At 67.9% G+C, this 54,820-nt stretch carries 53 protein-coding genes and 2 riboswitches (2 of these 55 cut by a window edge); of the genes, 28 read left to right on the top strand and 25 right to left on the bottom strand.

Features of this window, described 5'->3' with window-relative positions:
- Window positions 1–510 carry the 3' portion of an SDR family oxidoreductase gene (locus FIV02_RS24560; RefSeq protein WP_037054708.1) on the top strand. 234 nt of this gene lie to the left of the window's left edge, so only the last 510 of its 744 coding nucleotides appear in the window; its start codon lies off the left edge, out of view; its stop codon occupies window positions 508–510.
- An 85-nt stretch (window positions 511–595) separates the two neighbouring features.
- On the top strand, window positions 596–1,165 hold the full coding sequence (locus FIV02_RS24555; RefSeq protein ID WP_152490050.1) for a flavin reductase family protein: 570 nt from the start codon (window positions 596–598) through the stop codon (window positions 1,163–1,165).
- A gap of 40 nt (window positions 1,166–1,205) precedes the next feature.
- On the opposite strand, the gene FIV02_RS24550 is transcribed toward FIV02_RS24555, so the two are convergent.
- Window positions 1,206–1,817, bottom strand: a complete 612-nt coding sequence (locus FIV02_RS24550) for a LysE family translocator (RefSeq protein WP_037054705.1) — start codon at window positions 1,815–1,817, stop codon at window positions 1,206–1,208.
- A 92-nt stretch (window positions 1,818–1,909) separates the two neighbouring features.
- On the opposite strand from FIV02_RS24550, the gene FIV02_RS24545 reads away from it, so the two are divergent.
- A complete protein-coding gene (locus tag FIV02_RS24545) occupies window positions 1,910–2,893 on the top strand; it encodes a GlxA family transcriptional regulator (RefSeq protein ID WP_152490049.1) in 984 nt (327 codons plus the stop codon).
- Between the two features lie 49 nt (window positions 2,894–2,942).
- On the opposite strand, the gene FIV02_RS24540 is transcribed toward FIV02_RS24545, so the two are convergent.
- From FIV02_RS24540 to cobG, 6 genes are all read right to left on the bottom strand, one after another.
- Window positions 2,943–3,542, bottom strand: a complete 600-nt coding sequence (locus tag FIV02_RS24540) for a LysE family translocator (protein WP_047588817.1) — start codon at window positions 3,540–3,542, stop codon at window positions 2,943–2,945.
- A 79-nt stretch (window positions 3,543–3,621) separates the two neighbouring features.
- Window positions 3,622–4,461 (bottom strand): AraC family transcriptional regulator, encoded by an 840-nt coding sequence (locus tag FIV02_RS24535; protein ID WP_037054699.1) that lies wholly within the window; start codon window positions 4,459–4,461, stop codon window positions 3,622–3,624.
- A gap of 192 nt (window positions 4,462–4,653) precedes the next feature.
- On the bottom strand, window positions 4,654–6,312 hold the full coding sequence (cobJ, locus tag FIV02_RS24530) for a precorrin-3B C(17)-methyltransferase (RefSeq protein WP_152490048.1): 1,659 nt from the start codon (window positions 6,310–6,312) through the stop codon (window positions 4,654–4,656).
- Between the two features lie 198 nt (window positions 6,313–6,510).
- Window positions 6,511–7,251 (bottom strand): precorrin-2 C(20)-methyltransferase, encoded by a 741-nt coding sequence (locus tag FIV02_RS24525; RefSeq protein WP_152490047.1) that lies wholly within the window; start codon window positions 7,249–7,251, stop codon window positions 6,511–6,513.
- Window positions 7,251–7,877 (bottom strand): precorrin-8X methylmutase, encoded by a 627-nt coding sequence (locus tag FIV02_RS24520; protein WP_152490046.1) that lies wholly within the window; start codon window positions 7,875–7,877, stop codon window positions 7,251–7,253. Before FIV02_RS24520 ends, FIV02_RS24525 begins: the two co-directional genes overlap by 1 nt.
- The gene (cobG, locus tag FIV02_RS24515; RefSeq protein ID WP_256663037.1) at window positions 7,870–9,207 is read right to left on the bottom strand and encodes a precorrin-3B synthase; all 1,338 of its coding nucleotides are present in this window, start codon (window positions 9,205–9,207) and stop codon (window positions 7,870–7,872) included. The genes FIV02_RS24520 and cobG overlap by 8 nt, the downstream gene beginning before the upstream one ends.
- 93 nt (window positions 9,208–9,300) lie before the next feature.
- Window positions 9,301–9,501, bottom strand: a riboswitch (cobalamin riboswitch).
- A gap of 138 nt (window positions 9,502–9,639) precedes the next feature.
- Here cobG and cbiE point away from each other — a divergent pair.
- Window positions 9,640–10,842 (top strand): precorrin-6y C5,15-methyltransferase (decarboxylating) subunit CbiE, encoded by a 1,203-nt coding sequence (gene cbiE, locus FIV02_RS24510; protein ID WP_152490044.1) that lies wholly within the window; start codon window positions 9,640–9,642, stop codon window positions 10,840–10,842.
- Window positions 10,839–11,558, top strand: a complete 720-nt coding sequence (locus FIV02_RS24505; protein ID WP_152490043.1) for a cobalt-precorrin-6A reductase — start codon at window positions 10,839–10,841, stop codon at window positions 11,556–11,558. The genes cbiE and FIV02_RS24505 overlap by 4 nt, the downstream gene beginning before the upstream one ends.
- Here the strand turns inward: FIV02_RS24505 and FIV02_RS24500 are convergent.
- From FIV02_RS24500 to FIV02_RS24485, 4 genes are all read right to left on the bottom strand, one after another.
- Window positions 11,555–12,337, bottom strand: a complete 783-nt coding sequence (locus tag FIV02_RS24500; RefSeq protein WP_152490042.1) for a DNA-binding domain-containing protein — start codon at window positions 12,335–12,337, stop codon at window positions 11,555–11,557. The genes FIV02_RS24505 and FIV02_RS24500 overlap by 4 nt on opposite strands.
- Window positions 12,328–13,170, bottom strand: a complete 843-nt coding sequence (locus FIV02_RS24495; protein WP_152490041.1) for a DUF692 domain-containing protein — start codon at window positions 13,168–13,170, stop codon at window positions 12,328–12,330. The genes FIV02_RS24500 and FIV02_RS24495 overlap by 10 nt, the downstream gene beginning before the upstream one ends.
- Before the next feature lie 53 nt (window positions 13,171–13,223).
- On the bottom strand, window positions 13,224–13,478 hold the full coding sequence (locus tag FIV02_RS24490; protein WP_037054684.1) for a membrane protein: 255 nt from the start codon (window positions 13,476–13,478) through the stop codon (window positions 13,224–13,226).
- A gap of 113 nt (window positions 13,479–13,591) precedes the next feature.
- Window positions 13,592–14,308, bottom strand: coding sequence for a ferredoxin (locus tag FIV02_RS24485; RefSeq protein WP_152490040.1), 717 nt, complete (start codon window positions 14,306–14,308; stop codon window positions 13,592–13,594).
- A 98-nt stretch (window positions 14,309–14,406) separates the two neighbouring features.
- Window positions 14,407–14,601, top strand: a riboswitch (cobalamin riboswitch).
- A 325-nt stretch (window positions 14,602–14,926) separates the two neighbouring features.
- Here FIV02_RS24485 and FIV02_RS24480 point away from each other — a divergent pair.
- From FIV02_RS24480 to FIV02_RS24435, 10 genes are all read left to right on the top strand, one after another.
- A complete protein-coding gene (locus FIV02_RS24480; RefSeq protein WP_152490039.1) occupies window positions 14,927–17,035 on the top strand; it encodes a TonB-dependent siderophore receptor in 2,109 nt (702 codons plus the stop codon).
- Complete coding sequence (locus FIV02_RS24475) at window positions 17,035–17,802, top strand: ABC transporter ATP-binding protein (protein WP_152490038.1); 768 nt, start codon at window positions 17,035–17,037, stop codon at window positions 17,800–17,802. The genes FIV02_RS24480 and FIV02_RS24475 overlap by 1 nt, the downstream gene beginning before the upstream one ends.
- Entirely contained in the window at window positions 17,802–18,794 is a 993-nt protein-coding gene (locus tag FIV02_RS24470; protein WP_152490037.1) for an ABC transporter substrate-binding protein, read from the top strand. The genes FIV02_RS24475 and FIV02_RS24470 overlap by 1 nt, the downstream gene beginning before the upstream one ends.
- Window positions 18,791–19,798: an iron ABC transporter permease gene (locus FIV02_RS24465; RefSeq protein WP_037054673.1), complete on the top strand. Its 1,008-nt coding sequence runs from the start codon at window positions 18,791–18,793 to the stop codon at window positions 19,796–19,798. The genes FIV02_RS24470 and FIV02_RS24465 overlap by 4 nt, the downstream gene beginning before the upstream one ends.
- A 137-nt stretch (window positions 19,799–19,935) precedes the next feature.
- Window positions 19,936–21,687: an ATP-binding protein gene (locus tag FIV02_RS24460; RefSeq protein ID WP_047589497.1), complete on the top strand. Its 1,752-nt coding sequence runs from the start codon at window positions 19,936–19,938 to the stop codon at window positions 21,685–21,687.
- A gap of 170 nt (window positions 21,688–21,857) precedes the next feature.
- On the top strand, window positions 21,858–23,198 hold the full coding sequence (locus FIV02_RS24455; RefSeq protein ID WP_134676591.1) for a sigma-54 dependent transcriptional regulator: 1,341 nt from the start codon (window positions 21,858–21,860) through the stop codon (window positions 23,196–23,198).
- Window positions 23,199–23,663: 465 nt separating this feature from the next.
- Window positions 23,664–24,617, top strand: coding sequence for a TAXI family TRAP transporter solute-binding subunit (locus FIV02_RS24450; RefSeq protein ID WP_037054668.1), 954 nt, complete (start codon window positions 23,664–23,666; stop codon window positions 24,615–24,617).
- Between the two features lie 130 nt (window positions 24,618–24,747).
- On the top strand, window positions 24,748–26,775 hold the full coding sequence (locus tag FIV02_RS24445; RefSeq protein WP_037054666.1) for a TRAP transporter permease: 2,028 nt from the start codon (window positions 24,748–24,750) through the stop codon (window positions 26,773–26,775).
- Window positions 26,772–27,179: a DUF1850 domain-containing protein gene (locus tag FIV02_RS24440; RefSeq protein WP_037054664.1), complete on the top strand. Its 408-nt coding sequence runs from the start codon at window positions 26,772–26,774 to the stop codon at window positions 27,177–27,179. The genes FIV02_RS24445 and FIV02_RS24440 overlap by 4 nt, the downstream gene beginning before the upstream one ends.
- Before the next feature lie 139 nt (window positions 27,180–27,318).
- Window positions 27,319–27,831 (top strand): DUF3617 domain-containing protein, encoded by a 513-nt coding sequence (locus FIV02_RS24435; protein ID WP_152490036.1) that lies wholly within the window; start codon window positions 27,319–27,321, stop codon window positions 27,829–27,831.
- Window positions 27,832–27,834: 3 nt separating this feature from the next.
- Here the strand turns inward: FIV02_RS24435 and FIV02_RS24430 are convergent, their stop codons facing one another.
- Together FIV02_RS24430 and cls are read right to left on the bottom strand one after the other, a co-directional pair.
- Entirely contained in the window at window positions 27,835–28,566 is a 732-nt protein-coding gene (locus tag FIV02_RS24430; protein WP_037054660.1) for an ABC transporter substrate-binding protein, read from the bottom strand.
- Window positions 28,567–28,696: 130 nt separating this feature from the next.
- The gene (gene cls / locus FIV02_RS24425) at window positions 28,697–30,142 is read right to left on the bottom strand and encodes a cardiolipin synthase (RefSeq protein ID WP_152490035.1); all 1,446 of its coding nucleotides are present in this window, start codon (window positions 30,140–30,142) and stop codon (window positions 28,697–28,699) included.
- 283 nt (window positions 30,143–30,425) lie between these two features.
- Between cls and FIV02_RS24420 the strand changes: the two genes are divergently transcribed.
- A complete protein-coding gene (locus tag FIV02_RS24420) occupies window positions 30,426–32,093 on the top strand; it encodes a BCCT family transporter (protein WP_152490034.1) in 1,668 nt (555 codons plus the stop codon).
- Window positions 32,094–32,276: 183 nt separating this feature from the next.
- The gene (locus FIV02_RS24415; RefSeq protein WP_152490033.1) at window positions 32,277–33,929 is read left to right on the top strand and encodes a BCCT family transporter; all 1,653 of its coding nucleotides are present in this window, start codon (window positions 32,277–32,279) and stop codon (window positions 33,927–33,929) included.
- Window positions 33,930–34,035: 106 nt separating this feature from the next.
- On the opposite strand, the gene FIV02_RS24410 is transcribed toward FIV02_RS24415, so the two are convergent.
- On the bottom strand, window positions 34,036–35,424 hold the full coding sequence (locus tag FIV02_RS24410; RefSeq protein WP_047588376.1) for an L-serine ammonia-lyase: 1,389 nt from the start codon (window positions 35,422–35,424) through the stop codon (window positions 34,036–34,038).
- A gap of 143 nt (window positions 35,425–35,567) precedes the next feature.
- Here FIV02_RS24410 and FIV02_RS24405 point away from each other — a divergent pair, with 143 nt between their 5' ends.
- The gene (locus FIV02_RS24405) at window positions 35,568–36,470 is read left to right on the top strand and encodes a LysR family transcriptional regulator (protein WP_037057521.1); all 903 of its coding nucleotides are present in this window, start codon (window positions 35,568–35,570) and stop codon (window positions 36,468–36,470) included.
- Between the two features lie 179 nt (window positions 36,471–36,649).
- On the opposite strand, the gene FIV02_RS24400 is transcribed toward FIV02_RS24405, so the two are convergent.
- From FIV02_RS24400 to FIV02_RS24390, 3 genes are all read right to left on the bottom strand, one after another.
- A complete protein-coding gene (locus tag FIV02_RS24400) occupies window positions 36,650–36,811 on the bottom strand; it encodes a DUF2986 domain-containing protein (protein WP_152490032.1) in 162 nt (53 codons plus the stop codon).
- Between the two features lie 217 nt (window positions 36,812–37,028).
- Entirely contained in the window at window positions 37,029–37,736 is a 708-nt protein-coding gene (locus FIV02_RS24395; RefSeq protein WP_037055601.1) for a 3'-5' exonuclease, read from the bottom strand.
- A complete protein-coding gene (locus FIV02_RS24390; RefSeq protein WP_152490031.1) occupies window positions 37,733–39,652 on the bottom strand; it encodes a DUF294 nucleotidyltransferase-like domain-containing protein in 1,920 nt (639 codons plus the stop codon). The genes FIV02_RS24395 and FIV02_RS24390 overlap by 4 nt, the downstream gene beginning before the upstream one ends.
- Window positions 39,653–39,766: 114 nt before the next feature.
- Between FIV02_RS24390 and FIV02_RS24385 the strand changes: the two genes are divergently transcribed.
- The 3 genes from FIV02_RS24385 (at window position 39,767) to FIV02_RS24375 (ending at window position 44,315) form a co-directional block, all read left to right on the top strand.
- Complete coding sequence (locus tag FIV02_RS24385) at window positions 39,767–40,333, top strand: LemA family protein (protein WP_037055598.1); 567 nt, start codon at window positions 39,767–39,769, stop codon at window positions 40,331–40,333.
- Between the two features lie 2 nt (window positions 40,334–40,335).
- Window positions 40,336–42,267 carry a DUF2207 domain-containing protein gene (locus FIV02_RS24380; RefSeq protein ID WP_152490030.1) on the top strand — a complete coding sequence of 644 codons (1,932 nt, stop codon included), beginning with the start codon at window positions 40,336–40,338 and terminating at the stop codon, window positions 42,265–42,267.
- Between the two features lie 134 nt (window positions 42,268–42,401).
- The gene (locus FIV02_RS24375) at window positions 42,402–44,315 is read left to right on the top strand and encodes a DUF2207 domain-containing protein (protein ID WP_152490029.1); all 1,914 of its coding nucleotides are present in this window, start codon (window positions 42,402–42,404) and stop codon (window positions 44,313–44,315) included.
- Between the two features lies 1 nt (window position 44,316).
- Here the strand turns inward: FIV02_RS24375 and FIV02_RS24370 are convergent, their stop codons facing one another.
- The 5 genes from FIV02_RS24370 to folE2 are packed head-to-tail and all read right to left on the bottom strand — an operon-like array spanning window position 44,317 to window position 47,751.
- Entirely contained in the window at window positions 44,317–45,654 is a 1,338-nt protein-coding gene (locus FIV02_RS24370) for a dihydroorotase (RefSeq protein WP_152490028.1), read from the bottom strand.
- Window positions 45,651–46,211: a DapH/DapD/GlmU-related protein gene (locus FIV02_RS24365; RefSeq protein WP_037055589.1), complete on the bottom strand. Its 561-nt coding sequence runs from the start codon at window positions 46,209–46,211 to the stop codon at window positions 45,651–45,653. Before FIV02_RS24365 ends, FIV02_RS24370 begins: the two co-directional genes overlap by 4 nt.
- Window positions 46,208–46,441, bottom strand: coding sequence for a membrane protein insertion efficiency factor YidD (gene yidD, locus FIV02_RS24360; protein ID WP_037055587.1), 234 nt, complete (start codon window positions 46,439–46,441; stop codon window positions 46,208–46,210). The genes FIV02_RS24365 and yidD overlap by 4 nt, the downstream gene beginning before the upstream one ends.
- A complete protein-coding gene (gene hisI / locus FIV02_RS24355) occupies window positions 46,438–46,857 on the bottom strand; it encodes a phosphoribosyl-AMP cyclohydrolase (RefSeq protein ID WP_152490027.1) in 420 nt (139 codons plus the stop codon). Before hisI ends, yidD begins: the two co-directional genes overlap by 4 nt.
- Window positions 46,858–46,860: 3 nt before the next feature.
- Window positions 46,861–47,751, bottom strand: a complete 891-nt coding sequence (folE2, locus tag FIV02_RS24350) for a GTP cyclohydrolase FolE2 (RefSeq protein WP_152490026.1) — start codon at window positions 47,749–47,751, stop codon at window positions 46,861–46,863.
- A gap of 71 nt (window positions 47,752–47,822) precedes the next feature.
- Here folE2 and dksA point away from each other — a divergent pair, with 71 nt between their 5' ends.
- The 3 genes from dksA to FIV02_RS24335 are packed head-to-tail and all read left to right on the top strand — an operon-like array spanning window position 47,823 to window position 50,109.
- On the top strand, window positions 47,823–48,245 hold the full coding sequence (gene dksA / locus FIV02_RS24345) for an RNA polymerase-binding protein DksA (RefSeq protein ID WP_037055581.1): 423 nt from the start codon (window positions 47,823–47,825) through the stop codon (window positions 48,243–48,245).
- A 14-nt stretch (window positions 48,246–48,259) separates the two neighbouring features.
- Window positions 48,260–49,465 (top strand): zinc metallochaperone GTPase ZigA, encoded by a 1,206-nt coding sequence (zigA, locus tag FIV02_RS24340; RefSeq protein ID WP_037055578.1) that lies wholly within the window; start codon window positions 48,260–48,262, stop codon window positions 49,463–49,465.
- Window positions 49,465–50,109: a DUF1826 domain-containing protein gene (locus FIV02_RS24335; RefSeq protein WP_152490025.1), complete on the top strand. Its 645-nt coding sequence runs from the start codon at window positions 49,465–49,467 to the stop codon at window positions 50,107–50,109. Before zigA ends, FIV02_RS24335 begins: the two co-directional genes overlap by 1 nt.
- Window positions 50,110–50,294: 185 nt before the next feature.
- On the opposite strand, the gene FIV02_RS24330 is transcribed toward FIV02_RS24335, so the two are convergent.
- Window positions 50,295–50,645: a hypothetical protein gene (locus FIV02_RS24330; RefSeq protein ID WP_037055574.1), complete on the bottom strand. Its 351-nt coding sequence runs from the start codon at window positions 50,643–50,645 to the stop codon at window positions 50,295–50,297.
- A gap of 84 nt (window positions 50,646–50,729) precedes the next feature.
- On the opposite strand from FIV02_RS24330, the gene FIV02_RS24325 reads away from it, so the two are divergent.
- A complete protein-coding gene (locus tag FIV02_RS24325) occupies window positions 50,730–51,689 on the top strand; it encodes a GTP-binding protein (protein WP_152490024.1) in 960 nt (319 codons plus the stop codon).
- 36 nt (window positions 51,690–51,725) lie between these two features.
- Window positions 51,726–52,604, top strand: coding sequence for an alpha/beta fold hydrolase (locus FIV02_RS24320; protein ID WP_037055571.1), 879 nt, complete (start codon window positions 51,726–51,728; stop codon window positions 52,602–52,604).
- Window positions 52,605–52,699: 95 nt separating this feature from the next.
- Here the strand turns inward: FIV02_RS24320 and FIV02_RS24315 are convergent, their stop codons facing one another.
- Window positions 52,700–53,095 carry a DUF3301 domain-containing protein gene (locus FIV02_RS24315; protein ID WP_037055569.1) on the bottom strand — a complete coding sequence of 132 codons (396 nt, stop codon included), beginning with the start codon at window positions 53,093–53,095 and terminating at the stop codon, window positions 52,700–52,702.
- Window positions 53,096–53,216: 121 nt separating this feature from the next.
- Between FIV02_RS24315 and FIV02_RS24310 the strand changes: the two genes are divergently transcribed.
- Window positions 53,217–53,750 (top strand): zf-TFIIB domain-containing protein, encoded by a 534-nt coding sequence (locus tag FIV02_RS24310; RefSeq protein ID WP_047584225.1) that lies wholly within the window; start codon window positions 53,217–53,219, stop codon window positions 53,748–53,750.
- 25 nt (window positions 53,751–53,775) lie between these two features.
- Here FIV02_RS24310 and FIV02_RS24305 read toward each other — a convergent pair whose 3' ends face one another.
- Window positions 53,776–54,261, bottom strand: coding sequence for an acyl-CoA thioesterase (locus FIV02_RS24305; protein WP_037055566.1), 486 nt, complete (start codon window positions 54,259–54,261; stop codon window positions 53,776–53,778).
- A gap of 104 nt (window positions 54,262–54,365) precedes the next feature.
- On the opposite strand from FIV02_RS24305, the gene FIV02_RS24300 reads away from it, so the two are divergent.
- Window positions 54,366–54,820 carry the 5' portion of a tetratricopeptide repeat protein gene (locus tag FIV02_RS24300; RefSeq protein WP_152490023.1) on the top strand. 256 nt of this gene lie beyond the right edge of the window, so 455 of the gene's 711 nt are visible here — the first part of the coding sequence; the start codon lies at window positions 54,366–54,368; its stop codon lies off the right edge, out of view.

Raw genomic sequence — 54,820 nt, 5'->3', positions numbered from 1 at the left:
GTGGATACCTACGGCCGGGTCGACGTGCTGGTCAACAACGCCGGGTTGATGGCCATTGCGCCGATGAGCGATCTGCGCACCGACGAGTGGGATCGCATGATCGACATCAACATCAAGGGCGTGCTGTATGGCATCGCTGCTGCGCTGCCGGTGTTCCAGCAGCAGAACGCCGGGCATTTCATCAACATCGCCTCGGTGGCCGGGATCAAGGTGTTCAGCCCGGGCGGTACCGTGTACAGCGGCACCAAGTTCGCTGTGCGCGCCATCTCCGAGGGCCTGCGTCACGAGGTCGGCGGCAGCATCCGCACCACCACCATCGAGCCGGGTGCGGTGGACTCCGAGCTGAAGTTCGGCAGCTCGCACCAGCAGAGCCGCGACTTCGTCGTCGACTTCTACAAGCAGGCCATCCCGGCGGACTCGGTGGCCCGTGCCATCGCCTATGCCATCGAGCAGCCGGCGGATGTGGATATCAACGAGATCGTCCTGCGTCCGACCGTGCAGGAGTTCTGATCCCGATCCGCTGCATCCGGGCGCTTGCGATGCGGGCCCGTACGGACCAGCATGCAGGCGCCTTTTTTCGCTTTCAGGAGTCTGCATGAGCGCGTCCATTCGTCCGGTCGATCTGGCCAAGGCTTACCGCCTGCTCAACCACGGCCCCACCGTGCTGGTATCCGCACGTCACCAGGCTGTGGATAACGTCATGGCGGCGGCCTGGTGCTGTGCGCTGGATTTCGACCCACCGAAGCTGAGCCTGGTGCTGGACAAGGCCACCCACACCCGTGCGCTGGTCGAGGGCAGTGGCCTGTTCGCCGTTCAGGTGCCGACTGTGGCGCAGCTGCAGCTGACCCAGGCGGTGGGCAATGCCAGCCTTGGCGATGACCCGGCGAAGCTGGCGCACGCCGGGGTCGAGCTGTTCGAGATGGCCGGCCACGATGTGCCCTTGGTTGCCGGCTGCTCGGCCTGGCTGGTCTGCCGGATGATCCATGAGCCGCATAACCAGCAGGCCTACGACTTGTTCATTGGCGAGGTGATCGCCGCCTGGGCCGACGAGCGGGTGTTCCGCGATGGCCGCTGGCACTTCGAAACGGCCGACCCGAACCTGCGCAGCCTGCATCACGTGGCGGGCGGGCATTACTACGCGATTGGCGAGGCACTCAAGGCCTGAATGGACGAGGTGCCTGAAGCGCTGCAGCCAGGCGCTCGCCTCAGCGTGCCAATGGCAGCGCCATGCCGATCAGCACGAACAGCGTGCCGCAGCTGCGGTTGAAGGTGTGGCCGCCGCGTTGCAGCCAGGGGCGCACACGCACGGCGGTGAGGGCCAGCAGCAGTTCGACGAGGAACTCGACCACGGCGAAGGTCGCCGCCATCACCACGAACTGCACGGCCAGGCCGCGCTGGGGGTCGAGGAACTGCGGCAGGAAGGCGCCGTAGAACAGAATCACCTTGGGGTTCGACAAGGCCGACAGCAGGCCCTGGCGAAACAGTCGCCCGGCGCTGGGGCGCACGCCGCTGTCGGCCAGCGTCAGGTTCATCGGCGGCGCGCGCCAGAGCTGGATGCCGAGCCACACCAGGTAGGCGCCGCCGATCCACTTGAGTGCCAGCAGCGCGGTGGGTGCGGTCTTGAGCAGGGCGCCAAGGCCGAACATGGCCAGGGCGATCAGCGTGCCGAAGCCGACCACGCCGCCGAGGATGGTCGCCAACGCCATGCGTGCGCCGTACAGCCCGCCATGGGTCAGTGCCAGCAGGCTGTTGGGGCCGGGCGTCAGCGCCAGGCCGAGGGTTGCGACGAAGTAGACGAGCCAGAGTTCGAGGGCCATGTGGGTCTCCTGGGAAGGTGGCCAGTCTACTCAGCGCTGCAGCCGGTAATGAGGTAGATTCTGGTCATCTACCAGTCGATTCTGGACGACTCATGTCGCAACGCCCTGACCTGCGCTTCCTTCTGCTGCCTCTGCCGGAGTTCGCTCTGCTGCCGTTCGGCGGCTTCCTCGACAAGTTGCGCTTCAGCGCCGACGACGAGGACTACAGCCGTCAGCGCTACTGCACCTGGACCATTCTCGGCCTGCAGCCGGGGCATGTGTCGTCGAGCAGCGGTGCGGCGTTGCGAATCGAGGCCACGCCGCAGGAGCTGACGCTGGCCGAGCACGACTATCTGGTGCTGTTCGGCGGGCGTAACGCGCAGGCCACGGCGGCGCTGGCGCCGGCCTACCGAGGCCTGTTGCGGCGCGCCGTACGCGCCGGGGTGAAGCTGGTGGCGATCGACAACGCCAGTTTCCTGCTGGCCGCCTGTGGCCTGCTCGATGGCCATCAGGTCGCGGTGCACTGGCGTCACCAGGCGGAGTTTCGCGCCAGCTTCGCCCACCTGCGGCTGGCGCACGAGCGCCTGTACAGCATCGATTCCGAGCGGATTTCCTGTGCCGGGGGTACGGCGGCCATCGACCTGGCGGTGGAGTTGCTGGCCCGTGGCAGCGGACGGGCGCGGGCGCTCAAGGGCCTGGCCGACATGCTGGTGGACGAGACACGCAGTGGCCAGCATGCGCTGCGCTCGCTGCATGGCACGTCCAGCGGCGAGCGTCATGTCGACCGTGCCATCGCCCTGATGCGCCACGGCCTGGCCAGCGCCGATGGTATCGAGCAACTGGCGGCCAGCGTCGGTATCAGTCGCCGGCAGCTCGACCGCCTGTTCCGCGCCCGCCAGGGCATGAGTGCCCGCGAGTACTGGAACGAGCTGCGCCTGCAACACGTGCGCTGGCGCCTGCTCAACTCCAGTCACAGCCTGGCGCAGATCGCCGACGAGATCGGTGCCAGCGACGCCAGCCATCTGGGCAAGCTGTTTCGCCAGCGGTTCGGTGTCGCTCCCGGCGCTTTTCGTCGCCAGGGCGCCATGTCGTCGTAGGCTGGATCACGTTTCACCGATCCACTGTCAGCGCATGCGCCGCTGTGCTTCATCGATCCATCAGCAACGGCAGCCACACCGATGCCAGCAGCAACAGCGCCATGGCCCGGTTGAACAGCAGCAGCCGCGACGGTTGCCGCAGCAGGCGGGCGCTGCCGGCGCCGAGCAGGCCCCAGCTGAGCAGGCAGGGCGTGGAGACCAGCAGGAACAGCGCGGCATGGATGGCCACGCGGCTTGGTGAAGCCTGGCCATCGAGAAATATTGCCGTGACCGAGAGGGTCATCAGCCAGGTCTTGGGGTTGATCAGTTGCAGGACGGCGCCCTGGACGAACCCCTGGCGTCGCTCGATGGGCCGTGCCTCGATACCGGCCGCGTCGCGGCGCATCAGCTTGCAGGCCATCCAGCTGATCCAGGCGGCGCCGGCCCAGGTCATCGCCGTTTGCAGCAGCGGTGTGCGCGCCAGCAGCTCGCCCAGGCCGAGGCCGACCACCAGCAGCATGAGACTGGCACCCAGGCTGGCGCCGAGGGCGATGGTCAGGGCAATGGGCAGGCCGAAACGCGAGGCGCTGCCGAGGATCAGCAGGTTGGTCGGCCCCGGGGTGATCGAGGCCGCCGAGGCGAAGAGGATGAAGGGCAGCCACTGGTTCATGGCCGGGGCCCTGGTGCGGTGAGGGGCATCGATGATCGCTCCATGTCGGGTCATGGTGGCGATTGTCCAGTGGCCCCGCTCAGCGGTCTTGAAGCTTTGTGCAGAGGCTGCGGTAGGCGCCGGGGGTGACACCATTGGCGCGGCGGAACCAGCGGCCGAGGTGGCTCTGGTCGGCGAAGCCCAGGTCGCTGGCGACGTCGGCGGGCGCACTGCCGAGGGCCAGCAGGCGGCGCGCGCGCACCAGGCGCAACTGGATCAGGTAGCCGTGCGGGGCGATGCCGAAGGCGGCCTTGAAGGCTCGCGTGAGGTGGAAGCGGTCCACGCCACAGACCCGGGCCAGTTCACCGAGGCCGATGTTCTCGTGGAAGTGCGCGTGCAGGTAGTCGCGTGCGCGCAGGGCCACGCCGGGAATCTGCGGGTTGCCCTGCATGCGCTGGCGCCATTGCAGGTTGCGCGATAGGCGTTCGAGCAGGCCATCCAGGGCCGCATCGCGGACCATGCGCGGCTCGCCCTCGCGCAGCGCCTGCAGGGCGTTGGCGATGTGCGGCAGCAGGCCGGGGTCGTCCGGCTGGGTGCGTGGCACGCTGGGCAGGCAGTCGACGGGAGCCTGTTCGAACAGCGCCGGCAAGGCGCCTTGGAGCCAGGCCGGTTCCAGGTACAGCGTGGAGTAGGTGAAGCCCCCTGGCGCCGGGGCGTTGCCGTCATGAATGTCGCCGGGCTCGAGGAAGAAGGTCTGCCCCGGCACGCTGCTGAACAGGGCGCGGCGGCAATTGAACTGCTGCACGCCCTGCTCGGTGAAGCCGATCAGGTAGCTGTCGTGCCAGTGCGGATCGTAGGCATGCCCCTCGAAATGCGCGCGGATCACCTCGATGCCGGTATCGGCATCCTGCTTGAGGTCGACCCATGATTGCGCGTTCATCGCCCGGCTCACAGTGGAAAGTGGAACGCCCGAGCTTAACCCGTTTGCCAGGCATGCCTAGAACGTTTGTGCAGATGGCAGGGGCTGTGAATAAAACCAGGCGCCTTGATCCGTAGGAGCGGCTTCAGCCGCGAAATTCGCGGATAAATCCGCTCCTACAAACGCTTGGCAATACTGCTTGAGGACGATGGTCTAGTCGGCCTGCGCGGGATACCAGCGCGGTGTGTAGACCCAGTCGCCGCCCTCGGCGCGGGGGAAGCGGCGGGTCTGGCTGGAGCCGATGATCACCAGGGTACGCATGTCGACCATCTCCGGCGTCAGCTCGCCCAAGCTGAGGTTGCGCAGCGCTTCGGCCGGGCGGCCAATGTCGCGGCCGAGCACCACCAGGGTTTCCGCCGCACGGTGCTGGCGCAGCAGTTCCAGCGCGCGGCCGAGCTGCCAGGGGCGCGCCCTGGAAATCGGGTTGTAGAAGGCCATGGCCAGATCCGCGGCGGCGGCGTGCTGCAGGCGCTGCTCGATCACCGCCCAGGGTTTGAGGTTGTCCGATAGTGAGATAAGGCAGAAGTCATGGCCCAGTGGCGCACCGGCCTTGGCGGCGGTGGCCAGGGCAGCCGAGACGCCCGGCAGCACCTCCAGTTCGACCCCGCGCCAGGCCTCGCTCTGCGGACTTTCCAGCGCTTCCATCACGGCGGCGGCCATGGCGAACACGCCGGGGTCGCCCGAAGAGATCATCACCACCCGGCGGCCCGTGGCGGCCAGCTCGAAGGCATGGGCGGCGCGCTGCAGTTCCTCGCGGTTGTCGCTGGGGTGTAGGCACTGGTCGGCGCGCAGCGGGCCGGCCATCTTCACGTAGGTGTCGTAGCCGAGCAGGTCTTCGGCCTCGTCCAGGACGCGGCGCACGGCGGGGGTCATGTGCTCGGCGGCGCCAGGGCCGAGGCCGACCACGCTGAGGCGGCCACGACGCTGGCCAAGGCGTTCGACATCCAGCGGCTGCTCGGCCAGCAGCAGGCGCAGGCCGTCGCCGGCGAGCTGCCGGGCGGGCAGCTCTGCGCTTGTGCCGTGGATGAAGCGCAGCGGCAGGTTCAGCTCGCGCGCGGCTGCGTGCAGCGCGGCATCGGCCATCCGGGCCTTGTCCGCGAGCAGAGCGGCCAGGGCCTGTGGCGCCAGGTTGGCGGCGCTCAGCGCCCGGTGAATGCGTGCCGCCAGCTGGTCGTCGGTTCGCTCGACCAGCACGGCGACGCTGCGCGGATGGATCAGCAGCTCGTCGGGCTGCGCCGGGCGGGCCTGCGGGGTGATGTGGATAACCCGCTTCGCAGTGTTATCCACAGGCAGCTGGGCGGCCTCCAGCCAGGGCGCCTGGCCTTCGATGCGCACCGTTTCGCCGCCGAGCAGGTCGCTGACGAAGCGCTTGCCCTGTTGCAGGTCGGCCAGTGCGTAGCCGGCCGGCGGCTCCAGCAGGCAGGTGCCGAAGCGCAGCTCGCCGCTGGTGGTGATCGCCGGCGTGACCTCCAGGTGCGCGGCGATCTCGCGGGCCAGGCGATTGACCCCGGCCAGGCCACCGAGCAGTGGCACCACGGCGCTGCCGTCTTCGGCGAGGGCCAGCACCGGCGGCTCGCTGCCCTTCTCCGCCAGCAGCGGGGCGAGGCTGCGGATGACGATGCCGGCGGCGCACAGCACCAGCAGCGGTTGCCCGGCCCGATAGAGCGCACGCAGGCTGTCGCCGAAGTCGTCGTAGTGACGCTCGGCAGCCTCGACCCGGCCGCGCAGGCCATGGATCAGCGCCTGTGGATAAAGCGCTTTGAGGCGTTGTGCAGTGGCCAGCGCGCTGCTGCCGAGGATGACGATGTTCATGCGGTAGATCCTGTAGCCCGGATGAAATCCGGGGTGTGTGTTTCCCGGATTGCATCCGGGCTACGTGCGAGCAGGGGGGAGCGTGTAGGGTGGATGGCGCTTTTTTCATCCACCATCGTGGCGGTGGATGGGTGAAGCGTCATCCACCCTACGAATCCAGGAGCGGCTGGGCCGTATTCCGCTCCCACAGGGAATAGATCATCCCCGCCATTTCTGGCCGGGCACCAGAATCATCGAGAAGTACGGCGAATCCATCGGATCCACCTCGTCCAGCGCGACGATCTTCTGGCTGGCCATGGTCGCGCGCTCGACGTAATGGGCGCGGTCGTCCAGGCCGAGCTTGCGCAGCACGCGGCGGACCTTGTCGAAGTTGCGCCCGAGCTTCATCACCACGGCGGCCTCGGCATCGCGCAGGCGCTGTTCGAGCTCTTCCTCCGGCAGCACGCCGGAAAGCACGCTCAGGCTCTGGTTGCGGTACACCAGCGGCGTGCCCAGCACCGAGGCGCAGCCGAGCATGGAACACACGCCAGGCACCACCTCGACGTCGTAACGCTCGGCGAGGCGGTCGTGCAGGTACATGTAGGAGCCGTAGAAGAACGGGTCGCCCTCGCAGATCACCGCCACGTCTTGGCCGGCGTCCAGCAGCTGGGCGATCTGTTCGGCGCAGGTGTCGTAGAAATCGGCGATCACATCCTCGTAGGACAGCGGTGCGGCGAGCTTCTCGGTGGTCACCGGGTAGACCAGCGGCAGGCGCTGCTGGGCGTCGTCCAGGTGCGCCTCGATGATGCCGAAGGCGTTGCCACCCTGGCCGGCGTTGTGTTTCGCCTTGGCCACGAAGTAGGCCACCACTGGCGCCGACTTGAGCAGGCGCAGCGCCTTGAGGGTGAGCAGCTCGGGGTCGCCGGGGCCGACGCCGAGACCAAGCAGACGACCGGCCATCACTCCACCTCCGAGGCCAGCGCGTTGACCGCGGCCACCGCCATGGCGCTGCCGCCGCGCCGACCGCGCACGATCACATAGGGCACGCCACGGCTGTTTGCGGCCAGGGCGTCCTTGGATTCGGCGGCGCCGATGAAGCCCACCGGCATGCCGATGATCAGCGCCGGTTTCGCTGCGCCGGCGTCGAGCATTTCCAGCAGGTAGAACAGCGCGGTGGGGGCGTTGCCGATCACTACTACGCTGCCTTCCAGGTGTGCGCGCCAGTGTTCCAGGGCCACCGCCGAGCGGGTGTTGCCGACCTCACGGGCGAGTTCGGGCACGCCGGCGTCGTGCAGGGTGCAGAGCACCGGATTGTTCGCCGGCAGGCGCGGGCGGGTGATGCCCTCGGCGACCATGCGCGCATCGCAGAGGATCGGCGCGCCGGCCAGCAGGGCAGCGCGGCCGGCGGCGCCAGCTCCGGGGGAGAAACGCAGGTCCTCGACCACGTCGACCATGCCGCAGGCGTGGATCACCCGCACGGCGAGCTTCTCCAGGTCGGCGGGAATGCCGGCCAGGTTGGCCTCGGCGCGAATGGTAGCGAAGGAGCGGCGGTAGATTTCCTGGCCGTCGCGGATGTAATCAAGCATCAGGGAGTCCTGCGGGAAGGTGGCGGGCGAACCAGGCGCCGGCCTCGTCGATGGTCATGGACGGCACCAGCAGGCGACCGAAGCCGGTCACCTCGGGGGTGCGTTGATAGAGCTGGTAGTGATCGGGCGTGCTGGCCAGCAGGGTGTAGGGCTGCACCCGCGCGCTGGCGCAACTGCGCGGGCAGGCGCTGAGGTGAGCCTGCGGGCGGGCGCCGTTGGCGCGCAGCAGCTCGGCCAGGTGCAGCGCATGGTGCTTGCTGTCGGCCAGGCCACGGGCGCAGGCGGCCGATCCGGTGCAGGCGACCAGCCCGAGCAGTGGGTCGCCGGCCTCGTGCAGCAGGCCGAGTTCGCCCAGTGCGTTGCTCAGGGTTGCGGCCTCGGCCTGTGGCACGTTGCCCAGCAGCAGGCCCTGCCAGGGGGTCAGGCGCAGTTCGCCGCCGGCATGCCGCTCGCTCAGCTCGGCGAGGGCCAGCAGCTGTTCGGCGTGCAGGCGGCCCAGCTGGGCCCCGGCGACGACCATGCACAGGCCGGCCCGGGCCTGTGGATAAATCCCTGCGGGCGCCCGCTCGACGCCAGCGGGCGTCTGCCAGTTGGCTGTTGGCGGCTGCAGGGGGAAATCCAGGCGTGCCTGCAGGCGCTGCAGCAGTTCGCTGGCCGGGAGCTGCGCCAGCAACTGGCGCATGCGTGATTGTTCGGGCGTGGCCAGTTCGAGGAACAGCAGCAGCAGTTGGCGCACCAGTTCGACCGCCTGCGCGGCTTCGATGCGTGCCAGCGGCGCGTCGCTGGGGCAGCCGGCCAGGCCCAGCAACAGGTGGCGTTCATCTGCGGCGGCCAGCCACAGGTCATGCGGGTGTTCGCGCATCGCCAGGGCTTCGCCGCCATCCAGCTGCAGGGCGAACTTGGCTGACAGGGCATGCAGCGCCGGGGTGTCCTGCAGCAGGTCGAGGAGTTGCCCGGCGAGCGGGCGAACGTCCATCCGTGCCTGCGGGTCGAGGCCGGCGGCAGGGCTGAGCAGCAGGTTGCGTACGTCGTCGGCGGCGGCCACGCGCGGACCGACACCGGCAGCGAGCAGTGCGCCGATCAGCGCGCTCTCCTGGCCGGGCAGCACGCCGCGAATCTGCAGGTTGCTGCGGTTGGTCAGCTCCAGGGTACCGCTGGCGTAGCGCCGGGCAGCCTCTCCGATCGCACGCGCCTGGGCACTGCGCAGCACGCCACCAGGCAGCTTGACGCGGCAGATACCGCCGTCCAGTGCGGGCACGATGCGCAGCAGGCCCGGACAGGCAGAAGCCCGAGGGGTTGGCAGTTCGGCGGTGAGGGGACAGTCGCGCACAGGGTTCACCAGCAACAACGACGCGGCGACCGGACCAGCGAAACCCGTCGAGAGGGTTTCATGGCATCGGTACACCCCGCCCGATGTTGGCACTCGCGACCAGCGTTCGTCGGCAGGTCTCCTGGCTGACAGGTCTTCATCCGCTGCGGCCTTCCCGGTTGCCCAGTGGCGCATGTGCAGCGGACTCGCTGTTTACAGTTGCGGGGGCAGCTCGGTGGCGATGGTTGATCGCTCCGGATTCCCTCTTCGAGGCTGTCGACGATCCAGCGCAGCAACGCCAGGCTCGGAAAGCCACCGGTGGCTGACGCAAGTGCTGCAGATCGTGAACAGACTCTTGGGCCCGTTTACAAGGGGCACCGACGAAGGCGCTATTATGCCCGCTTTGCGCGGCGTCGCGACACGCGCCCTGTCGGCTACTTGCGAGGAAGGTGGATGAAACCCTGGTTGACCCTGGTGGGTATCAGCGAAGACGGCTACCCCGGCCTGGGCAAGGCTGCGCGGCGGGCCCTGCTGGCGGCCACGCGCATCGTCGGTGCGCCGCGTCAGCTGGCGTTGCTGCCGCCGTGCATCGCTGGCGAGCGGGAACACTGGCCGAGCCCCTTCGACCTGCAGCCGTTGCTGGCGCGGCGCGGCGAGGCGGTATGCGTGCTGGCCAGCGGCGATCCGATGTTCTACGGCGTCGGGGCCAGCCTGACGCGGCAACTGGCGGCCGATGAGCTGCAGGTGTTGCCGGCACCGTCGTCGGTGTCGCTGGCGGCGGCGCGCCTGGGCTGGCCGCTGCAGGAGGTGGACGTGGTCTCGCTGGTCGGCCGGCCGCTGGCCACGCTCAATGCCCGCCTGTTTCCCGGCGTGCGCCTGCTGCTGTTGAGCGCCGACGGCGACACGCCTGCCGAGGTTGCCGCAGCGCTGTGCGCGCGCGGTTTCGCTGCCAGTCGCCTGACCCTGCTGGAGCACCTCGGCGGGCCTGAGGAGCGCCGTATCGATGGCCTGGCCGCGCAGTGGAGCCTGCCGCGCGCGGCCGATCTCAACCTGCTCGCCGTGGAGTGCCTGGCGGACGCCGGGACCCAGGTGCTGCCGCCGACCTGCGGCCTGCCGGACGATGCCTATCGGCATGACGGCCAGCTGACCAAGCGCGACGTGCGCGCGGTGACCCTGGCGCGCCTGGCGCCGCTGCCCGGCGAGCTGCTGTGGGACGTGGGCGCCGGCTGCGGCTCCATTGGTATCGAGTGGATGCGCGCCCATCCCGCCTGCCGCGCCATCGCCATCGAGGCCAACGAGGGCCGTCAGGCGCATATCCGGCACAACCGCGACGTCCTTGGTGTACCCGCTCTGCAGCTGGTGGCCGGGCATGCACCCGAGGCCCTGGACGGATTGCCGGCGCCGGATGCCATCTTCATCGGCGGCGGCGTCACCGTGCCGGGGCTGCTGGAGCAGTGCTGGGCCGCGCTCAAACCGGGCGGGCGGCTGCTGGCCAACGCGGTGACGATCCAGAGCGAGGCGGCGCTAGTGGCCTTTCGCGAACGGCAGGGCGGCGAGCTGCTGCGCCTGACGGTGGCGCAGGCGCAACCGCTGGGCGGGTTCGATACCTGGCGGGCGGCGTTGCCGATCACCCTGCTGGCGGTACGCAAGCCGTGAGGCCGCGCATCCTGCTGCTGGGCGGCACCAGCGAGGCGCTGCGCCTGGCTCGTCAGCTGGGCCCCGAAACGCTGTACAGCCTGGCCGGCCTGGGCCGGGTACCGGACGACCTGCCCTGTCGCGTGCGGGTGGGCGGCTTCGGTGGTGCCGACGGGCTGGCCGCGTTCATCGCCGCCGAAGGCATCGAACTGCTGCTGGACCTGACCCATCCCTACGCCGCGCAGATCAGCGCCAACGCGGCGCGTGCCGCTGTGCTCAGCGGTGTGCCCTGCTGGGCGCTGCGGCGCCCCGGTTGGCAACCTGCGGCCGGCGACGACTGGCGCGAAGTGGAGGGCTGGGACGGGCTCAGCCATGCCCTGGCACCCTTCCAGCGGCCATTCTTCACCTCCGGGCGCGAGCCGCTGGCGCATCTGCATGAGATTCCTGCGCACCAGCGCTGGACGGTGCGTTGCCTGCAGAGCGAGCCGGCGCCGCCCCGCGCGGAGATCATCGGGGCCCGCGGGCCTTTCTCGCTGGACGAGGAGCGTGCCCTGTTCGCCCGTATCCGCTGCGACGTGCTGGTGAGCAAGAACAGCGGCAGCCAGGCGACCGAGCCGAAACTGCAGGTGGCGCGCGAGCTGGGTCTGCCGGTGCTGCTGTTGCGCCGGCCCGAGCCGGCGCCGGCAACGCGCAGTTTCTGCGACCTGCAGACGCTGCTCGAGGCGTTGCCGCGCTAGGTCGCCTTCACCAACAGGCCGTCACTCAGCCACTGGTGCAGCCAGCGTGCGGCCTGCACAGGGGCCTGCTCCCCCAGTTCCTGCAGGCTGTCGCACAGCTCGGCGAAGTTCAGCCCCTCACAGGCCATGGCCTGCAAGGCCTGCGCTTGCGCGGGGTCGAGACTGCGATAGCGGGTGACCAGTTGCTCACGCCAGATCAGGCAGGTCTCGGCGTGCTCCAGGGCATGACTGCCCGGGAATGCCTGCTCGTGTTTGAGGGCACGCCACAGCTCCAGGCTGTTGTGCTGCAGGGTCAGCCATTGCACGCTCGGTTGCAGCGCCACGCGCAGCAGCGGCCAGTCCTGTGCCGCCAGGTGCGCCAGGTGTTCGGCACGCAGCAGCTCGGAATCGTGGGCGTCGAAGGCCAGGGTGAAGGCCCATTCCAGGCGCGCCAGTTCGGCCAGCGGTGAAGCCTGCTCGGCGACCAGGTGCTGCTCGATGAAGCCGGCCAGGTTGGCGCCCAGCCAGCGCAGGCTGAAGTGCGCCGAGGGATAGGCGTCGAGGTAGTCGCGGCCGAGGCGCTCGAAGTCGTCGTCGCCGAGCCAGGCGTGGATCGCCGCGTAGTCGCCCTGCAGGGCTTCGAGCAGGCGTGCGCGATAGGCGTTGTGATAGATCGCCAGGCCCTGTTCTGCGCTCAGCGCAGCGCTGCCAAGCAGGCTGGCGGCGAGGGCGGCATCGGGCGTCGACTGGTTGCCGAGCAGGTAGCGCTCGACCTCGCGCTGCCATTCGTTCAGGCGCATGCCGCCTCCTCGCCGAGCACCTCGCGGGCGATGCGCCGCGCCTGCTGCAGTTCGCTCAGCAACTCGTCGAGAGGCGGCAGGTGATCGTCCCGCTCGAGCAGGGTGGAAACCGGGCCCAGGTGCGCCAGGGTGCGCCGGTACAGCTGCCAGACCGGGTCGCACACCGGGTGGTCGTGGGTATCGATCAGGTAGTCGCCGTAGTCGTGGTGGCCGGCCAGGTGGAACTGGCGGATGCGCTCGGCCGGCAGCGCGCTGATGAAGTCCCACGGCTCGAAGCCATGGTTGCGCGCGCTGACGTAGACGTTGTTGATATCCAGCAGCAGCTCGCAGCCGCTGAGTTCGCACAGGGCCGAGAGAAACTGCCATTCGCTCATCTGGTCATCGGCGCAGCGCAGGTAGCTGGAGACGTTCTCCAGGACCAGCGGCCGCTCCAGCACGTCCTGCACCTGGCGCACGCGTGCGGCGACGTGCTGCAGGCTTTCCTCGGTGTAGGGCAGCGGCAGCAGGTCATGCAGCTGGTGGGCGTTGCCCCGGCTCCAGCACAGGTGGTCGGAGATCCACCCCGGGCGCACGCGCCTGGCCAGTTGCGCCAGGCGCTGCAGGTAGTCGCGGTCCAGCGCGTGCGGGCCGCCGATCGACAGCGATACGCCGTGCATGACCAGCGGGTAGTGTTCGGCGATGGCGTCGAGGTAGTACAGCGCCTTGCCGCCATCGACCATGTAATTCTCGGAGATGATCTCGAACCAGTCGACCGCGGGCCGCCGTTCGAGGATTTCCTGGTAGTACTCGCTGCGCAGGCCCAGGCCGTGGCCGAGCATCGTCGTTGCTTTCATCGCCGCCTCCGCAGGTGAAAACGGGGCGACCGGCCGGCCGCCCCTCGTGGCTCTTAGGCGCCTACGGTGCCGCCGGCAGCGGAGCACTCGGCCTTGGTCATCACCTTGAAGCCGTGGCCCTTGCAGACTGCCTGGCCCTTGCAGGCGTTCTCGGCGGTCTTGCAGTCGTTCTGGCCTTTGCAGGAGGTCACGCCGTAGCAGTGTACGGTCGCTTCCTCGGCCGAGGCGACGCTGGCGGTCATGCCGGCGAACAGCGAGGCGGCGGCGAAGGCAATGGCGGCGCCAGCGGCGGTGGTCTTGATAGTCATGCGCTTATCCTCTGGAAATTGGAGAGGCCGGCTGAAGCATCGTCGTTCAGGCCCGGCAACTCACTAGAGTCGGACCTGCTGCTGGCGTTACAGGGGTGGAAAAAACTTTCTGCTCAGTGCGTCTGCGCGCCGCCGTCTGGCTGGTCGATACGCAGTTCCGGCACGGCCCGCCCCGCGACCAGGCGCTCGTCCACCAGGCGGATGACCGCTGCCTCGTCGCTGACGCCGTACCACTCGCCCTGTGGATAAAGGCTCGCCGTCGGGCCCAGGTCACAGGGGAACTGGCACTGGCTGCGGGTGATGTGCACTCCGCCGGGACATTCCAGGCGGCCGGCAGCCTTGAGGCGCTGGCGCAGGGTTTTCCACAGACCGAGGGCGCCCTTGCGCGTGCAGCGCGGACCGTTGCACAGCAGCAGGCGCTGGCTGTGCGGCGGAATCTGCGACCAGGGGTGCTGCTCGGGCAGGGCCGGCACGTCCTGGCAGGGCAGGTGGCGGCCGGTCTGTTCGAGCAGTGCGGCCAGGCCGTCCAGCCAGGCGTCCTCGAGGGCGCTGCACACCACGAAGACGGCTTCGCCGTTGCCGCGCTCGGCGATGCGCTGGCGCAGCCAGTCACGGTGCATGGCATCGGCGCGGGGTTCCAGGTCGACCACCAGCAGCGGCCTTGGTGCATCCGCCACCGCCTGCCAGAAGGCTTCGGGGTCCTGCTCGCTGTCGTGCAGATGGGCCTCGCCAAGCAGGGCTTCGGCGCGCTGGCGCAGGCTCTGGGCCAGTGCACCACGGGACAGGCCCGGCCCGCTGAACAGGACGCGGGCGTAAGCGATTCGAGTCATGGCCGTCTCCGGGAAAAGGGTGGGGCAGTCTAGCGGCTCGGCGCGCTGCGCGCAGGCCCAATGCCCGAGGTGCCTTGACTCGAGGCGGCGGCGATGGTCATATCCGCCCCGCTTCAGGTGTCTCACGCCGCCGCGCGTGAGGTGAAACGGGAAGTCGGTTGAAGTCCGACGCTGCCCCCGCAACGGTAAGCGAGCGACCGCATCGAAACGCCACTGTGCGCCACGCGCATGGGAAGGCGATGCGTTCATGCCCCTCGCAAGCCCGGAGACCGGCCTGGAGTCACTCTGTCTGGCAACCCGCGGTGGGCGGGCGTTGACTCCAGTAGGGCGCGTTCGTGCCCCTGTCTGCTGTTGCGCATTTCCATCGGATTGCCGTGCCTTTTCCTTTGCGATGGAACACTCATGGCGCGCCATTTCCGCTTCAACGACCTTTTTTCTCAGGACTTCCTGCGCCGGCCGGCTGGCCCGGGCGAGCGGCTGCGAAACAGTATAATGTTATGTTATAACAATAACATTATGCCTTTCGGGTCTGCCTCATCCGCGTCGACACCTGCTGTCGAGCCAGTGGCGCGGGTCCCCGCCGGGCCGGTTTCCCTGCGCAATCCTGGACGTTCTGCCGTGTCTCACTCCCTGTTGTATTGCTCCGTGCCACTCGCCCTGGCGTTTGCCGGCCTGGCCGTGGCCAGCGAAGACCCCGTCGACCTGCCCGGGCTGACCATCCAGGCCAAGGCCGCCGAGGAGGGCGAAACCGACCTGAATACGCCCACCAGCGCCGGCTCGCGGCTCGACCTGTCCGCCCTGCAGACGCCGGCCAGCACTACCAGCCTGAGCGGCGCCGAGGTGCGTGGGCGCAACAACCGCAGCGTGCAGGATGCGGTGACCCGCACGCCGGGCATCAGCAGCATCGGCACGCCGGGTAACGGCGGCACCGCGCTGTCGGCGCGTGGCTTCAGCGGCCATTCCGCGACCATGCAGCTGTACGACGGCACGCGCCAGTACGTCGGAGCCGGCACCGTGACCTTCCCGGTGGACACCTGGTCCGTGCAGCGTATCGATGTGCTGCGCGGCCCGGCTTCGGTGCTGTACGGCGAGGGCGCCACCGGCGCGGTGATCAACGTGGTGCCGAAGAAACCCTTCGCCGGCCCGGTCCACAATCAGCTGCGCTTGGGTTATGGCAGCGACGACCGGCGGCAGGTGGCGCTGGACAGCGGTGGTTCGCTGAGCGACGCGCTGAGTTATCGCTTCAACGTCAATCAACAGGCCAGCAACGGCTGGGTGGACCGGGGCGACTCGAAGAGCCTGGCGTTCAGCGCCGCGCTGCGCTGGGAGGCGAGTGACGAGCTGAGCTTCACCCTGTCCCATGACCATGGCGACCAGGACCCCGAGCGCTACTTCGGCACCCCGCTGGTCAACGGCCACTACCGCGCGAGCCTGCGCGAGCACAACTACAACGTCGGCGACGCCGAGGTCCGCTACAACGACCAGATCACCCGCCTGGTGACCGACTGGCGCATCAACGATGCGCTGACGGTGAGCAACCAGCTCTACTACATCAAGACCCAGCGCTACTGGCGCAATGCCGAGTCCTACCGCTGGCAGCCGGGCGACCTGGTGCTGCGCAGTGACTTCTACGAGATCAAGCACACCCAGGAGCAGGTCGGCGACCGTCAGAGCTTCACCCTGGACCACTCACTGTTCGGTCTCGACAGCCGCACCGTGGTGGGCGTGGACTACAACCGCATCCACTTCGCTCGCCAGCATGACTTTGCCAGCAGCTTCAGCGACAGCGTGCCGCTGGCGGGTTCTGGCGGTGGCCGCTACCAGAGCGACGATCCGCAGGGCTACGGCCCGCGCGAGCGCAACCTGGCCCGGCAGTTCTCGCTGTTCGCCGAGAACCGCACGCAACTGAGCGAGCGCCTGTCCCTGGTGACCGGCGTGCGCCGCGACCAGGTGCATATCCAGCGTGACGACCTGCTCGGCGACAGCCGCGTCGACCGCAGCCTGAGCGGCGGCAACTGGCGCGCCGGCCTGGTGTTCGCCCTGACCCCGGAGCTGTCGCTGTACGGCCAGCATGCCACCAGCACCGAAGGGGTGAACAACCTGCTCACGCTCAGCCCCAGCCAGCAACAGTTCGACCTGAGCCGGGCCAGGCAGACCGAGGTCGGCCTCAAGCAGGCGTTCTGGAACGGTCAGGGCGAGTGGACGCTGGCCGCTTACCATATCGTCAAGAAGAAGCTGCTCAGCCGCGAGACCCCCAGCTCGCCCACCGAGCAGGTCGGCCAGCAGTCCGCCGACGGCCTCGAGGCCAGCCTGGAGCTGGCGCTGGGGCGCGGCTGGCAGGTATCGGCCAACGCGGCCTTCGTCCGCGCCGAGTACGACGACTTCGTCGAAGGCGGTGGCGATCGCAGCGGCAATCGTCCGAGCAACGTACCCCGGCGCACCGCCAACCTGTGGTTGAACAAGGCGCTGGGTCATGGCCTGGATGTCGGTGTCGGCGCGCGCTATGTCGATGCACGCTACGCCGACGCCGCCAACCAGATCGAGGTCCACGGCTACACCGTGGTCGACGCCAACATCGCCTGGCAGGCGCTGCCGGACGTGCGCCTGGGCCTGGAACTGAACAACCTGTTCGACCGCCAGTACGCCACCACCGCCAGCAGCGCGGGGCAGCAGTGGTACCTGGGCGCGCCGCGCTCGTTCTTCGTCACCGCGGACTACAGCTTCTGATGCAACGCCTGCGTATTCGCCAGCTGGCCTGGTCGCCCAACGGGCAGCAACCGCTGCTCGACGACATCGACCTCGACGTCGCTGACGGCGAGCTGCTCGGTCTGCTCGGCCCCAACGGCAGCGGCAAGACCAGTCTGTTGCGCTGCGCCTATCGCTTCCAGCGGCCCAGTGCCGGCCGCGTCGAACTGGATGGCGAGGCGCTGTGGCAGCGCTCGCCGCGCTGGTGTGCGCGGCGCGTGGCGGTGGTGTTGCAGGAGTTCCCGCAGGACTTCGGCCTGCGCGTGCACGAGGTCGCGGCCATGGGGCGCACGCCGCACAAGGGGCTGTTCGACAGCGACGATGCCGAGGACCAGCGCCTGGTCAGCGAGGCGCTGGCGCGGGTCGGCCTCGGCGAGCTGGCGCAGCAGCCGTTCGCCTGCCTGTCCGGCGGCGAGAAGCAGCGTGCGCTGCTGGCGCGGGCCCTGGTGCAGCAGCCGCAGCTGCTGATCCTCGACGAGCCGACCAATCACCTCGACCCACGCTACCAGCTGGAGCTGCTGCGGCAGATCAAGGCGCTGGGGCTGGCGACCCTGGCCAGCTTTCACGACCTCAACCTGGCGGCGGCCTTCTGCGACCGACTCTGCGTGCTCGATCGCGGGCGCCTGCTGGCGGTCGGAACGCCGGCCGAGGTGCTCACCGCCGACCTGCTGCAGCAGGTATTCGGCGTGCAGGCCCTGGTCGATACCCATCCACTGGCGGGTTACCCGCGCATTACCTGGATCCTCTGATGACACGCCTCACCTCGACGCCAAGGCGCCTTCCACGCCGCCGTGTTTCGTTCCTCGTGGCAGCGGCTGCATGGCTGCTGCTGGCCAGCAGCCCGAGCTGGGCCGTCACCGTGACCAGCTGCGACCGCCAGGTGACCATCGAGCGTCCGCCGCAACGCGCGGTCAGCCATGACATCAGCCTGACCGCCATGCTCCTGGAGCTGGGGTTGAAGGCGCGCATGGTCGGCTACAGCGGCGTCAGCGCCTGGAAGACGCCGGCGCCCGAACTGCAGGCCGACCTGGATGACCTGCCCGAGCTGGCGCCGCGCTACCCCTCGCTGGAAAACCTGCTGGATGCCGACGCCGACTTCTTCTTCGCCGGCTGGAACTACGGCATGCGCGTCGGTGGCGAAGTGACCCCGGCCAGCCTGGCGCGCTTCGGCATCCCGGTGTACGAGCTGAGCGAGTCCTGCGCGCATGTCATGCCCAATCGCGTTGCCAGCCTCGATGACGTCTACGGCGACCTGCGCAACCTCGGCCGCATCTTCGCCGTCGAGGCGCGTGCCGAGGGGCTGGTGCAGGGCATGCAGACGCGGGTGGCGGCGGTGCAGGCGCGCCTCGGCGAGCAGCCGCAACGGCCGCGCGTGTTCGTCTACGACAGCGGCGAGGACGTACCTTTCAGCGCCGGGCGACTGGGCATGCCGCAGTCGCTGATCGACGCCGCTGGCGGGCGCAACGTGATGGACGGGGTGGCCGGCAACTGGATGCAGGTCGGCTGGGAGGCCGTGGTCGAGCAGGACCCGCAATGGATCCTGATCGTCGACTATGGCGAGCGCAGTGCGGCGCAGAAGCGCGACTTCCTCATGCAGCATCCGGCGCTGCAGGGCGTCAGCGCGATCCGCCAGCAGCACTTCGTGGTGCTGCCCTACCTGGCGGTGACGCCGAGCCTGGACAACGCCGCCGCCATCGAGACCCTGGCCGCCGCGCTGCATCCCGAGGCCTTCGCACCGTGACGCGCCTGCGCCTGTTGCTGCTCGTGCTGGCGCTGCTGTTGCTGCTGTCGTGCGCCGTGTCGCTGGCGTTCGGGTCGGCGCAGGTGCCGCTCGAGCGCGTGCTGGCGATTCTCGGCCGGCACCTGTTCGGCATCCAGCCCGAGCAGGCGATCAGCGTCGGCCAGGACAGCATCGTCTGGCAGCTGCGCGCGCCGCGAGTCCTGCTCGGCGCGCTGGTCGGCGCCGGGCTGGCCCTGGTCGGCACCGTGCTGCAGGCGGTCACCCGCAACCCGCTGGCCGACCCGCACCTGCTCGGGGTCAGCTCGGGAGCGGCGTTCGGTGCGGTGGTGGTGGTGCTCTACCTGGGTGAGTTCGCCGGCGTCCTGAGCCTGCCGCTGGCCGCCTTCGTCGGCGCGCTGGCGAGCATGCTGCTGGTGCTGCTGATCGCCAATCGTGGCGGGCGTCTGCACAGCGACCGCCTGCTGCTGGCGGGGGTGGCGGTGTCCTTCGTGATGATGGCGGCGAGCAACCTGCTGCTCTACCTGGGCAACCCGCACGCGGCCAGTTCGGTACTGTTCTGGATGCTCGGCGGCCTTGGTCTGGCGCGCTGGGAGCTGCTCTGGCTGCCGACGCTGTGCCTGGCCCTGGCATTGCTGGTGCTGCTGGGGCTGGCCCGTGCGCTGAACGGCCTGATGGCCGGCGAGCAGAGCGCGGTGAGCCTGGGCCTGGAGCCGCGCCGTGTACGCCTGCTGGTGTTCGTGGTGGCGTCCCTGCTCACCGGTGTGCTGGTGTCGCTGTCCGGCGCCATCGGTTTCGTCGGGCTGATGCTGCCGCATGTGGCGCGTTTCCTGGTCGGTGCCGAGCACCGCCGCGTGCTGCCGGTGGCGGCGCTGCTCGGCGCGCTGTTCCTAGTCTGGGTCGACGTTGCCGCGCGCACCTGGCTGGCGCCGCAGGACCTGCCCATCGGCATCGTCACCGCGGCCATCGGCGGGGTGTTCTTCGTGGCCCTGCTCAGGCGCCGTTAGTCAGCCACGTCATCCGCTCAGGAGGGATGACCCTGCCCGCCGCACGTCGACGGGCGCCACGATCTGCCCAGGACGTGCGCCGATCTGCAGGCCCGATGCAGTAAAATGGCCCGCGTGTCGATCCCGCGAGCCGTCCCATGCCTTTGCCGCAGCGCCATCGCTACCGTGTTCTGTTCACCGTTCTGGCGATTCTCGTCGGCCTGCTGCTGAGCGTCTGGCTGGGCGGGCGCTATGCCGAGCGACGGGCCTGGGACGAGCGCAGTGCCGAAGCCCGTGGCCAGCTGCAGCTGTATGCCCAGTCCATCCGCACGCTGGTCGAGCGCTTCAGCTCGGTGCCCGAAGTGCTGGCGCTGGACAGCGATATCCGCAGCCTGTTGCGCGCGCCCCACGACCGCCAGTTGCGCCTGGCGCTGAATCAGCGGCTGGAGCGCCTGAACGCCGCTGCCGGCTCCACCGTGCTGTACCTGCTCGATGCCCGTGGGGAAACCCTGGTGGCCAGCAACTGGCGCGACTGGAGCAGCTTCGTCGGCAACAACTACGCCTTCCGCCCGTATTTCCAGAACGCCGTGCGCAACGGCGGCGCGCGTTACTTCGCGGTGGGCGTGACCACCGGAATTCCTGGCTACTTCCTGTCCCATGTGGTGCGCGGCGACGACGGCGAGCTGCTCGGCGTGCTGGTGGTCAAGCTGGAGCTGGAAGACCTGCAGCGCGAGTGGGTCGGGCAGCCCGGCGTGCTGCTGGTCGCCGATGGCTACCAGGTGGTGATCCTCAGCAACAAGCCGGCCTGGCGCTTCCGCGCGTTGCAGCCGCTGGACGAGCAGGCGCGCGCCGAGCTGGTGGAGGTGCGCCGCTACGCCGAGCAGGCGCTGCAACCGCTGACGCATCGGGTGTACCGACGTATCGACGACGAGGCCGACTGGGCGCGTGTCGACGGCCCCGATGGCAATCACGATTACCTCTGGCAACGCCTGGTCATGCCCGACGAGGGCTGGACCCTGCACCTGCTCAGCGAGCCGGCGGGGCTGGCCGACAGCATCCGCAGCTACCGCCTGGCCGCCGCCGGGGTGTGGATGACGCTGGCCTTCCTGTTGCTGTTCCTCGCCCAGCGGCGCAAGAACCAGCGCCTGCAGGCCGGTATCCGCGAGCGCCTGGAACGTGAGGTGGCGCTGCGCACCGCCGAGCTGCGCGAAGCCCAGGACGGTCTGGTGCATGCCGCCAAGATGGCCGCGCTGGGGCAGATGTCGGCCGCCCTGGCGCACGAGATCAACCAGCCGCTGACCGCCCTGCAGATGCAGCTCGGCAGCCTGCGCCTGTTGCTCGACAGCGGCCGGCCGGAGGCGGTGCACGAGGGCCTGCAACGCATCGATGGCCTGTTGCAGCGCATGGCCGCGCTGACCGGTCACCTGAAGACCTTCGCGCGCAAGACGCCGGCCGGTCTCAGCGAGCGCCTGTGCCTCGGCGATGTGCTGGAGCAGGCCCTGCAACTGCTGGCGCCGCGCATGCGCAGCGAGCAGGTGGAGCTGCGCACCCAGGTCGACGGCGAGGCCGAAGTGCTCGGGGACGCCATCCGCATCGAGCAGGTGATACTCAACCTGCTGCACAACGCCCTCGACGCCATGCTCGACAGCGATTCGCGCATCCTCCTGGTACGCATCTTCCGTGACGGCGCCGCCTGCGTGCTGAGCGTCGAGGACAGTGGCGGCGGTATCGCCGAAGAGGCCCTTGGCCGGGTCTTCGAACCCTTCTTCACCACCAAGCCGGTGGGCCAGGGGCTTGGGCTCGGGCTGGCGGTGTCCTACGGCATCGTCCGTGACCTCGGCGGCATGCTCGAGGCGCACAACGGCGAGCGCGGCGCAGTGTTCACCCTGAAGCTGCCGAGCGCACCCTGATACCTGTGGGTGAGGCGTCTCCACCCTGCGCCGAGCCTTCGTAGGAGCGGCTTCAGCCGCGAACGGTCGCTGGCCAACGCCGCTCCTGCGGGTTCTTCTCCTGACGCTGCGGATGGTCTCAGGAGATCGCTTCCGGGCTACACTGCCTGCCGTTTTCCCCAGGAGGTGTCATGAGCGCTCAGGTCATAGTGGTCGACGACGAAGCGGCGATTCGCGAGGCGGTCCAGCAGTGGCTGGAACTGTCCGGCTTCACGGTGCGCACCTGTGCCAGCGCGGCCGAGGCCCTGGCCCTGGTCGACCGTGACTTTCCCGGTATCGTCGTCAGCGACGTGCGCATGCCCGGCAGTGACGGCCTGCAACTGCTCGACAGGTTGCTGCAGGTGGACACCGACCTGCCGGTGATCCTGGTCACCGGCCATGGCGATGTGCCGATGGCGGTGCAGGCGTTGCGCCAGGGTGCCTATGACTTCATCGAGAAACCCTTCACCCCCGAACGCCTGCTCGACAGCGTGCGGCGTGCCCTGGACAAGCGCCGGCTGGTCTGCGAGAACCGCCAGCTGCGCCAGCAGGTCGCCGACAAGGGGCGCATCGAGAGCCAGCTGATCGGCATGTCGCGCTCGATGGAAAACCTGCGCCGGCAGATCCTCGAGCTGGCTGGCACCTCGGTCAACGTGCTGATCCGTGGTGAGACCGGCAGCGGCAAGGAGCGCGTGGCGCGCTGCCTGCACGATTTCAGCCCGCGCGCCGGCAAGGCCTTCGCCGCGCTGAACTGCGCGGCGATCCCCGAGACCATCTTCGAGAGCGAACTGTTCGGCCATGAGAGCGGCGCCTTCACTGGCGCGCAGGCCAAGCGCATCGGTCGCATCGAGCATGCCGACGGCGGCACCCTGTTCCTCGACGAGGTGGAGAGCCTGCCGCTGGCGCAGCAGGTCAAGCTGCTGCGCGTGCTGCAGGAGAAGACCCTGGAACGCCTGGGCTCGAACAAGAGCATCCAGGTCGACCTGCGGGTGATCAGCGCGGCCAAGCCGGACCTGCTCGACGAGGTCAGGGCAGGCCGCTTCCGCGAGGACCTGGTGTACCGCCTCAACGTGGCCACTCTGCATATCCCGCCGCTGCGCGAACGGCGCGAGGACATCCCGCTGCTGTTCGAGCATTTCGCCCAGGAGGCGGCCCGTCGCCATGGCCGCGAGGCGCCGCCGCTGGCGCCCAGCGAGCTGGCGCGTCTGCTCGGGCATGACTGGCCGGGCAACGTGCGCGAGCTGATCAACGCCGCCGAGCGCCATGCCTTGGGCCTGTCCAGCCCGCCCCCGGCGGAGCGTTTCGCCGGCCAGGCCCTGGCGCAGCAGATGGAGGCCTTCGAGGCGCAATGCCTGCACAACGCGCTGCTGCACTGCCAGGGCAACATCACGGCGGTGATGGAGATGCTGCAGCTGCCGCGGCGCACCCTCAACGAGAAGATGCAGCGCCACGGCCTGTCGCGCGGCGACTACCTGCCCGGCGGCGAGGAATGACAGCGACGCTGGCGATGTGGCTGGCTGCCTGACCCGGGGCAAGCCGTGGAAACAGCCTGATCCGTCCGGGTCTTTCATCCGGGGCACGCGATAAGCGGATTTCTGCCGACCCCGTCACAGGTGTCGGCGGTTTCTCGCTCAGTGACCGTCTGGTCGCTGGATAGAACCCCTCTACCTCGGGCCTTTCGCGCCCTGGCACGGCATCTGCTATAGCCATGGCAGCCGCGCCGCATCCTGCCGACGTGGCGACCATAACAACGACAAGAGGTCAGCCCATGAACTGCCACGCCCCCCGTACCCTGCTGCACGCGCTGTTCAGCATGGGCCGCCTCCGCACCGCGCTCGCCGCGGCTCTTGTCCAACGCTGCACCCTGCGCTGCTGATCGCGCACCGCCGATGACGCCAGGCCGGCGTCGTCTAGAGTGAAACTCTGCATAAAGCCATAACAACGACGGAGATACTTCCATGCGACTGACCAAGAAAATCAGCCTGTTCGCCGCTGCCGCGGCCATCACTGCCAGCACCGCCGTGCTCGCTGCGCCGACCTTCATCAACGTGCTCACTGGCGGTACCAGTGGCGTGTACTACCCGATCGGCGTCGCCCTGTCGCAGCTGTACACCAATGGCATCGAAGGCTCCAAGACCTCGGTCCAGGCGACCAAGGCCTCGGTGGAAAACCTCAACCTGCTGCAGGCGGGTCGTGGCGAACTGGCCTTCGCTCTCGGTGACTCGGTAGCCGATGCCTGGAACGGCGTGGAAGACGCGGGCTTCAAGGCGCCGCTGAAGAAACTGCGGGCCATCGCCGGCACCTACCCGAACTACATCCAGATCGTGGCCAACGCCGAATCCGGCATCAAGAGCCTGGAAGACCTCAAGGGCAAGCGCATCTCCGTCGGTGCGCCGAAGTCCGGCACCGAGCTGAATGCCCGCGCCATCTTCAAAGCCGCCGGCCTGAGCTACGAAGACATGGGCAAGGTTGAATTCCTGCCGTACGCCGAGTCGGTCGAGCTGATCAAGAACCGCCAGCTGGACGCCACCCTGCAGTCGTCCGGTCTGGGCATGGCCGCCATCCGCGACCTGGCCTCGACCATGAAGATCAGCTTCGTCTCCATCCCGGCCGACGTGACCGCGAAGATCGACAATGCTGCCTACCAGGCCGCCACCATCCCGGCCGGTACCTACGACGGTCAGGACGCTGACGTGCCCACCGTGGCGATCACCAACATCCTGGTCAGCCACGAAGGCGTCTCCGATGACGTGGCCTACCAGATGACCAAGCTGATGTTCGACAACCTCGACCGCCTGGGCACCGCCCACTCCGCGGCCAAGGACATCAAGCTGGAAACCGCTACCAAGAACCTGCCGATCCCGCTGCATCCGGGTGCCGAGCGCTACTACAAAGAAGTCGGCGCGCTGTAATCACGGCCTGGGCCACGGCGTGCGCGCCGTGGCTCCTGCTACAGAATCGCGAATAAAACCGGCGTTCATGGACGGTGGGTTTTGTTGGCGACTCTGCCCCGTATCGAAGTAGTCATGAGGTTTGCACTCCATGAGTGAACAGAACAACGGCCTGTCCGCCAGTCCGTCCGACTGGCCGAAGGCGCTCTTCGCCGTCGCGCTGCTGTTTTCCATTTTCCAGATCGTCACGGCGGCGTTCCACCCGGTGTCGACCCAGGTGTTGCGTGCGGTGCACGTGGGCTTCCTGCTGCTGCTGGTGTTCATCAGCTACCCGGCGCTGGGCAAGGGCCGTCCGTGGCAGCCGCTGGCCTGGCTGCTGGGCCTGGCCGGCATGGCCACGGCCATCTACCAGTGGTACTTCGAGGCGGACCTGATCCAGCGTTCGGGTGACCTGACCAGCGCCGACATGGTCATCGGCCTGACCCTGGTGGTGCTGGTGTTCGAAGCCGCGCGCCGGGTCATGGGCATCGCCCTGCCGATCATCTGCGCGCTGTTCCTGGCCTACGGCATGCTCGGCCAGTACCTGCCGGGCGACCTGGTGCACCGCGGCTACGGCATCGATCAGCTGGTCAACCAGCTGTCGTTCGGCACCGAAGGCCTGTACGGCACGCCGACCTACGTCTCGGCCACCTACATCTTCCTGTTCATCCTGTTCGGCGCCTTCCTCGAGCAGGCCGGGATGATCAAGCTGTTCACCGACTTCGCCATGGGCCTGTTCGGCCACAAGGTCGGCGGTCCGGCCAAGGTCTCGGTGGTGTCGTCCGCGCTGATGGGCACCATCACCGGTTCCGGCGTGGCCAACGTGGTCACCACCGGCCAGTTCACCATCCCGCTGATGAAGCGCTTCGGCTACCGCCCGGCTTTCGCCGGTGGTGTCGAGGCCACCTCGTCGATGGGCAGCCAGATCATGCCGCCGATCATGGGCGCCGTGGCCTTCATCATGGCCGAGACCATCAACGTGCCGTTCTTCGAGGTGGCCAAGGCCGCGCTGATCCCGGCGCTGCTGTACTTCGGCTCGGTGTTCTGGATGGTTCACCTGGAGGCCAAGCGTGCCAACCTGCGCGGCCTGCCCAAGGACGAATGCCCGAACCCGTGGAAATCCGTACGTGAGCGCTGGTTCCTGCTGATCCCGCTGTTCATCCTCATCTACCTGCTGTTCTCCGGGCGCACGCCACTGTTCTCCGGTACCGTCGGCCTGGCGCTGACCGCCATGGTCATCCTCGGCTCGGCGATCATCCTGCAGGTGTCGTCCAAGATCATGCGCTTCGCCTTCTGGATCGCCCTGGGCGTGCTCTGCGCCGGCTTCTTCCAGCTGGGGATCGGCGTGGTGTTCGGCGTCATCGCCGTGCTGGTGGCGGTGTGCTGGTTCGTCAAGGGCGGTCGCGACACCCTGACCCTGTGCCTGCACGCGCTGGTCGAGGGCGCTCGCCATGCGGTGCCGGTCGGTATCGCCTGCGCCCTGGTCGGGGTGATCATCGGCGTGGTGTCGCTGACCGGCGTGGCGTCGACCTTCGCCGGCTACATCCTCGCCATCGGCCAGGACAACCTGTTCCTGTCGCTGGTGCTGACCATGCTCACCTGCCTGGTGCTGGGCATGGGCATTCCGACCATCCCCAACTACATCATCACCAGCTCGATCGCCGCGCCGGCGCTGCTCGACCTCGGCGTACCGCTGATCGTCTCGCACATGTTCGTCTTCTACTTCGGCATCATGGCCGACCTCACGCCGCCGGTGGCGCTGGCCTGCTTCGCGGCCGCGCCGATCGCCAAGGAGCGTGGCCTGAAGATCAGCCTGTGGGCGGTGCGCATCGCCATCGCCGGCTTCGTCGTGCCGTACATGGCGGTTTACTCGCCGGCGCTGATGCTGCAGGGCGACAGCCTGCTGGCCACCTTCTACGTGGTGTTCAAGGCCGCGCTGGCCATCGGCATCTGGGGCGTGGTGTTCACCGGCTTCCTGCAGGCCAAGCTGAGCTGGTGGGAGCGCATCCTGGGCCTGGCGGCGGGCACCAGCCTGATTCTCGCCACGCCGATCAGCGATGAGCTGGGCTTCGCCCTCAGCGCGCTGTTCATCGGCCAGCACTTCTGGCGCGCGCGTCGCGCCGAGGTGGCGGCGGCGTGATCGGTCTCTGTCTGGGACTGGCCGGGGCGGTGTGGGCGGAGCTGCCCACCGCCGAGTTCACCCTGGCCTGGACCCACACCATCGAGAAGATCCGCTGGGAAGAGGATTACCGCGTCACCGCCGAGGGCTTGCTCCTCGGCGAGGCGCGGGTCAAGGGTTCCGGCGCCGGGATGGAAATTCCCGATGGCGCCGAACTGCGCAATGGCAGCTGGCACTACCAGCGTCAGCTACCGCCTTTGCAACCCCTGCGAGTCGGGCGTACGCCCGAAGCCGGGGATTACCAACTGTGTATCGACCAGCGTTGTCGCCCGATGAGCGACTGGCTCGGCCCGCCAAAAGCGAGCCAGCCGGCGTTGGAACTCTGGAGCTGCGAGCTGAGCTCCCCTGCGCCTGACGCAGGCTAGGTTCGCCCGAGCGGACCCATGCTCCCGGCGCCACAAGTGCCGGCTGAAAAAGAAGGAAACCCCCATGCGGCGCAAGCCGGTGGGGGTTTTGTTCGTCTGCGGCTACGCTTGAGCAACGCCCCGTTCGAGGAGACCCATCATGCACCCTGTCTTTCGCTCCGCCCTGCCGCTCGCCCTCTGCCTGTCACCGACCCTGGCCAGCGCGCTGGATATCCAGCCCGGCGTCTGGGAGGTCAGCTCGCACAACATGCAGGTCGGCGGCCAGGCCATGCCGGCGATGGAGGAGATGCTGGCGCAGCTGCAGAACCTGCCGCCGGAGCAACGCCAGATGATGGAGAACATGCTGGCCGAACAGGGCATCAGGCTCGGCGCGGGTGGTGTGCAGATGTGCCTCACCGCCGAGCAGATCAAGGCCCAGGACATTCCCCTGCACGACCCCGAGTCCGGTTGCCGCAACGAGGTCCTCGAACGCAGCGCGACGCTGTGGAAGTTTCGCTTCACCTGCCCGGATGCCCAGGGCGAAGGGGAGACGCGTTTCGTCAGCGACAAGGAATTCACCACCCAGGTCAGCGGTACCTACAACGGCCAGCCGAGCAGCATGGAGAGCCGGGCGCGCTGGGTCGGCGCGGACTGTGCCGTGCTCAAACGCTAAACCTCACAGGCCGTGACGCAGGCGAATGGCCTCGACCTGTTCGCTGCGCTCCTCCAGGAAGCGGTTGAAGGCCTCGATCACCTGCGGGTAGCGGATGCTCGACAGGTAGTAGTGGTCTTCCACGTGCGGCAGCTGCGGGTCGAGCACCAGCGCCTGCTCCGCCAGGTCCATCAGGCGCAGCTGGTGGGCCACCACGCGGGGGTTGAGGTAGACCGCGTCGACCCGGTCATTGATGGCCATGAGCAGCAGCGACTCGATCTGGTTGGCCTGGATCAGCTTGATACGTCCGGCGTGGATCTCCGTCAGGTACGGCCAGGGGGTGAAACCGTTCTGCGTGCCGAGCAGGCGGATACGCGCCACGCCCTGGCCGAGCTGCTGCGGCTTGACCAGGATGCCGTCGACATAGGGCGCTGCCGGGCGGCTGTAGTGGATGGCGTGGCCGGCCTTCTGGTCAGCGTTCCACTGCGGGTGGTCGGGGAATTTCAGGTCGACCCGCCCGCCGAGGAAATCCCCCAGCAGGCGCCTCACCGGCAGTGGCACGTAGACGAAGCGGTAGCCGTGCTCGGCGGCAAAGGCATCCAGCAGGTCGCGCGCATAGCCACGGTATTCGCCGTTCTCCACGTCGGAATAGGGCTGGTAGGGCTGCAGTTCCACGCCGACACGAATCACCTCCTGCGCCAGGCAGGGCAGGGCGAGCAGACAGAGGCAGAACAGCTGGGCGAGGCGCGTCTTCATGGGGCAGTGCCAAGGGCGGCAGACTCCATAACCATAGTCGTGCCGCGAAGCCTGTTCAAAGTCGCGCCGGCAGGCGCCCGGGGTGGCGAAAGTGCGCGATATCGCAGTGAACGGGCAGGTTTCAGGCTTCTCAGAGGATGGGCGAGATCAGCCGCGCCACGCGCATGCCCAGCTGCTGCAGGCGGTGCAGGTTGCGGCGGTCGGCATTGACCAGTTCCCGCGAGCGGCTGAAATCCGCCTCCAGCATCTGGGCGACCTCGGCGTTGAAGCCTTCGTCGACTATCAGCAGGCTGGCCTCGAAATTCAGGCGGAAGGAGCGGTTGTCCAGGTTGGCGCTGCCCAGCACGCAGGCGTCGTGGTCGATCAGCAGCGCCTTCTGGTGCAGGAAACCCGGCTGGTAGCGCAACACGCGCACCCCGGCGCGCAGCGCCTCGAAGGCGTACAGGCTGGACGCGGCATAGACGATACGGTGATCGGGGCGCGCCGGCAGCAGCAGGCGCACGTCCACCCCGCGCATCACGGCCAGGCGCAGGGCGGCGAACAGGGCTTCGTCGGGGACGAAATACGGGCTGCTCAGCCACACGCGTTCGCGCGCGGCGTGGATCGCCTCGACGAACATCAGCGAGCAGGTTTCCTGGGCGTCGGCCGGACCGCTGGCGATCACCTGGCAGAGCACGCCGGGTTCGTCCTGCTTGCTCGGCATCAGCAGCGGCGGGAGCTTCTGGCAGGCCCAGTACCAGTCTTCGGCGAAGGCTTCCTGCAGGCTGGCCACCACCGGCCCGCGCACTTCCACGTGGGTGTCGCGCCAGGGCGCCAGCGGCGGCTTCTGCCCGAGGTATTCGACGCCGACATTGAGGCCGCCGAGAAAGCCGATCTCGCCATCGACCACGACGATCTTGCGGTGGTTGCGGAAGTTCAGCTGGAAGCGATTGAACAGGCCGTAGCGGGTGGGGAAGGCGTGCACCTGGACGCCACCCCGGCGCAGCCGATCGATGAAGGCGCCGGACAGCGCATGGCTGCCGACGCCGTCGTACAGCACGTGCACCTGCACCCCGGCTGCGGCGCGCTCGAGCAGGATGTCATGCAGGCGGCGACCGAGGCTGTCGTCACGGATGATGAAGAACTGCAGCAGGATCACCTGCCGGGCGCCGGCCAGCGCATCGAGCATCGCCGCGAAGGTGGCTTCGCCGTCGATCAGCAACTGCACCCGGTTGCCGGTCAGGCCGGGCAGGTGCGACAGGCGCGGCAGGGCCCGCAGGCGTGCATAGGCGGGCGACAGGTGCGCCGCCTTGGCTTCCTCGACCCAGGGCCGCCAGTCCTGCTCGGCCATGGCCAGGTGCATTTCCCTGTCGGCCTGGCGGCGTGCCTTGACGTAGGCGTCGAAGCGGCTGCGGCCGAACACCAGGTACGGCAGCAGCGTCAGGTAGGGCATGAAGAACAGCGACAGTCCCCAGGCCAGGGCGCCCTGGGCGGTGCGTACGGTCAGCACGGCATGGATCGCGGCCAGCATGCCGAGGGCGTGGATGCTGGCGATCAGGTAGGCGAACAGGTGGGGAATGCCGAAATCCGCAGGCATGCAGGGTCTTCCTTTGCACGGGCTGTGTGCAGCTGACCACGGGGGTTACGCAGCGTTCGATGGTCATCCTGCCATGGCCATCCGGGGAATGGCAGTGCCAGGCAGATGGCCAGCTTCCGGGGAATTATTCGAGGCTTTCACGTGTCTTGGATTCTGAGTGAGCGGAATTCATGTGTTACCCTTTCCCGTTCGACCCGACTGTGGGTCGTCTTTAATTGGAGGAGGGCATCCGTCCTGTTCACGCTCGTCTAGCGAGTCAAACGCATCAAGGAGCACGCCACGTATGGGAAACGTCCCTTCGCATGACATGACCCCGCCACCCGCAGCGGAAACCCACGAGGGCATCCCGGCACCGACCGGTGAAGCCAACCTGATCGACACCGATTACGTCATCGGTCAGGACAACATCAAAGGGCAGTTCGTCTTCGCCCTCGACATCCATGGCAAGGTCTTCACCATTTCCGCGCTGGTCGCGGTGATCTTCGTGATCCTGGCCCTGGCTCTGCAGAACCAGATCGAACCGCTGTTCAGCGGCGTGCGCGACTGGCTCACCCACCACATGGCCTGGTTCTTCATCGGTGCCGCCAACATCTTCGTCCTGCTCTGCCTCGCGCTGATCGTCTCGCCATTGGGCAAGGTGCGTATCGGCGGCAAGGAAGCGACCCCCGACTACACCTACATGGGCTGGTTCTCCATGCTGTTCGCCGCCGGCATGGGCATCGGCCTGATGTTCTACGGCGTGTCCGAACCCATGTCGCACTACAGCTCGTCGATCGCCGGCATCACCGTCGGTGAAGACGGCGTGCGCACCGACTGGGCACCGCTGGGCGGGGCCGAAGGCAACGCCGAGGAAGCGGTGCGCCTGGGCATGGCCGCGACCATCTTCCACTGGGGCCTGCACCCCTGGGCGATCTACGCCATCGTCGCGCTGGCCCTGGCGCTGTTCTCGTTCAACAAGGGCCTGCCGCTGTCGATCCGCTCGATCTTCTACCCGATCCTCGGTGAGCGCGTGTGGGGTTGGCCGGGGCACATCGTCGACATCCTCGCGGTGTTCGCCACCCTGTTCGGCCTGGTCACTTCGCTGGGCCTGGGTGCCGAGCAGGCGGCTGCCGGGGTGGAGTACCTGTTCGGCATTCCGGCCACGGACACCACCAAGGTGCTGCTGATCATCGCCATCACCATGATCGCCCTGGCCTCGGTCGTCGCCGGTCTGGACAAGGGGGTCAAGCGCCTGTCGGAGATCAACATGGGCCTGGCCATGGCCCTGTTGCTGTTCGTCATCATCGCCGGGCCGACCCTGGTGATCTTCACCGACTTCTTCAAGAACCTCGGCGCCTACCTACAGTATCTGCCGGCGCTGTCCAACCCGGTCGGGCGCGAGGACGCCAACTTCAGCCAGGGCTGGACGGCGTTCTACTGGGCCTGGTGGATCAGCTGGTCGCCGTTCGTGGGCATGTTCATCGCGCGGGTCAGTCGTGGCCGCAGCGTGCGTGAATTCCTCATCGCCGTGCTGCTGGTGCCGTCGCTGGTGTCGGTGCTGTGGATGACCGCCTTCGGCGGCACCGCCATCAATCAGCTGCTGGTGGACGGTTTCACCGGCGCGCAGGATGCCGGCCTGGAGCTGAAACTGTTCAGCATGCTCGGTGAGATGCCGCTGACCGGCATCACCTCGTTCATCGGCATCGTGCTGGTGGTGGTGTTCTTCATCACCTCGTCGGACTCCGGCTCGCTGGTGATCGACACCATCACCGCCGGCGGCAAGGTCAACGCACCGGTACCGCAGCGCGTGTTCTGGGCCAGCATCGAGGGCGTCATCGCCATCGCCCTGCTGCTCGGTGGCGGTCTGGTGGCGTTGCAGGCGATGGCCGTGTCGACGGGCCTGCCGTTCACCATCGTGCTGCTGGTGGGCTGCATCTCCATCGTCAAGGGGCTGATGAGCGAGCCGCGCTGAGCAGGCTGTTCGCCGTTGCCAAAAGCGCGCCTTCGGGCGCGCTTTTTCGTTCCCCGGGTAACGGGTCGTTAATGGGAAAACCCGCGGCGTTCCAGCGGTGCAGGCCGTTTTTTCCTTCTGCTAGCGTCGGCTTCCGCGATTCGCAGCCCCTGCGCGCGCCCTAGAAAAAGAAGGAGCAGCCCCTTGAGCCAAGGCCCCGTACCCCGCAACAACGACTCATCCGCAGACGGCATTCCCGCCCCGAGTGGGGCCGTCACCCTCATCGACACCGACTACGTGGTCGGCCAGGACAACATCCGTGGCCGCTACCTGGTCAATCTCGACATCCATGGCGTGGTCTTCCTGATCTCGGCGGTGACCGCGTTCATCTTCGTCGCGCTGGCGCTGGCCATGCACGACCAGATCGAGCCGCTGTTCAAGGCCGTGCGTGACTGGCTGACGGTGCACCTGTCGTGGTTCTTCATCGGCTCGGCCAACATCTTCGTGCTGCTGTGCCTGGGGCTGATCGTGTCGCCGCTGGGCAAGGTGCGCCTCGGCGGTACGCTGGCGCGCCCCGATTACTCGTACTTCTCCTGGTTCGCCATGCTGTTCGCCGCCGGCATGGGCATCGGCCTGATGTTCTACGGCGTGGCCGAGCCGATGTCGCACTACGGCACGGCCCTGGGCGGCATCAGCGTGGACGCCAACGGCGTGCGCACCGACTGGGCGCCGCTGGGTGCCGCTGCGGGCGACTCCGCCGAGGCGGCGCGCCTGAGCATGGCCACCACCATCTTCCACTGGGGCCTGCACCCCTGGGCGGTGTATGCCATCGTCGCCCTGGCGCTGGGCCTGTTCGCCTTCAACAAGGGCCTGCCGCTGTCGTTCCGCTCGATCTTCTTCCCGCTGCTCGGTGAGCGCGTCTGGGGCTGGCCGGGCCACCTGATCGACATCCTCGCGGTGTTCGCCACCCTGTTCGGCCTGGTCACCTCGCTGGGCCTGGGCGCCGAGCAGGCCACTGCGGGCCTGCACGCGCTGTTCGGCCTGCCGGCCGACACCACCACCAAGGTGTTGCTGATCACGGTGATCACCCTGATCGCCCTGTGCTCGGTGCTGACCGGCGTGGACAAGGGGGTCAAGCGCCTGTCGGAGATCAACATGGGCCTGGCCCTGGCGCTGCTGCTGTTCGTGCTGCTCGCCGGGCCGACCGCCCTGCTGCTGACCGGCGTGCTGGACAACCTGGGTGCCTACCTGCAGTACCTGCCGGCGCTGTCCAACCCGGTCGGGCGCGAGGACGCCAACTTCAGCCAGGGCTGGACGGCGTTCTACTGGGCCTGGTGGATCAGCTGGTCGCCGTTCGTGGGCATGTTCATCGCGCGGGTCAGCCGTGGCCGCACCGTGCGTGAATTCCTCACGGCGGTGCTGCTGGTGCCGTCGCTGGTGTCGGTGATCTGGATGAGCACCTTCGGCGGGACCGCGCTGCACCAGGCCCTCGGCGGCCTCACCGAACTGCAGCAGGCGGCCCTGGAGCTGAAGATGTTCGTCATGCTCGATCAGCTGCCGATCAGCGCCATCAGCTCGTTCGCCGCGATCGTCCTGGTGGTGCTGTTCTTCATCACCTCGTCGGACTCCGGCTCGCTGGTGATCGACACCATCACCGCCGGCGGCAAGATCAACGCACCGGTCTCGCAGAAGATGTTCTGGGTGATCATGGAAGGCGCCCTGGCCGTCGCGCTGCTGCTTGGCGGTGGCCTGGTGGCCCTGCAGGCGATGGCGGTGTCGACCGGCCTGCCGTTCACCGTGGTGCTGCTGGTCGGCTGCGTGGCGATCATCAAGGGGCTGAGCAGCGAGCCGCGCTGAGCGGCTGCTGGCCCTCTTCCGATACTGGAGAGGGCTTCCCCGGCAGCAACGAAAACGCCGCGAACCTTTGCAAGTTCGCGGCGTTTTCGCGTCTAGCGGTCGAACATCAGCATTCGATGATGTTCACCGCCAGGCCGCCACGGGCGGTTTCCTTGTACTTGGTCAGCATGTCGGCACCGGTCTCGCGCATGGTCTTGATCACCTTGTCCAGGCTCACGTAGTGCGCGCCGTCGCCGTACAGCGCCATGCGCGCGGCGTTGATCGCCTTCACCGAGGCGATGGCGTTGCGCTCGATGCAGGGAATCTGCACCAGGCCGCCGACCGGGTCGCAGGTCAGGCCCAGGTGGTGCTCCATGCCGATCTCGGCGGCGTTCTCGACCTGCTCCGGGGTGCCGCCGAGTACCGCGCACAGCGCGCCGGCTGCCATCGAACAGGCCACGCCGACTTCACCCTGGCAACCCACTTCGGCGCCGCTGATCGAGGCGTTCTCCTTGTACAGGATGCCGATGGCGCCAGCGGTGAGCAGGAAGTCGATGATGCCGCGTTCGCTGGCGCCGGAGATGGCGTTGGCGTAGTAGTGCAGCACCGCCGGAATGATGCCGGCGGCGCCGTTGGTCGGCGCGGTGACCACGCGGCCACCGGCGGCGTTCTCCTCGTTCACGGCCAGGGCCCAGAGGTTGACCCAGTCGAGCATGCGCAGCGGATCTTCCATGTAGCTGCGCTGGAAGCCGCCCAGCTTGCGCGCCAGGATCGCCGCGCGCCGGCGCACCTTGAAGCCGCCCGGCAGGATGCCTTCGGTGCGGCAGCCGCGCTCCACGCAGGCCTGCATCACCTTCCAGATTTCCAGCAGGCCGGCGTCGGTCTCTTCGTCGCTGCGCCAGTGGCGTTCGTTGCGGCGCATCACCTCGGCGATGCCGATGCCGTGCTCGCGGCTCAGGCGCAGCAGGTCGGCGCCGCTGCGAAACGGCAGCGGCAGGGCCGTGGCGTCCGGGGCGATGACCTTGTGCTTGGAGCCATCGGCGAGAATCGCCTCGCTGACCACGAAGCCGCCACCCACCGAGTAATAGGTGGCCTCATGCACCTGGATGCCTGCGCCGTCGAAGGCGGCGAAGCGCAGGCCGTTGGCGTGCAGCGGCAGCGCCTTGCGGAACATCTTCAGGTCGGCCTTCTCGTCGAAGGCGACGGCGTGCTTGCCGGCCAGGACGATGCGCTTGTCGCGGCGGATGGTGTCGATGTACTCGGGGACCTGGTCGACATTGACGGTATCCGGCTCATGGCCGCTGAGGCCGAGCAGGACCGCCTTGTCACTGCCGTGGCCCTTGCCGGTGGCGCCCAGCGAGCCGTACAGCTCGGCGACGACACGGGTCACCTGCGGCATGTGGCCGTGGTTTTCCAGGGCGTGGGTGAACAGGGCGGCCGCGCGCATCGGGCCGACGGTGTGGGAACTGGACGGGCCGATGCCGACTTTGAACAGGTCGAAAACGCTGATAGCCATGGCGAGGTTCTTCTTCTGGGTGAGTGGACACGCGCCCGGTTCCGCGCGTGTGGGCAACCCTATCTAAGAACGGCTTTATCATTATGTATACTGATTTATTTTTAATATATTCGTTAGCAATTCTTAACTATTGAGATCCTGCCATGGACATCACCCGCCTGCGCACCCTGCGTGAACTGGCCCGTTGCCGCACCATGGCGGCCGCTGCCGAGTCGTTGCACCTGACGCCGTCGGCCGTGTCGCAACAGGTCGCCTTGCTCGAACGCGAGGTGGATGTCGCGCTGATCGAGCGGCGTGGGCGCGGTGTCGTGCTGACGCCGGCCGGCGAGCGCCTGGTGGCGCATGCCGAGCGCATCCTCATGGTGCTCGACGAAGCCCGCTCGGAGCTGGCGCTGCTGCGCGGCGAAGTGGCCGGCGAACTGCGCGTGGCGGCCTTCGCGTCGATCTCCGTGGCGGTGATCGCGGAAACCGTGCGCGCCCTGCGCAGCAGCTATCCCCGGTTGAACGTGGTGGTGCTGGAGCTGGAACCGCAGGAAAGCCTCAGTGCCCTGGGCGCCTGGCAGATCGACGTGGCGGTGATCGACGATCTGGCCGTGACCCCGGACGAGAACCGCGAGCACTACGCGCTGATTCCGCTGACCCAGGACCTGCTGCACGTGCTGCTGCCCATCGACCACGCCCTGGCCAGGCACGCCAGCCTGACCATCGCCGACCTGCGCGAGGAGGCCTGGGCGCTGGACTCCACCGGCAGCTCGTTCGGCGAATTCATCACCAACCTGTGTCGCCGCTCGGGCTTCGCGCCGCGCATCAATGCGCACTGCGCCGGTTTCGAGATGGTCGCGGCGATGGTCGCTTCCGGCAACTCCATCTCCATCGTCTCCGGCCTGCGCCTGGTCCGCCCGCTGCCCGGTGTCACCGCCGTGCCCCTGCTGCCCGACATCCAGCGCGGCGTGTTCCTCGCCTATCGCAAGGGCGAACGCGACCATCCGGCGGTCAACGCGTTTCTCGACGAGGCGGTGTACACGGCAGACAAGGTGCTGGGTTAGTGCCACAGCGCCCTGTGGGGGGCTTTGGCCGCGATGCTTTTGCGGCGTTGAGCCCAGCCATATCTTGGCCATCCGCTCGCCTGGTGGTGGATAAGCTTCGCGTTATCCACCCTACGCGGCTGACCTGTAGGAGCGGCTTCAGCCGCGATGTTCCCTGTCCGCGTCATCCGTTCCGCGTCTTACTCAGCGGGCGTGACGCTCTCTTGAACGGCCTCAGCCGCCAGCTTCGCTCTTTCGGCCTTGCTGATGTACTTGGGTTTGTTGCTCTTGGGCGCGAGCTTGGCGTTGGCCTTCCTGGCGTGGGCTTCGAGTAGTTGCTTGATCTTCTTGCGGCGATTCATGGGTGTGTATCTGCGTTGTCCTGAATGGATGATCCTCACGCCAGGCTACTTGCTCGCGCCACCACTCCCGTAGGAGCGGCTTCAGCCGCGATGCTTCTGCGGCGTTGAGCAGATGGCGCTCCGCCGGCCATATCTTCGCCATCCGCTCGCCTGGCGGTGGATAAGCTTCGCGTTATCCACCCTACGCGGCCGACACGACGGGCCCGTAGGAGCGGCTTCAGCTCCACAGCGCGCCCACCGGCGTATGCGCCGGGTAGTGCCTGGCCACCTGGGCCTGCAGCAGTTCGCCGCAGGCGAGGGCGTCGGTCAGGGCGTGGTGGGCGCTGTACAGCGGCAGGCCGTAGCGCAGGCGGCTGTCGGCCAGGCGGATGGACAGCGGTTCGCGGCCGCGCAGGCGGTCCCACCAGCTGACCGTGCGCTTGGGATGCAGGCGCGCTTCCAGCTCCATGGTGTCGATGATGGGGAAGAGCAGCCCCTCGCCCAGGTGCTCGCGCAGGGCCTGGTCGAGGAAGTTGCGCTCGATGTTGCGGTAGTGCGCCACCACCACCTTGCCCGCCAGGGCCTCCAGCAGTTCCTCCAGCACATGGGCCAGGCGCGGTGCGTGGCGGATGTCGGAATGGGTGATGTGGTGGAAGGTGACCGACTCGGCGCTCAGCTCGCTGGTGGGTTTGACCACCCAGTAGCGCGCCTCGGCGCAGCGGATGCGCTGCAGGTCCAGCGGCACCAGGCCGAGGCTGACGATGGCATGTTCGCGCGGATCGAGGCCGGTGGTTTCCACGTCCAGCGCCACCAGCGGCGCCTCGGCCAGGGGCGTATCGGCGGTGATGCAGCCGGCCGCGTAGTAGGCGCGCAGGCGTTCGTCCTGACTGCTGGCGGCGAGTTCGGCGAAGCGCTGCGGCCAGTCCGGGTTGTGATCGGCACTCATTGCGGACGGGTCAGCGGTTGGGCCGGGTAGCGGAAGCGCAGGAACTTCTGCGCGTTGCTCACCACCTGGAAGGCTTCCTTGAGGTGGTGGCGTTCGCTGGAGCTGAACTGCTCCGGCTCGACGTAGTTGTCCGGCGGGTTGCCGGCTTCCACCTCGCGCGCCTGGTGGCGGATGCGCACCAGGCTGAGGAACTCGAAGGCGTAGCGCAGGTGATCCAGGGCTTCCTTGGGCAGCAGCTTGGTGGCGGCGATGGCGTCGAGGCGCTCCAGCGAGTTCTGCGCCTTGGAGCCGCAGGCCAGGGCGTGCACGCGGATCAGGTCGGTGAGCGGCGCGGTGCCGCGTCCCTTGAGGTTGATGATGTTCTTCTGGCGGCCGTCGGTTTCCATCACGAAGGTGCGGAAGAAGCCCAGCGGCGGCGTGCGGTTGAGGGCGTTGCGCGCCAGGGCGGCAAGGAATGCCGGAGTGCCGCTGGCCTTTTCCGCCAGCAGCTCCTTGAGGTTCTCCACCAGCGCGGTCTTGCCGTACACACCGTCGAGGTCGAAGAAGATGCTGCTGTTGAGCAGGGTCTCGGGGTTGGGCTGCTCGATCCAGCGCGTGAAGTAGCCGCGCCAGACCTTCAGCGGCTGGCGCCACTTGGGGTTGCTGGCCATGATGCCGCCCTTGCAGTAGGCGTAGCCGCAGGCGGCCAGGCCGTTGCTGACGAACTGCGCCAGTTCGGCGAAGTAGGCGTCGTGCTGTTCCGGGTCGAAGCTGTCGTCGAGTACCAGGGCGTTGTCCTGGTCAGTGAGCAGCAGCTGTTCGTCGCGCGCCATCGAGCCGGCGATCATGAAGCAGTAGGGCACCGGCGGCGGCCCCAGGTTCTCCTCGGCGAGCACCAGCAGGCGGCGGGTGAAGGCACGACCGATGCTGCTCATGGCGCGGCCCACCATGTGTGCGCTGGCATCGTCGGCGACCATGCGCACGAAGGTGGCGTGCAGGTCCGGCAGCAGGCCCTTGAGGCCGTCCACGGAGTCCTTGTTGAAGATGCTGTTGACCAGGTACAGGCTGCTGCGCGATTCGTAGCGGATGACGTCGGCGAGGGAGATCATGCCCACCGGGCGCCGGCGTTGCAGCACCGGCAGGTGGTGGATGTTGTTGCGCAGCATGCACAGCATGGCCTCGAACACCGACTCGTCGGCCTGCACGGTGACCGGGCCGGGTGTCATCACCTGGCTGACCGGGGTGTCGCCGGGCAGCCCTTCGGCGAGGACGCGCACGCGCAGGTCGCGGTCGGTGAGGATGCCCGCCATCACCTGGGTCTGCTGGTCGGCGACCTGCACCTGCGCCGGGTTGGGCCAGCGCCGGCCGGGGTTGACGATGATCACCGAGGACACGCTCTGCTCGCTCATCACCTGCGCCACCTGCTGCACGGGCATGTCCAGCGGCACGCTGACCGGCGCCCGGCCGATCAGTTTGCGCACCTTGATCTTCATCAGCTCGCTGGCCTTGCCGTGGCTGTCTTCCAGGGCCGACTTGAGCCGCGACTGGCCTTCGGCCTCGACGAAATCGGCGAAGCTGTCGAACTGGTCGCACAGCTGCTGGAACAGCGGGCCGGGGATGAAATAGATCAGGCTGTCTTCCAGCGCCCTGGCGGCCAGGCGTACCTTGTTGCCACGCAGCAGGCCGGCCTGGCCGAAGAGGTCGCCTTCGGTCAGGCGATTGTGCAGTTCGCCACTGCGCCGGTGGATCTCCACCGCGCCGCTGCGTACATAGTGCAGTTCGTGAATCGGTTCGCCAGCGACGAGGATTTCGCTGCCGGCCTTGAAGTAGCCTACTTGCACTTGCCGGGCGATATCGTCGAGGGTCTGCTCCGGCAGATTGTCGAAGGGGGCGAAGCGATTCAGGTGATCGCGTATCTCGATCAGCTCGATCTGCATGCGGGCCTCGCGGGTTGGCTGGCATTACAGGATACGAGCATCGCGCCGGGATGTCCCCCCGGGGTGTCGCGATGAGGACAGTCGCCGTCACAACAGGCTGAACAAGGAGAAGCTATGCAGGGTTCGGGTTTATGGTGGGGCGTCGGCGCGCTGCTGGTGCTGGCCGGTGCGACGGTCTTTTACTACAACCGCCTGGTGTTCAATCGCCACCGCGTGGCCGAGGCCGCGAGCGGCATCGATGTGCAGCTCAAACGGCGCTCCAGCCTGATCCCGGCGCTGGTGGAGTGCGTGCGGCAGTACCTGGGCTACGAGCAGCAGACGCTGGAGCGGCTGGTGCGTGAGCGGCAGCGCGCGGAGCAGCTGAGGGATTCGCCGCTGGGCCAGCGGGCGCCGGTGGAGGCGCAACTGGGCAGCCAGCTGCGTCAGCTGTTCCTGCTGGTGGAGGATTACCCGGAGCTCAAGGCGGACCAGCGCTTTCGCGAGCTGCAGGGCTCGATCAGCGAGGTCGAGAACCATATCCAGATGGCCCGGCGTTACTACAATGGTGCGGTGCGCGAACTGAACGTGCTGGTCGAGTCGGTGCCGAGCAACCTGGTGGCACGGGCGTTCGCCTTCGAGCAGGCCGAGTACTTCAGCCTGGATGATCCGGGTGACGCCGAGTCACCGAAGATGGAGTTCTGAACATGCAAGGATGGCTACGTGGCCTGTTGCTGGTGGCCTGCCTGCTGCCCGGTCTGGCACTGGCGGAGGAAGCGATCGAACACTTCGCCGTGACCCTGCAGGTCGAGAGCGATGGCAACCTGCTGGTCACCGAGCGCATCCTCGTGCGTGCCGAGGGGCAGGACATCCAGCGTGGCATCTACCGCGATCTGCCGGTCAGCTATGCGTTGCCGGCGGGCCTGCGGGAGACCAGCCCGATCACCCTGCTGGGGGTGACCCGCGATGGCCAGCCCGAGTCGGTGCACAGCGAACGCAACGGCGCCTGGGTGCGCTACTACCTCGGCTCGTCGTCGGTGCTGCTCGAGCCTGGGCGCTATCGCTACGAGCTGCGCTACCGGGTGGCGCGCGCCCTGCTGCATCACGCCGATCGCGATGAGCTGTACTGGAACGTCACCGGCAACGGCTGGGTCTTTCCCATTCGCCGTGCCTCGGTCGAGGTGCGCCTGCCCGCCGGGGCGCGGATCGGCCAGCTGGCGGCCTACACGGGGGCCTCTGGCGCGCAGGGGCAGGACTATGAGGTACTGCTGCGCAGTGACGACTTCGTGAGCCTGGCCACTACCGGGCAATTGCCGGCCTATCACGGCCTGACGGTCGCGGTGGACTGGCAGGCGGGCCTGGTGCCACGGCCCACGGCCATGCAACGTGCCGCCCAGTTGCTGCGTGACAATCTGGGCCTGGCCCTCGGCGCGGCGTTGCTGGTCGGGCTCGCGCTGTTCTACCTGATCGCCTGGTGTCGCGTCGGGCGAGATCCGCGCAAGGGCGTGATCATTCCCCTGTTCGAGGCGCCGCAGAACATGACGGCGGTGCAGGTGGGCTACCTCTGGCACCGCGGCCTGCGAGGGGATTTCTCGGCGGCGCACGCCTTCGGCGTATGGCTTACCGACATGGCCATCGGCAAGCACCTGCTGATCAAGGACCGGCCGCGCAGTGGCTTCATCCTGAGCCGCAGCACCGAGGCACATGGTGAGCTGACGGCGCTCGACGCCGACGTGCTCGAACGCCTGCTGCCTGCCGATAAGGCGGATGCCTCGTTGCAGGTCGGCAGCAAGTACGAGCCGCGCATGGCCGACGCCCTCGGTGGCCTCGGTGAACACCTGAGCAAACAGGGCAAGGCCTGGTTCAGCAACAACCGTGGGATCTGGACACTGGGCCTGTTCTGGGCCTTGCTGGCGTGCCTGACGATGCTGCTGGTCGACGCCAGGGGCGACGACGACTGGCCCATGGCGCTGGTCGGGCTGGCGTTCAGCCTGGCCTTCGCCGTGGCGTCGCTGATCATGTTCACGCTGGCGCTGCACCAGCCGTCGTTCGGCAAGAAGCTCGGCGTGGGCTTCGGCGCACTGATGTTCTTCTGGCCGGTTCCGATGGGCCTGCTGATGATCGCCGAGGTGACGTCCTGGGCGGCCATTCTGCTGATCGCGCTGTATCTGTTGCTGCTGGTGGTGTCCTACATCCTGCTGCCGGCGCCGACGCTGCTCGGGCGCCGTCTGCTGGACGGCCTCGAAGGCTACCGTGACTACCTGCAACTGGCCGAGCGCGACGTCCTGGCGCTGGCCGCTGATGCCCCGGCGATGAGCATCGCGCTGTACGAGCGCCATCTGCCTTACGCCATGGCCCTGGGCGTGGAGGACAAATGGAGCGCGCGTTTCAGCGAGGCGCTGGCCAGTGGCCTGATCGATCCGCAGCTGCGTGATTACCAGCCGGACTGGTATGAAAGCCGTCGCCGTTTCAGCTCGGCGCAGGTCATGAGCAGTGCCCTGGCCACGGGCCTGAGCAGTGTGGCCGCCCTGGCCTCGACGCCACCGTCGAGCAGTTCGTCGGGCGGCTCCTCGGGTGGTTCTTCCGGTGGCGGCTCCTCCGGTGGCGGCGGCGGTGGCGGTGGAGGCGGCGGCTGGTAGCACGCCGTCGCCGTGCCGGCGAATATCCTGCACCTGTGCGGTATTCGCTTTTTCTCGCCGGGGCGCTCGGGTAGGGTGCCGCTCCGATTTGCCCGAGAGATGGCTGCGCAGGTACGCGCATCGAGGAGAGTGTCATGTCAGGAAGACTGCGGGTGCTGTTGTGGCTGTGCTGTTTCTGTGCGTTCGGCCTGCGTGCCGAGGAGGCGATTCAGGCCTATGACGTGCGCATGCAGGTCGAGCCGAGTGGCGAGGTGCTGGTGACCGAGCGCATCGCGGTGATGGCCGAGGGCAAGATGATCGTCCGTGGTATCTACCGTGACATTCCCGTCCGCTATCGCCTGGGCAACGGCCTGTTGCGCAGCACGCCGCTGACGCTGATATCGGCCACGCGTGACGGGCGTCCGGAAAGCGTCACCGAGCAGCGCCTCGAGCATGCCCTGCGTCTGCGTCTGGGCAGCGCCGATGTGCGGCTCGAGTCTGGGCCTCATGTCTACGAACTGACCTACCGGATGAATGCGCAGCTGCTGCATCACGCCAGCGTCGATGAACTCTACTGGAACGTGACCGGCAATGACTGGTCGCTGCCGATCCGCCACGCCAGCGTCGAGGTACTGCTGCCGGAGGGCGCGCAGATCCAGGCGGCACATGGCTACACCGGCTACCGGGGTTCGCGTGAAGGGGCCTACGAGGTGCTCGAGCAGCAGGGGAACCGCCTGCGCCTGGCGACCACGCGCGAGCTGGATGCGCGTGAAGGTTTTACCGTCGCCCTGGCCTGGCAGGCGGGGCTGGTCACTCGCCCCGGCTGGTGGGACGAGCTGCTGGTGCTGCTCGCCGACAACCTGCGGCGCATTCTGCTGGTGGCCGCTTTCAGCGGGTTGCTGCTGTTCTACGCACTGATCTGGTGGGCGAAGGGACGCGGGCCGGCCAAGGGCCTGGTGATCCCGCTGTTCGAGCTGCCACGTGGCGTCAGTCCGCTGATGGCCGGGTATGTGTGGCGCCGTGGCCTGAAGCATGACCGCAAGGGCGTGCGGGCGCTGAGCATCATGTTCACCGACCTGGCCATTCGCGGCTGGCTCAGCCTGCAACGCGACACCAGCGGCCTGGTGCTGACGCGGGGCGAGGTGGACGGGGATGCCATACGCGAGGAGGAGCGGCGCGTGCTCAATGCCCTGATCACGCGGGAGGGCGGCTCGCTGACCCTGGGCGGGCGCTACGAACCGCGTCTGGCGAACGCCCTGGAGGTGCTGCTGAAGAGCGTCAAAGGGATCGAGCGGAACAACTTCAGCAATGCTACCGGGCACTGGCTGTTCGGTGCCTTCTTCGCCCTGGTGACGGGGATCGCGCTGTTGGTGACGTCCACGGGCGACGCGGAGGCTGCGAACAACGCCGTCTGGCTGATGCTGCTGGGAATGCTGCTGGGGGCCGGGACGCTCTACTGCCTGACCCACGGGATGATCGGGACCGGACTCCCGCTGCTGCTGTTCGCCCTGGCGTGTCTGGGCCTGGCCGCAGGCCTGGTGGGCGGCGATGCCGTGCTGCAGTGTCTGGCACTGTTCGCCATCGTCGCCGTGGCACGCAAGCTCATGCGCTCGCCCACCATCGCCGGACGGCGCCTGCTCGATGAGCTGGAGGGCTACCGCAACTACCTGAGCCTGGCCGAGAGGGACGTGCTGGACAAGGCGGGCCAGGCTCCGGTGATGAGCATCGCGCTGTACGAGCGGCATCTGCCCTACGCCATGGCCCTGGGGGTCGAGCGGCAGTGGACCCAGCGCTTCACCGCCGAGCTGCGCAAGGGCACGCTGGCGCCGGTGGAGGTGGACTACCAGCCACAGGGCTTCACGCAACTGATGACCTCGGGTGAGGCGATGACGCTGGCCTGGAACCTCGACCGGATGCTGATGACGGCGTCCGTGCCACCCGAGGCGCCGAGATCGGTCGACAGCTTCTCCGGCTCCAGCAGCGACGACAGCGGTTCCGGCTCGTCCGCCTCCCATGGCGGCGGCTCCTCCGGCGGAGGGGCTGGCGGCGGCGGAGGCGGCGGCTGGTAACTCAGGCGCGTCGGTAGCGCAGCGGCAGGCCCTGGCAGTCGTCCTGCACCTGGCCGGCGTGCCAGGCCAGCTGCCCGGACACCAAGGTGCTGCGCACGGCATGGCGGAAGCTGCGGCCCTGGAAGGGTGTCCAGCCGCAATGGGCGAGGATCGGCTGCTGCGCTACCGGGCAGGGTTCGGCCAGACGCTCCACCAGGGTCAGGTCGGCCCAGTAGCCTTCGCGCAGGTAGCCGCGCTGTTCGATGGCGAAGCGCTCGGCCACGGCGTGGCTGGTCTTTTCCACCAGCAGCGGCAGTGGCAGCAGGTCGTCGGCCACCAGCTCCAGCAGTGCCGGCAGGGCGTGCTGCACCAGCGGCAGGCCGGCCGGCGCCTGCCGGTAGGGACGTCGCTTCTCCTCCAGGCTGTGCGGCGCGTGGTCGGTGCCGATGATGTCCAGGCGTCCACAGAGCAGGGCCTGGCGCAGGGCGTCGCGATCGGCGCGCTGCTTGATCGCCGGGTTGCACTTGATCAGGTGGCCGAGGGCGGCGTAGTCGCTGTCGTCGAAGTACAGGTGGTGGGCGCAGACCTCGGCGGTGATCCGTTTGCTGGCCGCCGGGCCGGGCATGAACAGCTCGAGTTCGCGTGCCGTGCTGATGTGCAGCACGTGCAGGCGCGTGCCATGGCGGCGGGCCAGGCTCACCGCCAGGCTGGAAGACTGGTAGCAGGCCTCGGCATCGCGGATCGCCGGGTGCTGGTCGGCGGGGATGTCGTCGCCGTACCTGGCCTGCCACCTCGCCTCGCGTTCACGGATGCGCGGGGTGTGTTCGCAATGCGTCAGCAGCAGGGTCGGACAGTCACGGAACAGGCGCTCCAGCGCAGGCAGGTCGTCGACCAGCATGTTGCCGGTGCTGGCGCCCATGAACACCTTCACCCCTGCCACGCGGTCAGGGTCGAGCGCGGCAACGGTGTCGAGGTTGTCGTGACTGACGCCGAAGTGAAAGCCGTAGTTGACCCGCGAGCAGCGGGCAGCGCGCTGCTCCTTGGCCGCCAGCGCCTCCAGCGTCAGGGTCGGCGGCAGGGTGTTGGGCATGTCCATGACGCTGGTGATGCCGCCGGCCACCGCCGCGCGCGATTCGCTGGCGAAGCTGCCCTTGTGCGGCGCGCCGGGGTCGCGGAAGTGCACCTGGTCGTCGATCATGCCCGGCAGCAGGTACTGGCCGGCGGCGTCGAGCACGGCCTCGCCGGGGAGGTGGGCGAGGCTGCTGGCGATGGCGTCGATGCGCCCGTGGCGGATGCGCAGGTCGGCCTCGAACACACGACCTTCGTTGACCAGCCGGGCGTTGCGGATCAGCACGCTCAAAACTCGTTCTGCAGGGCCTTGTAGCCCCGCACCAGGTCGATGTTGGTACGTGCCACGTCTTCCGAGAACTCGCTGGCCGAGACGCTGACGCGGGGCAGGCTGGCGAGGTCGGTCTTCGGCCCGATGCGCTGGGTGGAGGTGACGTGGAAGCCCGCCGGCAGGTCGCAGCCGTCCACCACCGCGTTGTGCCGCACCACGCAGCCGTCGCCGACGCTGCAGTTGAACAGCACGCTGTTGAAGCCGATGAACACCCGGTTCCCGACCCGGCACGGGCCGTGGATGATCGAGCGGTGGGCGATGGAGCTGTGCTCGCCGATGGTGACCGCCGCACCGGACTTGGAGTGGATCACCACGCCGTCCTGGATGTTGGAATTGGCGCCGATGACGATCGGCTGCATGTCGCCGCTCTCGTCCACCTCGTCGGCGCGGATCACCGCGTACGGACCGACGAAGACGTTGTCCTCGATGATCACCTTGCCGCAGATGATGGCAGTCTTGTCGACATAGGCGGACTCGGCGATGAGCGGCAGGTGGCCGGACGGGTTCTTGCGGATCATGGGCGTTCCTTGGGCGAGGGTTCGGGCACCGGGTCGTAGCCACCCGGGTGCCAGGGATGACAGCGCAGCAGCCGGCGCAGGCTGAGCCACAGGCCGCGCAGCAGACCGTGTTTCTCCAGGGCCTCGATGGCGTAGTGCGAGCAGCTCGGATGAAAGCGGCAGCGCGGGCCGAGCAGGGGGCTGAGCAGGTACTGGTAGAGGTGTACCAGGGCGATGGCGATGCGTTTCATCCCGGACGGCTCACGGCGACGCGCAGCAGCTCGCCGTCCAGTTCGTTGTAGAAGCAGGCAGGGCGCCCGGTATGGCAGGCCGGGCCGGTCTGTTCGACCCTGAGCAGCAGGGCGTCGCCATCGCAGTCGAGGCGGGCGCTGTGCAGGCGCTGGCGATGACCGCTGGTTTCGCCCTTGCGCCACAGGCGCTGGCGCGAGCGCGACCAGTAGCAGACCTGGCCGCTGCTCAGGGTTTCCGTCAGCGCGGCGCGATTCATCCAGGCCAGCATCAGCACCTCGCCGTCATCGTGGCGCTGGCTAATCACCGGGATCAGGCCGGCGTCGTTCCAGGCGATGGCGTCCAGCGTTGCCTGCAACGACCGGGTGTGACCGGCGCGGGCCGACTCCAGTTGCAACCAGAAGGGCTGGGCAGGCATGCGTCAGCTCCAGTTGCAGCGGCTTTCGGCCACCGCGTCGTGGGCGTGCAGGCTTTCCGCATGGACCACCCTGAGGCGGAAGGCGCTGACCTCGGGCAACTGGCCCAGCGCATGGTGCAGGCGGCGTGCGGCGTCCTCGCAGAACATCAGGTTCTGCCCGTTGGCCAGGGCGAAGGCCTGTTCGTCGGCACGCTTCACCGCCGTCTGGACCGGTGTGCCCAGGGCCTGCTCGGCGCTGTCGATCAGCGCCAGCAAGGGCAGCTCGATGCATGCCGGGTGCAGGCGCAGCTGCAGCGTCGCCGTGCTGCGCTGGCTGTGCGGCGTGGCGACGATGCCCTGGGTCGAGCCGAGCCAGTCGAGCGTGTTCAGGTAGTCCGCCTGCCGGTCGGGAAAGTCCCAGGCGAAGCGCTGCTGGATCAACTGCCGCGCCAGCGCCGCCGAACAGGGGCAGGTGGAGGAGTACTCGACCTCGACCTGCAGCTCGATGGTCAGGCCGCGGCCGTCCTGGCGGGCGCGTATCTCGAACGGGTAGGCCTTCCAGCCGTGCAGCGGGCTGACCAGCGCCGGGCGCTTCAGCGGCACCGCGCCGCGCAGGGTCAGGCTGGCGCTGTCGGACAGCGCCTGGTGGCTGCTCAGGCAGTCATCCAGCACCTGGAGGATGGCCGGCACCTTCAGCTCGAGGTGCACCAGGCGCTGGGCCGCCAGGTACAGGCGCGACATGTGGATGCCACGCGCTGCGGCATCGTCGAGGCTGACGCCGATGTCGACGCTGGCCGTGACCGCCTCGCCCGCCAGGCGGATCGGCAGGGCGATGCCGGCCATGCCGACCCAGTCCAGCGACAGGTCGTGATGGGTGGCTTGGGCGGCGATATCCGGCAGGGGTTGTTCGTTCATCGTAAATCCGTGGGTCGCTGTCAGAAATTAATGTTATGTTATAACAATCAAAACAAGCTAGCCGATTTGCCATGACCCTGACCGTGCCCACCCAGGTCGAGCTGCTCGCTCAGCCGGCCGACGACTACATGAACGAGGCCCAGCAACAGTTCTTCCGGGCGTTGCTGCTGGGCCAGCGCAGCGAACTGCAACTGCGCATCGACGACGAATTCGCCCAGTTGCGCGAACCCGACAGCAGCAGCGACGTCGCCGACATCGGCGCCGCCGAGGAGCAGCGGCAATGGCAGCTGCGCCTGCTGGAACGGGAAAAGAAGCTGCTGGACAAGATCGACCAGGCGCTCGAACGCCTGGCCCGTGGCGAATACGGCTGGTGCGCCGAAACCGGCGAGCCCATCGGCCTGAAACGCCTGCTGCTGCGCCCGACCGCGACCCTGTGCATCGAAGCCAAGGAGCGTCAGGAGCAGCGCGAAAAACATCAGCGTGACCGTGACTGAACGAGGAACACCCCATGCATCAGCGTCTACCCGTTACCGTGTTGTCCGGCTTTCTCGGCGCCGGCAAGAGCACCCTGCTCAACCATGTGCTGAAGAACCGCGAAGGCCGCAAGGTCGCGGTGATCGTCAACGACATGAGCGAAATCAACATCGACGGCAGCGAAGTGCAGCGCGACGTCAGCCTCAACCGCGCCGAAGAGAAGCTGGTGGAGATGAGCAATGGCTGCATCTGCTGCACGCTGCGCGAGGACCTGCTCGACGAGGTCAGCCGCCTGGCCAGCGAGGGCCGCTTCGACTACCTGCTGATCGAGTCCACCGGCATCAGCGAGCCGCTGCCGGTGGCCGAGACCTTCACCTTCCGCGACGAGCAGGGGCGCAGCCTGTCCGACCTGGCCCGGCTCGACACCATGGTCACGGTGGTCGACGGGGTGAACTTCCTGCGCGATTTCCACGCGGCGGACAGCCTGGCCAGCCGTGGCGAAACCCTGGGTGAGGAGGACGAGCGCTCGATCACCGACCTGCTGATCGAGCAGGTGGAGTTCGCCGACGTCATCCTCATCAGCAAGATCGACCTGATCAGCCAGGCCGAGCGCGAGGAGCTGATGGCCATCCTGCGTGGGCTCAACACCCATGCCGAGATCGAGGTCATGAGCATGGGCCGGGTCGCCCTGGACACGATCCTCGACACCGGCCGCTTCGACTTCGACCGCGCCTCGCAGGCGCCGGGCTGGCTCAAGGAGCTGCGCGGCGAGCACGTGCCGGAAACCGAGGAATACGGTATCGCCTCCAGCGCCTACCGCGCGCGGCGGCCCTTCCACCCGCAGCGCTTCTTCGACTTCCTCAGCCGCGAGTGGAGCAACGGTCGCCTGCTGCGCTCGAAGGGCTTCTTCTGGCTGGCCAGCAAGTACCAGGAGGCGGGCAGCTGGTCGCAGGCTGGCGGCCTGATGCGCCATGGTCTGGCCGGGCGCTGGTGGCGTTTCGTGCCCAGGCAGCACTGGCCGCAGGACGAAGAAGGTCTGCAGGCCATCATGAAGCACTGGAGCGCCGAGGTCGGCGATTGCCGCCAGGAGCTGGTGTTCATCGGCCAGAACATCGATTTCGCACGCCTGTGCCGTGAGCTGGACGACTGCCTGCTGAGCGACGCCGAGATGGCCGGTGGCCCGGAGGCCTGGCGCCTGCTCGCCGACCCGTTCGGGCCCTGGCAGCAGGAGGCGGCCTGATGTTCGCCCTGCAGTTGCCGAAGGCCTCCCGGCAGGTGCTGGGCGAAGGTGTCGAGGTGCTTGGCGAGGTGCTGCACGACGGCGTCAATCTGGCGGTCTGGCAGCGCCAGCTGCCGGCGCGGATCAGCCTGTTCGCCGAGACCTTGCTGGCCCAGGGCGAGCCGCTGGCGCAGTCGATGACGCTGGAGCTGGCGCAGCCGGACAGCGAGCCGAACCTGTTCGGCCTGGTGGCGCAGTACGCCGACATGCCGGGGCAGAGCGCCTTCCTCGCCGACGTGGCCTGGCTGGTGGGCGCCTATGCCTGCCTGCTCGATGCGCGGCGCATCGGCCTGCGCCTGCGGGTGCTGGACAAGGCCATGTGCCCGCGCTTCCACGTCGATCATGTGCCGCTGCGGCTGATCACCAGCTACGCCGGCGTCGGCAGCGAGTGGCTGGAGGAGGGAGACATGTCGCGCAGCCGGCTGGGTCAGGCGGCTGCCGAGCCGCAGGATGAGGCCTGCATCCGCCGCCTGGGCGCTGGCCATGTGGCCTTGGCCAAGGGTGAGAAATGGCAGGGCAACGAAGGGCAAGGCCTGATCCACCGCTCGCCGCAGCCTCCGGCCGGCGAACGACGCCTGCTGCTGACGCTGGACTGGCTGGCCTGAGGCGAGCGCTCCATGCCAAGGACGTCGCTGGTCGGCCAGGTGCCGGAGACACCGGTGGGGCAAAAAAAAGCCGGAGCGACTGCCCCGGCTTCAAGCACCAAGAGATCATGTCGACGCGTGACTCGACATGAGGGTTACGTGAGGTACCCGTGGCTATTAGGCGCTTGTTCGATGACGCTTTGATGTCAGGGCTTGATCCACTTGCCGCGATACTGGCTGGTGCAAGCGGGCTCCAGGTACAGCGCATCGCTGGCCACGCCGTAGTAGTGGATGTCCTGCTGGTACAGGTCGTTGCCGGCGAGCGCGTTCTGGCAGACCCCGTAGGCGCCTTGCGGGCATTGCTCGACGAACTCCACCTCGACCTTCTGGCCCTTCAGCTGCGGCTGGCAAAAGCCCTCGTGGAACAGCGAGGAGGGGATATTGCGGTTCTCCTGGCACACCTTCACATCCAGGCGCTCCGCCTGGCTACGCACGATACAGGCCTCGGCGAGCGCCAGGCCCGGCAGTAGGGAAAACAGCAACAACCATGCACGCATCTGCTCGACTCCGGGAAAAACCGTCCGCGAATCTAGCACGCCGACCCGTTGCAGTCTGTGCCATGAAGCACCGACCATAGGCCCATGCTCACTCACATCCCCACTCATCTGATCGCCGGCCCGCTGGGCGCAGGCAAGACCAGCCTGATTCGTCATCTGCTGGCGCAGAAGCCGGCGCACGAACGCTGGGCGGTGCTGATCAACGAATTCGGCCAGATCGGCCTGGACGCTGCGCTGCTGGAGCAGGGCGACGATGCGGTCGCCATGGCCGAGGTGGCGGGCGGTTGCCTGTGCTGCGTCAACGGCGCGCCGTTTCAGGTCGGCCTGGGCCGCCTGCTGCGCAAGGCCAGGCCCGACCGTCTGCTGATCGAGCCGTCCGGCCTCGGTCACCCGGCGCAGTTGCTGGCGCAGCTGCGTCAGCCGCCCTGGCTCGGCGTGCTGGCCGTGCAACCGGCGCTGCTGGTGCTCGATGCCCAGGCGCTGCCGGAGGTGCAGCGTGAGGCCCTGGCGGATGCCGGCTTGCTGCTGCTGAACAAGAGTGCCGGGCTGGATGCGGCGAGCCGCGCGCGGATTGCCGCCGCGCTGCCACCCGTGCCACTGCGGTGGAGCGAGCATGGGCAACTCGATCTGGCCGAGCTGCCGGGCGTGGCGGCGCAGGCCGCAACGGGCGGGGTCGGCGCCGGGTTACCCACAGGTGCGGCGAGCCTGCCGCAGATCTGGCGCAACGCGGCCGAGCCGATCTGCCAGGTGCAGGCTCAGGCGGAAGGCTGGAGCATCGGCTGGCGCTGGCACCCGAGCCAGCGCTTCGACCTGGCGTCGCTCGGGCAGTGGTTGCAGGGCCTGGACTGGCGGCGTGCCAAGGCGGTGGTGCACGGCGCGGCCGGCTGGCGTTCGCTCAATGCCGTGCAGGGGCAGGCGCTGCAGGGCTGGGGGACGAGCGAATGGCGCAAGGACTCGCGTCTGGAGCTGATCTTCGCGCAGGCGCACGACGCCGATGCACTGACGGCGGCGTTCGCCCGCTGCCGGATCGACCCGGCTGGCTGATACACTCGCCGCGCTTTCATCGCTGTGGATAACCTCATGCAACTGCTGTCCTGGTCTCACGCCACTTCTGCCGGTTTCACCCTGCGCGGCTGGCACAGCCCGCCGTCGGGCAAGCCGCTGCTGCATTTCCTGCATGGCAACGGCTACTGCGGGCGGGTCTACACGCCGATGCTGACGCTGCTGGCGGAGGACTTCGACCTCTGGCTGTGCGACGCCCAGGGGCATGGCGACAGTGATCATGGCGGCCGCTTCCACGGCTGGAACCGTAGCGCCGAGCTGGCGGTGGAGGCATTCGAGGCCCTGCGTGGCCCGTTCGGCGAGGTAGCGCGCTTTGCCGTCGGGCACAGCTTCGGCGGGGTGCTCACCAGCCTGATCCTGGCCCGCCATCCCGAGCTGTTCCGGCGCGCCGTGCTGCTCGACCCGGTGCTGTTCAGCCCGGCGATGATCGGCGTCATGGCGCTGTCCGACGTGGTTGGTCTGGCGCAGCGCACCGGGATGGCCAAGCGGGCGCAGAAGCGCCGCCGGCAATGGCCGGACCGCGCCAGCGCCCATGCTGCCCTGCACGGCCGTGGCATGTTCAAGGGCTGGGATGAAGCGGCCTTCGCCGCCTACGTCGAGCATGCCTTGAAGGATGTCGAGGGTGGCGTCGAACTCAAGTGCCGGCCGAGCCGGGAAGCCGACATCTTCGGCTCCTATCCACGCCGGCTGTGGCCGTCGCTGGGCAAGATCTCGACGCCGACGCAGGTGATCCACGGCGCGCGTACCTACCCCTTCGTGGCGAAATCGGTGGCGCGCTGGTGCGCAGGCAACGGCCACGTCCGCAGCCAGGTGGTGCCAGGCGGGCACTGCTTCATGCAGGAACAGCCGGCAGACAGTGCCGAACGGGTGGCGAACTTCCTGCTGCAACGCGGCTGATGGGGCTCCGCATCATGTAGGAGCCGGCTTGCCGGCGATCGAGTGGCAGAGTATCGCTGGCAAGCCGGCGCCCGGGATCAAGGCTGCACGCTGCCTTACTGCGCCTTGCGGCGCCAGTCTTCCAGGCGGATGACGTTGCCCGGATGCTGCACCGAAACCGGCTCGGGCTGCGGCTCCAGAACCGGGTGCGGCTCCAGCTCGATGCGCCCGAGGTGTGCGCCGAACATGCTGATCTGCCCGCGCAGACGCTGCTCGCCGGTGACGGTGAACTCGAAGTCGTAGAGCCGGGCCAGCCGGCGGTGGCCCCTGGCGTCGCGCTGGATGGCCAGGCGACGCAGCGCCACGGCACCGTCCAGCAGCTCCACATCGAGCTTGGCGCAATGCTGCTTGGCCAGTTGCAGGGCCCGCTCGCGAATGCCGTGGCCGCGCCACAGCCAGGCGCAGACGGCGGCGAACAGTATCAACAGGAATGCATCGAACAGGTTGATCATGGTGACTCCGACTTCGGGAGACAGAGCTTAGCCTATCCGCCAAGCAGTTCTCAGCTACCAACTTGCCCTTGTGTCGGCTGTGCATTAGCGTGCGCGCATTCAACTGGAAAAGGACGTCACCATGCACTGCCCCGCCTGCCGTACCAGCCGCCTGCAACCGGCAAAACTCGAAGACGGCCTGCTGGGCCATGGTTGCCCGCAGTGCTCGGGCACCCTGGTCAGCCTGCTGCATTACCGCGACTGGGCCGAGCGCCAGCCGGAGCAGGAGGGTGTGGCGACACTGGCCGCCGAGGAACAAGTGGGCGAGTCCAGCCACGCCCTGAGCTGCCCCAAGTGCGCCAAGCTGATGAGCAAGTTTCAGATCAGCGGTACCCGTGCCAACCGCCTCGACCTCTGCGGCACCTGTGACGAGGCGTGGCTCGACAGCGGCGAGTGGCAGCTGCTCAAGGCGCTGGAGCTGAGCCACCGCATGCCGGCGATCTTCACCGAGGCCTGGCAGCGCCAGGTGCGTCAGCAGGCCAGCGAGCAGGCGCGGCGCGAGCGCTTCACGCGCATCGCGGGGGAGGAGGCGATTGCCCGTGCCGACGAGATTCGCGAGTGGCTCAAGGACCATCCGCAGCGCCGCGAACTGTTGTTCTATATCGGCCACGACTGAGGGCGCGGCCTCTGGCAGAACGTGCTCAGGCCTTTTCCTCGCTCAGTGCCTTGTAGCGCAGTTGCAGCTCCTCGCGGATCTGCCGGCGCTGTGCGGCCTGGCGCTGACGGCGCAGGCCATCCGGGGTGTCCGGTTGCAGTTCGGGCACCGCTGCCGGGCGTCCCTGGTCGTCCATCGCCACCATGGTGAAGAAACAGCTGTTGGTGTGGCGCACCGAGCGTTCGCGAATGTTCTCGGTGATCACCTTGATGCCGATCTCCATCGAGGTGCGCCCGCAGTAGTTGACCGAGGCGAGGAAGGTGACCATCTCGCCGACGTGTACCGGCTCGCGGAAGATCACCTGGTCCACGGACAGGGTCACCACGTAGCGCCCCGCGTAGCGGCTGGCACAGGCGTAGGCCACCTCGTCGAGGTACTTGAGCAGGGTGCCGCCGTGGACATTGCCGGAGAAATTGGCCATGTCCGGGGTCATCAGTACGGTCATCGTCAGTTGCGCGGTTCCGGCTTCCATCATGGCTCCGAGTGCGTGTGGGGCTGCTGAGAGTAAGGCCCGTCGGCCCTGGGGATGCAAGATTCAAACTAGACTCGCCACTTCCTGTTGCAAGGATGCCATCCATGCCAATCCGCTCGAAACGTCTGTACCTGTCCCTGTTGCTTGCCGTCGCCGGCAGTGCGCAGGCAACCGAGGACTGCGCCACCGTGGTGCAGTGCAACCAGCGCGGCACCGCCGCCTACCAGGCCGGCCAGTATGCGCCGGCCATCGAAGCGTTCGAGCGTCAGTTACGACGCGTCGAGCAGGGTGACTCGGCACAGTTGGAGCTGGCCCTGAACAACCTGATCCTGGCCAACCTGCGCGCTGGCGATGCCGGCATGGCGCGGGCCTGGTTGGGCGTGGCCCTGGACAGGCAGCTCAACGGCGCCTCGACCCGCCTGCACCTGGGCAAGGTGGCCGAGGCGCTGGACTACCAGGCGCTGGCCGCCAGTCCCCAGGGTCGCTACCTGCGCTACGGCGGCCAGGCGGTGTGGAGCGAGCTGCAGATCAGCGCCGACCCGCAGGGCGGCTATCGCGC

The sequence above is a fragment of the Pseudomonas sp. THAF187a genome (genome assembly GCF_009363395.1).
In the GTDB taxonomy this organism is placed as follows: Bacteria; Pseudomonadota; Gammaproteobacteria; order Pseudomonadales; family Pseudomonadaceae; genus Aquipseudomonas; species Aquipseudomonas khazarica.
Note: the sequence above shows the minus strand (reverse complement) of the source record. Positions and strands in the feature narration are given on the sequence as shown.

What these genes read in the sequence shown, in the direction of transcription:
- FIV02_RS24490 (WP_037054684.1), bottom strand. Translation starts at nt 13,478, where the DNA reads ATGACTATCAAGACCACCGCCGCTGGCGCCGCCATTGCCTTCGCCGCC.
- FIV02_RS24315 (WP_037055569.1), bottom strand. Translation starts at nt 53,095, where the DNA reads ATGATCAACCTGTTCGATGCATTCCTGTTGATACTGTTCGCCGCCGTC.
- FIV02_RS24470 (WP_152490037.1), top strand. Translation starts at nt 17,802, where the DNA reads ATGACACGCCTCACCTCGACGCCAAGGCGCCTTCCACGCCGCCGTGTT.
- FIV02_RS24520 (WP_152490046.1), bottom strand. Translation starts at nt 7,877, where the DNA reads ATGCTTGATTACATCCGCGACGGCCAGGAAATCTACCGCCGCTCCTTC.
- FIV02_RS24365 (WP_037055589.1), bottom strand. Translation starts at nt 46,211, where the DNA reads ATGATCCGCAAGAACCCGTCCGGCCACCTGCCGCTCATCGCCGAGTCC.
- FIV02_RS24540 (WP_047588817.1), bottom strand. Translation starts at nt 3,542, where the DNA reads ATGAACCAGTGGCTGCCCTTCATCCTCTTCGCCTCGGCGGCCTCGATC.
- cls (WP_152490035.1), bottom strand. Translation starts at nt 30,142, where the DNA reads ATGCCTGCGGATTTCGGCATTCCCCACCTGTTCGCCTACCTGATCGCC.
- folE2 (WP_152490026.1), bottom strand. Translation starts at nt 47,751, where the DNA reads ATGAACGAACAACCCCTGCCGGATATCGCCGCCCAAGCCACCCATCAC.
- dksA (WP_037055581.1), top strand. Translation starts at nt 47,823, where the DNA reads ATGACCCTGACCGTGCCCACCCAGGTCGAGCTGCTCGCTCAGCCGGCC.
- FIV02_RS24310 (WP_047584225.1), top strand. Translation starts at nt 53,217, where the DNA reads ATGCACTGCCCCGCCTGCCGTACCAGCCGCCTGCAACCGGCAAAACTC.
- FIV02_RS24305 (WP_037055566.1), bottom strand. Translation starts at nt 54,261, where the DNA reads ATGGAAGCCGGAACCGCGCAACTGACGATGACCGTACTGATGACCCCG.
- FIV02_RS24475 (WP_152490038.1), top strand. Translation starts at nt 17,035, where the DNA reads ATGCAACGCCTGCGTATTCGCCAGCTGGCCTGGTCGCCCAACGGGCAG.
- FIV02_RS24525 (WP_152490047.1), bottom strand. Translation starts at nt 7,251, where the DNA reads ATGGCCGGTCGTCTGCTTGGTCTCGGCGTCGGCCCCGGCGACCCCGAG.
- FIV02_RS24405 (WP_037057521.1), top strand. Translation starts at nt 35,568, where the DNA reads ATGGACATCACCCGCCTGCGCACCCTGCGTGAACTGGCCCGTTGCCGC.
- FIV02_RS24500 (WP_152490042.1), bottom strand. Translation starts at nt 12,337, where the DNA reads ATGCGCCTGAACGAATGGCAGCGCGAGGTCGAGCGCTACCTGCTCGGC.
- FIV02_RS24435 (WP_152490036.1), top strand. Translation starts at nt 27,319, where the DNA reads ATGCACCCTGTCTTTCGCTCCGCCCTGCCGCTCGCCCTCTGCCTGTCA.
- FIV02_RS24320 (WP_037055571.1), top strand. Translation starts at nt 51,726, where the DNA reads ATGCAACTGCTGTCCTGGTCTCACGCCACTTCTGCCGGTTTCACCCTG.
- FIV02_RS24555 (WP_152490050.1), top strand. Translation starts at nt 596, where the DNA reads ATGAGCGCGTCCATTCGTCCGGTCGATCTGGCCAAGGCTTACCGCCTG.
- FIV02_RS24445 (WP_037054666.1), top strand. Translation starts at nt 24,748, where the DNA reads ATGAGTGAACAGAACAACGGCCTGTCCGCCAGTCCGTCCGACTGGCCG.
- yidD (WP_037055587.1), bottom strand. Translation starts at nt 46,441, where the DNA reads ATGAAACGCATCGCCATCGCCCTGGTACACCTCTACCAGTACCTGCTC.
- FIV02_RS24535 (WP_037054699.1), bottom strand. Translation starts at nt 4,461, where the DNA reads ATGAACGCGCAATCATGGGTCGACCTCAAGCAGGATGCCGATACCGGC.
- FIV02_RS24450 (WP_037054668.1), top strand. Translation starts at nt 23,664, where the DNA reads ATGCGACTGACCAAGAAAATCAGCCTGTTCGCCGCTGCCGCGGCCATC.
- FIV02_RS24550 (WP_037054705.1), bottom strand. Translation starts at nt 1,817, where the DNA reads ATGGCCCTCGAACTCTGGCTCGTCTACTTCGTCGCAACCCTCGGCCTG.
- hisI (WP_152490027.1), bottom strand. Translation starts at nt 46,857, where the DNA reads ATGCCTGCCCAGCCCTTCTGGTTGCAACTGGAGTCGGCCCGCGCCGGT.
- FIV02_RS24430 (WP_037054660.1), bottom strand. Translation starts at nt 28,566, where the DNA reads ATGAAGACGCGCCTCGCCCAGCTGTTCTGCCTCTGTCTGCTCGCCCTG.
- FIV02_RS24375 (WP_152490029.1), top strand. Translation starts at nt 42,402, where the DNA reads ATGTCAGGAAGACTGCGGGTGCTGTTGTGGCTGTGCTGTTTCTGTGCG.
- FIV02_RS24390 (WP_152490031.1), bottom strand. Translation starts at nt 39,652, where the DNA reads ATGCAGATCGAGCTGATCGAGATACGCGATCACCTGAATCGCTTCGCC.
- zigA (WP_037055578.1), top strand. Translation starts at nt 48,260, where the DNA reads ATGCATCAGCGTCTACCCGTTACCGTGTTGTCCGGCTTTCTCGGCGCC.
- FIV02_RS24385 (WP_037055598.1), top strand. Translation starts at nt 39,767, where the DNA reads ATGCAGGGTTCGGGTTTATGGTGGGGCGTCGGCGCGCTGCTGGTGCTG.
- FIV02_RS24545 (WP_152490049.1), top strand. Translation starts at nt 1,910, where the DNA reads ATGTCGCAACGCCCTGACCTGCGCTTCCTTCTGCTGCCTCTGCCGGAG.
- FIV02_RS24485 (WP_152490040.1), bottom strand. Translation starts at nt 14,308, where the DNA reads ATGACTCGAATCGCTTACGCCCGCGTCCTGTTCAGCGGGCCGGGCCTG.
- FIV02_RS24335 (WP_152490025.1), top strand. Translation starts at nt 49,465, where the DNA reads ATGTTCGCCCTGCAGTTGCCGAAGGCCTCCCGGCAGGTGCTGGGCGAA.
- FIV02_RS24400 (WP_152490032.1), bottom strand. Translation starts at nt 36,811, where the DNA reads ATGAATCGCCGCAAGAAGATCAAGCAACTACTCGAAGCCCACGCCAGG.
- FIV02_RS24455 (WP_134676591.1), top strand. Translation starts at nt 21,858, where the DNA reads ATGAGCGCTCAGGTCATAGTGGTCGACGACGAAGCGGCGATTCGCGAG.
- FIV02_RS24330 (WP_037055574.1), bottom strand. Translation starts at nt 50,645, where the DNA reads ATGCGTGCATGGTTGTTGCTGTTTTCCCTACTGCCGGGCCTGGCGCTC.
- FIV02_RS24380 (WP_152490030.1), top strand. Translation starts at nt 40,336, where the DNA reads ATGCAAGGATGGCTACGTGGCCTGTTGCTGGTGGCCTGCCTGCTGCCC.
- FIV02_RS24460 (WP_047589497.1), top strand. Translation starts at nt 19,936, where the DNA reads ATGCCTTTGCCGCAGCGCCATCGCTACCGTGTTCTGTTCACCGTTCTG.
- FIV02_RS24420 (WP_152490034.1), top strand. Translation starts at nt 30,426, where the DNA reads ATGGGAAACGTCCCTTCGCATGACATGACCCCGCCACCCGCAGCGGAA.
- cobJ (WP_152490048.1), bottom strand. Translation starts at nt 6,312, where the DNA reads ATGAACATCGTCATCCTCGGCAGCAGCGCGCTGGCCACTGCACAACGC.
- FIV02_RS24325 (WP_152490024.1), top strand. Translation starts at nt 50,730, where the DNA reads ATGCTCACTCACATCCCCACTCATCTGATCGCCGGCCCGCTGGGCGCA.
- FIV02_RS24495 (WP_152490041.1), bottom strand. Translation starts at nt 13,170, where the DNA reads ATGAAAGCAACGACGATGCTCGGCCACGGCCTGGGCCTGCGCAGCGAG.
- FIV02_RS24395 (WP_037055601.1), bottom strand. Translation starts at nt 37,736, where the DNA reads ATGAGTGCCGATCACAACCCGGACTGGCCGCAGCGCTTCGCCGAACTC.
- FIV02_RS24410 (WP_047588376.1), bottom strand. Translation starts at nt 35,424, where the DNA reads ATGGCTATCAGCGTTTTCGACCTGTTCAAAGTCGGCATCGGCCCGTCC.
- cbiE (WP_152490044.1), top strand. Translation starts at nt 9,640, where the DNA reads ATGAAACCCTGGTTGACCCTGGTGGGTATCAGCGAAGACGGCTACCCC.